The sequence below is a fragment of the Mycobacterium sp. PO1 genome, assembly GCF_017312405.1.
Classification (GTDB): Bacteria; Actinomycetota; Actinomycetes; order Mycobacteriales; family Mycobacteriaceae; genus Mycobacterium.
Window position 1 is genome coordinate 1 of record NZ_BLTG01000033.1, and the last position, 57,648, is coordinate 57,648.

Genomic DNA, 57,648 nt, shown 5'->3' on the forward strand with positions numbered 1-57,648 from the left:
GGCTGCAGCACCCCCTGTACTCGAGCCGGTTACCCCGGCCCCCCTTCCGGCTGTGCCGGACGCACCCGCATGAGTCGCGACTCCAATCGCGGCGAGCGCAGCGCACCGCGCGCCAGGTCCGCCAGGAAGCCCAACTCGTCGCCCAACCAGGAGCGCTCGGCGCGGTCACGACGGACCCGGCAGGCCACGCCGCCGCAAAACGGTCTGCGTAGCGCCTCGTTCGTGTTCCGGCACCGGACGGGCAACGCCGTCATCTTCCTGCTCCTGGTGATCGCGGCTGCCCAACTCTTCACCCTGCAGGTTCCGCGCGCCGACGGACTGCGCGCCGAAGCCGCCGGACAGCTGAAGGTCACCGACATCGATCCCGCGCTGCGCGGATCGATCGTCGACCGCGACAACGACAAACTGGCCTTCACCATCGAGGCCCGGGCCCTGACATTCCAGCCCGTCCGGGTGCGCAAACAGTTGCAGGAGGCCTTCGACGAGGCGCAGGCCGACGGTGCCGATGCGGTGGACCCGCAACAGCGTCTGCGCGACATCGCCGCCGAGGTCGCATCGAAGCTGAACAACAAACCCGACAGCGCCACCGTGCTCAAGAAGCTGCGCAGTGACGAGACGTTCGTGTACCTGGCTCGTGCGGTCGACCCGGCGATCGCCGACGCGATCACCTCCGACTACCCGGAGGTCGGCGCCGAACGCCAGGATCTGCGGCAGTACCCCGGTGGCGTGCTGGCGGCCAACGTCGTGGGCGGCATCGACTGGGACGGGCACGGTCTGCTCGGCCTCGAGGACTCGATGGACGCGGTGCTGGCCGGCACCGACGGCTCGGTCACCTACGACCGCGGATCAGACGGCGTGGTGATCCCGGGTAGCTACCGCAACCGGCACGACGCCGTGAACGGTTCCACCCTGCAGCTCACCCTCGATGACGACATCCAGTTCTACGTCCAGCAGCAGGTCCAGCTCGCCAAGGACGCGTCCGGCGCCAAGAACGCCTCGGCGGTGGTCCTCGACGCCAAGACCGGCGAAGTGCTGGCGATGAGTAACGACAACACTTTCAACCCCGCCCAGGACATCAGCCGCCAGGAGAATCGTCAGCTCGGCAATCTCCCGGTCACCTCGCCGTTCGAACCGGGGTCGGTGAACAAGATCGTCACCGCCGCCACGGCCATCGACATGGGGCTGACCACACCCGACGAGGTGCTGCAGGTGCCGGGCTCGATCAACATGGGCGGCGTCAACGTCAAGGACGCCTGGAGTCACGGGGTGATGCCCTACACCACCACGGGGGTGTTCGGGAAGTCCTCCAACGTCGGCACGCTGATGCTGGCTCAGCGGATCGGCCCGGAACGCTACGCCGAGATGCTGCGCAAGTTCGGGCTCGGGCAGCGCACCGATGTCGGGTTACCCGGCGAGAGCGCCGGCCTGGTCCCGCCGATCGATCAGTGGTCGGGCAGCACATTCTCCAACCTGCCGATCGGTCAGGGCCTGTCGATGACACTGCTGCAGATGACCGGCATGTACCAGGCCATCGCCAACGACGGGGTGCGCATCCCGCCGCGCATCGTCAAGGCCACCATCGAGCCGGACGGCACCCGCAGCGAGGAGCCGCGCCCGGAAGGTGTCCAGGTGGTGTCGGCACAGACGGCGCGGACGGTGCGCGACATGTTCCGATCGGTGGTGCAACGCGACCCGCGCGGCATCCAGCAGGGCACCGGCCCCCAGGCTGCCGTCGAGGGCTACCAGATCGCGGGCAAGACCGGCACTGCCCAGCAGATCAACCCGGGCTGCGGGTGCTACTACGACGACGTCTACTGGATCACGTTCGCGGGCATGGCCCCGGCCGACGAGCCCCGCTATGTCATCGGCGTGATGCTCGACGCGCCGCATCGGGCCGCCGACGGCAGCCCGGGCACATCGGCGGCGCCGCTGTTCCACAGCATCGCCTCCTGGTTGCTGCAGCGCGAGAACGTGCCGCTGTCGGCCGATCCGGGCGCCCCGTTGATTCTGCAGGCCGACTGAGTGCGGGTGCGATGACCCTGGATTCGCGCCCGGAATAACGGGGTCGCGCAACCCCGCCCGGTACTGTGTCAACGCCATGAATCTGCGCCCTACTCACCCCGTCGGTCTGCCCCTCGACGCGGTCGCCGAGTTGGTGTCTCCGGGCGCGGCCGCTGCAGTCCGCCGGGACGTCACCGTCACCGGAGTGACGTTGCGCGGTCAGGATGCCCGCCCGGGTGACCTCTTCGCGGCGCTGCCCGGGGCTCGCTCTCACGGGGCAGTGTTCGCCGCCGATGCGGTGGCCGCCGGGGCCGTCGCCGTGCTGACCGACGAGGCCGGGGCCGCCGAACTCGGCGATCTGGGCACCCCGGTGCTGGTTCACCCGTCGCCGCGCTCGGTGCTCGGCAGCGTCGCCGCCGCGGTGTACGGCGAGCCGTCGACGAAACTGCGCGTCATCGGCGTCACCGGCACATCGGGCAAGACCACCACCAGTTACCTCGTCGAAGCCGGGTTGCGGGCGGCCGACCGGGTGGCCGGACTCATCGGCACCGTCGGTATCCGCATCGACGGACGCGACGAGCCCGCGACGCTGACCACCCCCGAGGCCCCCGATCTGCAGGCACTGCTCGCGGTGATGGTGGAGCGTGGCGTGGACACCGTGGTGATGGAGGTGTCCAGCCACGCGCTCACACTGGGTCGGGTCGACGCGGTGTCCTTCGCAGTCGGCGGATTCACCAACCTGTCCAGGGACCATCTGGACTTTCACCCCACCATGGAGGACTACTTCGAGGCCAAGGCCCGGCTGTTCGACCCCGCGTCGAGCACACACGCGGCGGAATCGATCGTGTGCATCGACGACGACTGGGGCCGGACGATGGCGAAACGCGCGCACCGTGCTGTCACCGTCAGCACGACCGGACCCGCCGACTGGCGGGTGGAATCGGTCGCCACCGACGGGCAGGGCCGACAGGATTTCGTGGTCGTGGATCCCGCCGGGGTGCACCACACCCTGCAGATCGGCCTGCCCGGGGCGTTCAACGTGGCCAACTGCGCGCTGGCAATCGCGCTGCTCGATGCCGTCGGCGTCTCCCCGGAGCAGGCCGCTCCGGGGCTCAAGAATGCGACGGTGCCGGGCCGGTTGGAGCCGGTGGACCGCGGCCAGCAGTTCTTGGCCGTGGTCGACTACGCGCACAAGCCCGGCGCCCTGCGCGCGGTCCTGCAGACGCTGCGTGACCAGTGCCGTGGCCGCCTGGCCGTCGTGGTGGGTGCGGGCGGTGATCGCGACCCGGGTAAGCGGACACCGATGGGCGAAGTCGCCGCCGAGCTGGCCGACCTGGTCGTCGTCACCGACGACAACCCGCGCAACGAAGACCCCGCCGCGATCCGAGCCGCCGTGCTGGCGGGTGCCTCGGCCGCGCCGGAGCTCGTCGAGATCGGTGACCGCCGCGCGGCGATCGCCTACGCGGTGGCGTGGGCTGAGCCCGACGACGTGGTGCTGATCGCCGGCAAGGGCCACGAGTCGGGGCAGACCAGCGGTGGTCAGACCCGTCCGTTCGACGACCGTGACGAGCTCACCCGTGCGCTGGAGGCTCAGATGACGTGGGGAGCACGCCCATGATCGCGTTGACGTTGACCGAGGTCGCCGACATCGTCGGCGGCCGTCTGGCCGACATCACCCCGGAGGCCGCGGCGCGCACCCGTGTCACCGGCACCGTGGAGTTCGACTCCCGGGCGGTGACGCCCGGCGGGCTGTTCCTGGCGCTGCCCGGTGCCCGCAGCGACGGACACGATTTCGCGGCGGCTGCGGTGCACGCCGGGGCGGTCGCGGTCTTGGCGGCCCGGCCCGTCGGGGTGCCGGCCATCGTGGTCGATCCGGGCGCGCACCCCGGCGCTGCCGATGTGGGCGCCGGTGTGCTGGAACACGACGCCGACGGCTCCGGCGCCGCGGTGCTCGCGGCGCTGGCGCGGTTGGCCAAAGCCGTGGCAGCCCGGCTGGCGGCCGGGGGGCTGACCATCATCGGGCTCACCGGGTCGTCGGGCAAGACCTCGACGAAAGATCTCATCGCCGCAGTACTCGCCCCGCTGGGCGAGGTGATCGCACCTCCGGGATCGTTCAACAACGAACTGGGCCACCCGTGGACGGTGCTGCGCGCGACCGAATCCACCGATTTCCTGGTGCTGGAGATGTCGGCTCGGCACCCGGGCAACATCGCGGCGTTGGCCGACATCGCGACGCCGTCGATCGCGGCCGTGCTCAACGTCGGCACCGCTCACCTCGGCGAGTTCGGTTCGCGCGAAGCCATTGCTGCGACGAAATCCGAACTACCACAGTCTGTTCCGTCGTCCGGGGTGGTCATTCTCAACGCGGACGACGCCATCGTGGCCGCCATGGCAGCCAAGACGGCGGCGCGGATCGTGAGGGTGGGCAGAGCCGGTGGCGACGGGATCGACCTGTGGGCCGACGGGGTCACCCTCGATCCGCTCGCCCGCGCGCAGTTCACGCTTCACCACGCCGGTTCAACGGTGCCGGTCTCGCTGGCTGTGCACGGCGACCACCAGGTGTCCAACGCGCTGTGCGCGGCCGCCGTCGCGCTCGAATGCGGCGCCACCCTCGAGCAGGTGGCGACCGCGCTGGCCTCCGCAGGCCCCGCCTCGGCGAACCGGATGCAGGTGAGCACCCGCCCCGACGGCGTGACGATCATCAACGACGCCTACAACGCCAATCCCGACTCGATGAGCGCCGGCCTCAAGGCGCTGGCGTGGATGAGTCGGGACGGTGCGTCCCCACGACGCAGTTGGGCGGTGCTGGGAGAGATGGCCGAGTTGGGGGAGGAGGCGATATCCGAGCACGACCGCATCGGCCGGCTGGCGGTGCGCTTAGATGTCAGTCGACTCATCGTCGTCGGAACCGGGAGGCCTATGAGCGCGATGCTCCATGGAGCGGTCATGGAGGGCTCGTGGGGATCCGAGGCCACTGCGGTCGCCGACGCCGAAGCCGCGCTGGACCTGCTGCGCGCCGAACTGCGCCCGGGTGACGTCGTGCTGGTCAAGGCCTCCAACTCGGCCGGGCTGGGGACGCTGGCCGACACGTTGGCCGCCGAGGGTGCAGGGGATGCCGGATGAGACAGATCCTCATCGCCGTCGGGATCGCCCTGGCGGTCTCGATCCTGCTGACCCCGGTGCTGATCCGGCTGTTCACCCGGCAGGGGTTCGGCCACGAGATCCGCGAGGACGGCCCGCCCAGCCACCACAAGAAGCGCGGCACCCCGTCGATGGGCGGGGTCGCGATCGTGGCCGGTATCTGGGCCAGCTACTTCGGAACGCATCTGGTGGGCGTGCTGATCGACGGCAAGGGCCCGTCCGCATCGGGTCTGCTCGTGCTGGGCCTGGCCACCGCGCTCGGTGCCGTCGGATTCCTCGACGACCTGATCAAGATCCGCCGATCCCGCAACCTGGGGCTGAACAAGACGGCCAAGACCATCGGCATCCTCGTGGCCGCCGTGTTGTTCGGCCTGCTGGCGTTGCAGTTCCGCAACGGTGACGGGCTGACCCCGGGCAGTGCGGAGTTGTCCTACGTCCGCGAGATCGCCACGGTGACGTTGGCGCCGGCGGTGTTCGTGTTGTTCTGCGTGGTCATCGTGTCGGCATGGTCGAACGCGGTGAACTTCACCGACGGCTTGGACGGCCTGGCCGCGGGCGCGATGGCGATGGTGTGTGCGGCGTACGTGCTGATCACGTTCTGGCAGTTCCGCAACGCCTGTGCGACCAGCCCCGGCGTCGGCTGCTACAACGTGCGGGACCCGCTCGACCTGGCGATCATCGCGGCCGCCACTGCCGGGGCGTGCATCGGGTTCCTGTGGTGGAACGCCGCGCCGGCCAAGATCTTCATGGGCGATACCGGGTCGCTGGCGCTGGGCGGCATCATCGCCGGGCTGTCGGTGACGAGCCGCACCGAGATGCTGGCGGTGGTGCTCGGTGCGTTGTTCGTCGCCGAGGTGACCTCGGTGGTCGTGCAGATCCTGGCGTTTCGCACCACCGGCCGGCGGGTGTTCCGGATGGCGCCTTTTCACCACCATTTCGAGCTGGTGGGCTGGGCCGAGACGACGGTCATCATCAGGTTCTGGCTGCTCACCGCCATCGCCTGTGGTCTGGGTGTGGCTCTGTTCTACAGCGAGTGGCTGACCACCGTCGGTGCCTGAGGTGCCCGAACTCCCCGAACCCGGTAGTGCGGTCCTGGTCACCGGGGCCGGCGTCACCGGCCGCGCCATCCTGACCGCCCTGGCTCCGCTCGGGGTACGCGCCACGTTGACCGACGACCGGCCCGCGGCGCTGGCCGAATACGCACGACAGGGCGTAGCGGTGGTCGACCCCGCCGAGGCGACCGCCGCGATCTCCGACTTCGCGCTGGTGATCACCAGCCCCGGGTTCCCGCCCACGGCGCCGATGCTGGCCGCCGCCCGGACGGCGGGCGTGCCGGTGTGGGGTGACATCGAGCTGGCGTGGCGGCTGGACCGGTCGGGGCGTTACGGGGCGGCGCGGCAGTGGCTGGTGGTGACCGGCACCAACGGTAAGACGACGACGACGTCGATGCTGCACGCGATGTTGCAGGCAGGTGGCCGGCGCGCCGCGCTGTGCGGCAACATCGGCGAACCGGTGCTCGACGTGCTCGACCGCCCGGTCGACGTGCTGGCGGTCGAGCTGTCCAGCTTCCAGCTGTACTGGGCGCCGTCGTTACGCCCGGACGCCGGCGTGGTGCTCAACGTCGCCGAGGATCATCTGGACTGGCACGGGTCGATGGACGCCTACGCGCAGGCCAAGGCGCGCGCACTGACGGGGCGGGTGGCCGTGGGCGGGCTCGAGGACGCGGTGGCGGCGCGGTTGCTGGCTGCCGCGCCGGCGCCGGTGCGGGTCGGTTTCCGGCTCACCTCTCCCGCCGTGGGGGAGGTCGGCGTGCGTGAGGGCGCGCTGGTGGACAACGCTTTCGCCGACGAGCTGGTGCTCGCGCCCACCTCCACCATCCCCGTGGCGGGTCCGGTCGGGGTGCTCGACGCGCTCGGCGCGGCGTGCCTGGCGCGGGCCGTCGACGTGCCCGCCGGTGCGATTGCCGACGCGCTGGCCGGCTTCCAGGTGGGCCGCCATCGGGCCGAAGTGGTGGCCGTCGCCGACGGCGTCACCTATGTCGACGACTCGAAGGCCACCAACCCCCACGCGGCGCAGGCTTCGATCAGCGCCTACCCGCGGGTGGTCTGGATCGCCGGCGGCATGCTCAAGGGCGCCTCGGTCGACGAGATGGTCGCCGCCGTGCGCAGCCGGCTGGCGGGCGCGGTACTGATCGGCCGGGACAGGGCCATCGTGGGCGAGGCGTTATCGCGACACGCACCAGATGTCCCCGTCGTAGAGCTGGTGACAGGGGAGGATTCTGGGGTGCTTGAGAAACCTGAGTCTGGTGATACTCCTGTGACTCGAGTGATCGAGGTGGGCTCGAAACCCGTGTCCGACGCCGTCATGGCGGCGGCCGTCGACGCGGCTCGCGGCTTGGCCGCACCCGGAGACACGGTGTTGCTGGCCCCCGCCGGAGCCTCGTTCGACCAGTTCACGGGTTACGGGCATCGCGGTGACGCGTTCGCCGCTGCCGTGCGCGCAGCGACCAGGTAGCCGTCGTGAGCAGCAGCGTACTGGCCCGGCTGCGTACCCGGCGATCCGAGGCGACGCCTGCCGACGCGGCGCGGCCCGCGGCCGCATCCGGCGGCGCGAGCGACGTCCGGACCCACGGTTCGCGCAACCGCTTCGGCGCGTGGCTGGGACGGCCGATGACGTCGTTTCACCTGATCATCGCCGTGACCGCGCTGCTGACCACCATGGGGTTGACGATGGTGCTGTCGGCCTCGGGCGTGTACTCCTATGACACCGACGGCTCGCCCTGGGTGGTGTTCGGCAAGCAGCTGCTGTGGACCTTGATCGGGCTGGCGGCTTTCTATGCGGCGCTGCGTACCCCCGTGTCGGTGATGCGCCGGTTCGCCTTCACCGGATTCGCCATCACCATCGTGCTGTTGATCCTGGTGCTGATACCGGGAATCGGCAAGGTCGCCAACGGTTCTCGTGGCTGGTTCGTCTTCGCCGGATTTTCCATGCAGCCCTCGGAGCTGGCCAAGATCGCGCTGGCGATCTGGGGTGCGCACCTGCTCGCCGCCCGCCGCATGGAGCGGGCGTCGCTGCGGGAGATGCTGGTGCCGCTGGTGCCGGCCGCGGTGATCGCGCTGGCGCTCATCGTGGCCCAGCCCGACCTGGGGCAGACGCTGTCGATGGGCGTCATCCTGTTGGCGCTGCTGTGGTACGCGGGTCTGCCGCTGCGAGTCTTCCTGACGTCGCTGGGCGCCGTGCTGGTCTCCGGTCTGATCCTCGCCCTCGCCGAGGGGTACCGCTCGGCGCGGGTGCAGTCCTGGCTGAACCCCGCAGCCGACGCCCAGGGCTCGGGCTATCAAGCCCGCCAGGCCCGATTCGCGTTGGCCAACGGCGGGGTCTTCGGCGACGGCCTGGGTCAAGGCACCGCGAAGTGGAACTATCTGCCCAACGCCCACAACGACTTCATCTTCGCCATCGTCGGCGAGGAACTGGGATTCGTCGGCGCCGTCGGTCTGCTGTGTCTGTTCGGCCTGTTCGCCTATACCGGCATGCGGATCGCCCGCCGCTCCGCCGACCCGTTCCTGCGGCTGCTCACCGCCACCGCCACGCTGTGGATTCTGTCCCAGGTGTTCATCAACGTCGGCTACGTGGTCGGCCTGCTGCCGGTCACCGGCCTGCAGCTGCCCCTGATCTCCGCCGGCGGCACGTCGACGTCCACCACGTTGTTGATGATCGGCATCATGGCCAACGCCGCGCGCCACGAACCGGAAGCGGTCGCTGCGCTGCGCGCCGGCCGCGACGACCGCGTCAACCGGCTCCTCCGCTTGCCCCTGCCCGCGCCGTACGCCCCGACCCGGGCCGAAGCCGTCAAGGACAGATTGCGGTCTCGTCCCCGCCGCCAGGCCACCCCGCCGAAGAACACCCGCACCCGCCAGAAGCGGCCGGTACCCGCCGCCAAGACCCCGGTCGGATATGGTTCTGGCCAGCGGAAGCAGGGCCGGCGAGCCCGCACACTGGAAGGTCAGCGTTACGGGTGACGGGCAAGTCGGTCCCGGACGGGCAGAAGGGCTGGGCCCACGTGCGAAGCGACGGGGACGACCGGGGGATATCTGGTCCGGCGGGGCAGGAGCGAAGCGACCGGGGGATATCTGGTCCGGCGGGGCAGGAGCGGAGCGACCGGGGGATATCTGGTCCGGCGGGGCAGGAGCGAAGCGACCGGGGGATATCAGTCGTCCTTGCCGGTGGCGGCACGGCGGGCCACGTCGAGCCCGCGATGGCGGTGGCCGACGCGTTGACCATGCTGGCACCGGATGTGCGGATCACCGCGCTGGGCACCGAGCGGGGTCTGGAGACCCGGCTGGTCCCGGCCCGCGGCTACGACCTGCAGCTCATCACGCCGGTGCCGCTGCCGCGTAAGCCGACGGCCGACCTGCTGCGCCTGCCGGGCCGGGTTCGGCTGGCGGTGCGCGAGGTCAGAGACGTGCTCGACAGGGTCGACGCCGACATCGTCGTCGGGTTCGGCGGCTACGTCGCGCTGCCGGCCTATCTGGCCGCGCGCAGTGTCCGGGCGCGCCGCCGCGTACCTGTCGTCGTCCACGAGGCCAACGCCAGCGCGGGGCTGGCCAACCGGGTGGGCGCGATGTCGGCGCGCCGGGTGCTCTCCGCGGTGCCCGATCCGGGTCTGCGTCATGCCGAGGTCGTCGGTATGCCGGTGCGTGCGACGATCACGTCGCTGGACCGCGCGGCGTTGCGGGCCGAGGCGCGTGAGCACTTCGGCCTGGCCGACGACGCGAAGGTGCTGCTGGTCTTCGGCGGCTCGCAGGGCGCCCGCTCGCTCAACACGGCAGTGTCTGCAGCTGCCAAAGATCTTGCAGAACAGGGCATTTCGGTGATCCACGCTTACGGCGCGAAGAACACCCTGCAGTTGCGTGAGCCGGCCCCGCACGATCCGCCCTACGTCGCCGTGCCGTACCTGGACCGGATGGACCTGGCCTACGCAGCGGCCGACCTGGCGATCTGCCGCTCGGGTGCGATGACGGTGGCCGAGGTCGCCGCCGTCGGATTGCCGGCGGTGTATGTACCGCTGCCGATCGGCAACGGAGAGCAGCGGCTCAATGCACTGCCCGTGGTCGAAGCCGGGGGTGGGCTGCTCGTCGAAGACCGTTCGCTGACTCCGGAGTTCGTCGCCGACACCGTGGCGGGGCTGCTGACCGATTCCGCACGGCTCGCGGCGATGACGACCGGCGCGGTACTGGCCGGGCATCGCGATGCCGCCGAGCGGGTCGCGCACGTGGCGCTCGAGGTCGCGCGGGCCGCGCGCGAAGAGCGGATCCGACGGTGAGCTCGCTGGGCCGAGCCCCGGATCTGCCGCCCGAACTGCGGCGGGTGCACATGGTGGGCATAGGCGGCGCGGGCATGAGCGGCATCGCCCGCATCCTGATCGATCGCGGTGGGTTGGTGTCGGGCTCCGACGCCAAGGAGTCCCGCGGCGTCATCGCATTGCGGGCCCGTGGTGCGACGATCCGGATCGGGCACGACCCGTCCTCGTTGGACCTGCTGCCGGGCGGTCCGACCGCGGTGGTGACCACCCACGCGGCCATTCCCAAGACCAATCCCGAACTGGTCGAGGCACGCAAGCGCGGGATCCCGGTGATCCTGCGTCCCGAGGTGCTGGCCAAGCTGATGGCCGGCCAGACGACGCTGATGGTGACCGGCACCGCGGGTAAGACGACCACCACGTCCATGCTCATCGTGGCGCTGCAGCACGCCGGGTTCGATCCGTCCTTCGCCGTGGGCGGCGACCTGGGCGAGGCGGGCACCAACGCCCACCACGGCAGCGGCGCGTTTTTCGTGGCCGAGGCGGACGAGAGCGACGGATCGCTGGTCCAGTACAGCCCCGACATCGTGGTTGTCACCAACATCGAAGCCGACCATCTGGACTTCTTCGGCACCGAACAGGCCTATGTGGCGGTGTTCGATGCCTTCATGGAGCGGCTCAAGCCCGGCGGCGTCGTGGTGGTCTGCGTCGACGACCCGGGCGCCGCCGCGTTCGCCGAGCGCACCGCCGCGCTGGGCATCCAGGTGCTGCGCTACGGCAGCAACGCGGCCGCCGGTCGGGTTGCTGACGCCGCCGGTCTGGCTGGTGAACTGCTGGATTGGCGGCAGCAGGGCACCAGTGCAGTGGCCACCGTGCAGTTGGCGGGGGAGGACCGTCCGCGCACCATGCGGCTGTCGGTGCCCGGTCGACACATGGCGCTCAACGCGCTGGGAGCGCTGCTGGCCGCGATCCACGCGGGCGCCGAACCCGATGACGTGCTCGGGGCGTTGGCCGGGTTCGAGGGCGTGCGTCGCCGGTTCGAGTTGGTGGGTGTCGTCGCCGGTATCCAGGTCTTCGACGACTACGCCCACCACCCGACCAAGGTCACCGCCGCCCTCACCGCGATGCGTGGGCTGGCGTCGGAAACCGGCGGTCGCTCGATCGTGGTGTTTCAGCCCCACCTGTATTCGCGGACCCAGGCTTTCGCCGCCGAGTTCGCCACGGCGCTGGACCTGGCCGACGAGGTCTTCGTGCTCGATGTCTACGCCGCGCGCGAGCAGCCGTTGGCGGGCATCAGCGGTGCGACGATCGCCGAGCAGGTCACCGTCCCGGTGACCTACGTTCCGGATTTCTCGGCGGTACCGGCCCGGGTCGCGGCCGCGGCGGAGGCGGGCGATGTGATCGTCACGATGGGCGCCGGGGATGTGACATTGCTGGGCAAGGAGATTCTCGCCGAGCTGACGGTCAAGGCCAACCGCCGCGCGCCCGGGTCGGGGGCACGATGAGCGAATCGCGCGGCGACGAGCAGGCCACCGACGGGACCGAGCCGCCCGAGGCGCCCGAGCCCACGGCACCGGCGGGAGAGCCGGCAGAGCCGGAGGCGTCGCAACAGGCAGCCGAGGACGTGGAGGGGCCCCGTCGGAGGGCTCGGCGGGAGCGTGAGGCCCGCCGGGAGGCCCAGGCGCGGGCCACCGCCATCGAGGAGGCCCGCCGCGAGGCCAAGCGTCGGGCGCTGGGGCTCTCGACGCAGCAGTCCGGCGCGCCGGGTCGCGGTGCGGTCCGCGGCCTGAAGGTCGTGGCATGGTCGGTGGCGATCGCAGTGCTGGTGGTCGGACTGGGTCTGGTCTTGTACTTCACCCCGATCATGTCGGCCCGCAGCATCGAGGTCACCGGTCTCGGGGTGCTGCCGCAGGAGGACGTTGTCGCGGCCGCGGCCGTGGCGCCGGGGACACCGCTGTTGCAGGTCGACACCGACGCCGTGGCGGGACGGGTGGCGTCGATTCGGCGGGTCGCCTCGGCCCGAGTGCAACGGCAATACCCGTCGACGCTGCGGATCACCGTCGTCGAGAGGGTCCCGGTGGTGGTCAAGGACTATCCCGACGGGGTGCACCTGTTCGACGAGGACGGGGTGGATTTCGCGACCGGACCCCCGCCGCCCGGGGTGCCCTACCTCGACACCGAGAATCCCGGGCCGAACGATCCAGCGACCAAAGCCGCGCTGAAAGTGATGACCTCGCTGCGCCCGGAGGTGGCCGGTCAGGTGGGGAGGATCTCGGCCCCGTCGGTCGCGTCGATCACGTTGACGCTGGTGGACGGTCGAACCGTGGTGTGGGGGACCACCGATCGGACCGAGGAGAAGGCACTCAAGCTGGCTGCGCTGCTGACGCAGCCGGGGCAGACCTACGACGTGTCGAGTCCGGACCTACCGACGGTCAAATAGCCGGCTGGGCCCGTCGGCGGGCCTCGACGGCGCGCACCTGACGCACATCACCGCGAATTTTCTCGTGTCGTGTCGGCGCGCCTGCTCGGCGCCCGTGCGCACCGGCCCTACCGTTCTGTTTGCACCGCACTACTTGACATAACTCTAAGCCTATGGTTGAGGTTGAGGGTTTAGGGGCACGCTCAAGAGGTGCGGAAATGGACCGGGAACATCAGGCAGGAAGGGCGCACATGACCCCCCCGCATAACTACCTCGCTGTGATCAAGGTGGTCGGTATCGGCGGCGGCGGCGTCAACGCCGTCAACCGGATGATCGAGCAGGGCCTCAAAGGCGTTGAGTTCATCGCGATCAACACCGACGCACAGGCGTTGTTGATGAGCGACGCCGACGTCAAACTCGACGTCGGACGGGACTCGACCCGCGGTCTCGGTGCCGGCGCCGACCCCGAGGTCGGCCGCAAGGCCGCCGAAGACGCCAAGGACGACATCGAGGAGCTGCTGCGCGGCGCCGACATGGTGTTCGTCACCGCCGGCGAAGGCGGCGGCACGGGCACCGGTGGCGCACCGGTGGTGGCGACCATCGCCCGCAAGCTGGGCGCATTGACCGTCGGAGTGGTGACGCGCCCGTTCTCGTTCGAGGGCAAGCGGCGCAGCAACCAGGCCGAGGCCGGCATCACCTCGCTGCGCGAGAGCTGCGACACGCTCATCGTCATCCCCAACGACCGGTTGCTGCAGATGGGTGACGCAGCCGTGTCGTTGATGGACGCCTTCCGCAGCGCCGACGAGGTGCTGCTCAACGGTGTGCAGGGCATCACCGACCTGATCACCACGCCCGGCCTGATCAACGTCGACTTCGCCGACGTCAAGGGTGTGATGAGTGGTGCGGGCACCGCGCTGATGGGCATCGGCTCGGCACGCGGGGACGGGCGCGCGCTCAAAGCGGCCGAGATCGCGATCAACTCGCCGCTGCTGGAAGCCTCGATGGAGGGCGCCCAGGGTGTGCTGCTGTCGGTGGCCGGCGGCAGTGACCTGGGCCTGTTCGAAATCAACGAAGCGGCCTCGCTGGTGCAGGACGCCGCCCACCAGGAAGCCAACATCATCTTCGGCACCGTCATCGACGACTCGCTGGGCGACGAAGTGCGGGTCACCGTCATCGCCGCCGGGTTCGATGCAGCCGGCCCCGGACGCAAACCGGTGACCGGTGAGGCGCAGGCTCCAGGAGGCACGGGGAGCACCCCGATCACACCGGGCAAGGCCGGCCGGGTCAGCTCGTCGCTGTTCGAGCCCTCGGATCCGGCCAGCGTGCCGGTGCACACCAACGGCGCCACGGTGCGGATCGGCGGCGACGATGGGGGCATCTCCGACGACGACGTCGACGTGCCGCCGTTCATGCGCCACTGATCGCGTCCTACGGTCACGGCATGGTTGATCGTGCGTCCTCCGGCCGCGGGCTTGATCGTGGGTCCTCCGGCCGCGGGCCTGCCCGCGAGTTCGGCCTGCGGGTCAGGCGCGTCACCACCACCCGCGCCGGCGGAGTGTCCAGGCCACCGTTCGACAGCTTCAACCTCGGCGACCACGTCGGCGACGATCCGGCCGCCGTCGCGGCGAACCGACGCCGGCTCGCCGCGGCGACCGGGTTGGGTGACGACGGGATCGTCTGGATGAACCAGGTCCACGGCACCCATGTCGAGGTCGTGGCCGACGCCGGTCGCACCTGCGACGCCACGGACGGGTTGGTCACCGCCACACCAGGATTGGCGCTCGCGGTGGTCACTGCCGACTGCGTGCCGGTACTGCTGGCCGACGCCCGCGCCGGCGTGGTCGGCGCGGTGCACGCGGGTCGAGTCGGTGCGGCGCAGGGGGTCGTGGCCGAGGCGCTGCGTGTCATGGTCGATGCCGGGGCCCGCGCGGAAGACGTGTCGGTCCTGCTCGGCCCGGCGGTCAGCGGCCCCAACTACGAGGTTCCCGACGAGATGGCTGCCGACGTCGAGCGGTCGTTGCCGGGCAGCCGCACCACCACCCGGCAGGGAACCGTGGGGCTGGACCTGCGGGCCGGCATCGCTGCCCAGTTGCGCTCGCTGGGCGTCACCGCCATCGACATCGATCCCCGTTGCACCGTCGAGGATCGCACGCTGTTCAGCCACCGCAGGGATGCGCCGACGGGCCGGCTGGCTTCTCTGGTGTGGCTGGAGCCGCAGCGGTGAACGCGACCGAGCAACGGCAACGGGATCTGGGGGAGGCGCTGGCAGACCTGCGCGCACGCCTGGACCGCGCAGCGCAGGCCGCCGGCCGCGACCCCGCCGACATCGAGTTGCTGCCGGTTACCAAGTTCTTCCCGGCAAGCGATGTGGTTGCGCTGTACCGCCTGGGCTGCACCGCATTCGGGGAGTCCCGTGACCAGGAAGCCACGCAGAAGATCGCCGACGTGGCGAGCAGTGGAGCGGTCGGCGAGGTGCGCTGGCACATGATCGGGCGCATCCAGCGCAACAAGGCCCGGTCGATCGCGGAGTGGGCCTACGCCGCGCACTCCGTGGACACGGTCAAACTGGTCAACGCGCTGGACCGCGCGGCGTCCGACGCGTTGGAGCACGATCGCCGCGACGCGCCGCTGCGGGTGTACGTGCAGGTCAGCCTCGACGGGGACGAGTCCCGCGGCGGGATCGACGTGGCCGCGTCCGAACGGATCGACACCGTGTGTGCCGCCGTCGACGCGGCGGCGGGTCTGCAGTTCGTCGGCCTGATGGCGATTCCGCCGGTGGACGCCGACCCCTACCGGGCCTTCGCCCGTTTGGACGCCGAGCGGCGGCGGGTACAACAGGGCTACTCGCAGCGGCTCGAGCTGTCGGCCGGTATGTCCGGTGACCTCGAGGCGGCGGTCGAACATGGTTCGACATGTGTGCGTGTCGGTACCGCGCTATTGGGATCGCGACCGCTAACGTCACCCGCAGTAGTCACACGAGTCACACCTTCATCACAGACACCAGATTCCACGGAACAGGCTGAGGCCGCCGAGACCTCACAGTCACCCCGCACCACACCAGCTTCACCGCACGAAGGGTCCTCACAATGAGCACACTGCACAAGGTCAAGGCCTACTTCGGTATGGCACCGATGGATGACTACGAGGACGACTACTACGACGACGACGACCGTGCGCCGGTGCGCGGATACCGCCGTCCGCGCGAGGACCGGTTCGAAGACGAGGGCTATGCGCGCGGGTTCGAGGGCATGGGTGCCATGGGCGCCATGGGCTCCATGGGTGATGACCGCCGCCGCGAATACGACGAGCCCCCCGCCTACCGAGGCGGTTTCGACGATGCCCGGTTCGAGCCCAGGCTGCGTACTCCTCGCGAATTCGACCGCACCCCACCACGATTCGGTGGGATGCGGGGCTCGACGCGGGGTGCGTTGGCGATGGACCCGCGCGGCATGGCCGAACTGTTCGAAGCGGGCAGCCCGCTGGCCAAGATCACCACGCTGCGGCCGAAGGACTACAGCGAGGCGCGCACCATCGGTGAGCGCTTCCGTGACGGCACGCCTGTCATCATGGACCTGGTGTCGATGGACAACGCCGATGCCAAACGGCTGGTCGACTTCGCCGCCGGCTTGGCGTTCGCGTTGCGCGGATCGTTCGACAAGGTCGCGACCAAGGTGTTCCTGCTGTCGCCCGCCGACGTCGATGTGACCGCTGAGCAGCGCCGCCGCATCGCCGAGGCCGGCTTCTACGCCTATCAGTGAGTCCGCCGCCCCGCGGCGACCGGATGCCCGCGCGGCGCCGCGGGTAGGCTGACGGCGGCTGGGACCCCACGGGCCCGGCAGTGCTTTCCACCGTCAGACAATCGTCCTGGAGTGAGGTCGCTCAGTTGGGGCTCTTCTTCTCGATCCTGGGTTTCGCGCTGTTCCTCTTCTGGCTGCTGTTGATCGCTCGGGTCGTCGTCGAGTTCATCCGCTCGTTCAGCCGCGACTGGCAGCCCAGGGGTGCGACCGTGGTGGTCCTGGAGGTCATCATGACCTTGACCGATCCGCCGGTGCGGTTGCTTCGCCGGATCATTCCGCAGCTGACCATCGGCGCGGTGCGCTTCGACCTCTCGATCATGGTCCTGCTGCTGCTGGCCTTCATCGGCATGCAATTGGCGTTCGGCGCCGCGGCCTGAGCGCAGCCCTCTGAACAGCGGCTTTGTGTGTCGGCCGGGGCTGGGTCCGAGGGTCGCTCGTCTTCCGCCCCGGTGGCCCGCGCAAGCGGGCAAAGTTGAAATTCGGTCTTAATTATCGGCCTCTTCTGCAACCGCCGGGTCTGGTGTGACAGGATGGACGCCAGTTACCATCCAGCACTGCTTTACACTTTGAGATCGATTGACGGTCCAGACTTCAAGGGGGCAGACAATGCCGCTCACTCCTGCCGACGTGCACAACGTCGCTTTCAGTAAGCCACCGATCGGCAAGCGCGGCTACAACGAAGACGAGGTCGATGCCTTCCTCGATCTCGTCGAGAACGAGCTGGCCCGTCTCATCGAGGAGAACAGCGACCTGCGGCAGCGGGTCAGCGAGCTGGATCAGGAACTCGCCTCGGCCCGCTCTGGCGGTGGCGCCCAGCCCACGCAGACCCTGCCAGTCTACGAGCCAGAGCCCGAACCCGCACCGGCTCCGGAGCCCGCCTACGAGGCCCCGCCGCAACAGCAGCAGCCGGCCGCGGCCACCGAGGACCAGCACCTGCGTGCCGCCAAGGTGCTCAGCCTGGCCCAGGACACCGCCGACCGGCTGACCAACAGCGCCAAGGCAGAGTCCGAGAAGATGCTCGCCGATGCCCGTGCGCAGGCCGACCAGATGGTCACCGAGGCGCGACAGACCGCCGAGACCACGGTCGCCGAAGCGCGGCAGCGCGCCGACGCGATGCTCGCCGACGCGCAAACCCGGTCGGAGACCCAGCTGCGTCAGGCCCAGGAGAAGGCCGATGCGCTGCAGGCCGATGCCGAGCGCAAGCACTCCGAGATCATGGGGACGATCAACCAGCAGCGCACGGTGCTGGAAGGCCGACTCGAACAGCTGCGCACCTTCGAGCGGGAGTACCGGACGCGGTTGAAGACGTACCTGGAGTCTCAGCTCGAGGAGCTGGGCCAGCGTGGCTCGGCAGCACCGGTGGACTCCGGAGCCAACAGCGACGGCGGCTTCAACCAGTTCAACCGGGGCAACAACTAGTCACGTGCGCCACCGTCCCGTCTTGTCCTCCCGGACCGTTCCGTGCTGATCGTCGCGCTGGTACTCGCCGTGATCGGTCTCGCGGCGCTGGTCACCGCTGTGGTGACCAGCAACGAGTTGATCGCCTGGGTGTGCATCGCCGCCAGTGTCATCGGCGTGGTGCTGCTCATCGTCGACGCGCTGCGTGACCGCTCCCGGGCCGGCGCCGACGAGGAATCCGACGCCGAGTCGACCGACGACACCGACATGGTCGAGACCACGTCTGACGTCGAGGACTATCCCGACGAACCGCCGATCGCCGACTATCAGGACGACGCCGTACCGACGGAGAACGAGTCCGACACCGTGTCGGCCGAGCCCAGCTCGACCGAGGGCGACAACGAGGACACCGCCAGGAACTGACGCGGTGCCCGTCGGGTCACTGCGGCGCCGAGGACGTCGGGCTGGCCAGCGCAGCCCGGACTTCGTCGTCGCCGACCTGGTGGAAGTCGGCAAACACCTGACCCACCGCGTGGAAGTCGGCGGGTGTCGTCGAGCAGACCACGTCGTCGGCCTCGTCACGAAACTCCCGCCACACCGAGGCCGGGCCCACCGGTGCCGCGACCACGACCTGTGCCGCACCGGCCTGCCGCACCGAGCGCGCGGCGGCGACCATGCTGGCTCCCGTCGCGATGCCGTCGTCGACGAGAATCACCGTGCGGCCCGTCAGGTCCAGTGGAGGGCGGCCGCCCCGGTAGACCTGCTCGCGCCGGTGCAGTTCGGCGGTCTCCCGCTCGATGGCGTCCCGGACCTGGTCCGGCCCGATGCCCAGGCTGCGCACCAGGCCCTCGTTGAGCACCACCCCGCCGCCCGTGGCGACCGCGCCCATGGCCAGCTCGGGGTGCTGCGGGACGCCCAGCTTGCGCACCAGGCAGACGTCCAGCGGCGCGTGCAGGTGAGCCGCCACCTCCCAACCGATGGGAACCCCGCCGCGCGCCAGACCCAGTACCTGCAGGTCCCGCCGGCCCCGGTAGCGCTCCAGATCCCGCGCGAGAACCTGACCTGCCTCGCGGCGGTCTCGAAATGTTCGCGGGGTCTCAGTCATGGCACGCTCATCGCCGGATGGTTCACAGTGTTCGCCTCTGCACGGGTACCCGCGCGCTTTCCGGGCAATCCGGTGCGGCAACGGTGACGAATACTGCGCAGACGACACGACAGGTTCGGAGGATCATGGGCATCGAACACGAGAGCCACCTCGATCATCCCGTCGACACCGTGTGGGATTGGCATACCCGGCCCGGCGCGATGCCCCGGCTGGTTCCGCCGTGGCAGCCCATGACCGTGGTGCGGGAGGCCGAGTCGCTCGCCGACGGCGTCGCGGTGCTGGGGCTGCCCGGTGGGCTGCGCTGGGTGGCGCGCCATGATCCGTCGGCTTACGTGCCCCGCAGTCGTTTCGTCGACGAGCTGTCCGCGCAGGGGCCGGCGTCCTGGCCGGCTCGGCTGGTGGGAAGCTGGCGGCACACCCATACGTTCGCCGATGTGGGCGGACGGACCCGAATGCACGACCGGGTCGAGACCATCGTGCCCGAAGCGGCGCTGCGCTCGACGTTCGTCTACCGCCACCGTCAGCTCGCCGACGACCTGGCCGCGCACCGCGACGCCGCCGACGCAGGTCTGGCACCCTCTGTCATCGCGATCACCGGCTCGTCGGGTCTGGTCGGCAGCGCTCTCTCGGCGTTCCTCACCACCGGCGGGCACCGTGTCATCAGGTTGGTGCGCCGTCCGGCGCGCGGTGACGACGAGCGCACCTGGGATCCGCAGAATCCGGACCCCGCTCTACTCAGCGGCGTCGATGCCGTCATCCACCTGGCCGGCGCCTCGATCGCCGGGCGCTTCACCGAAGCCCACCGCGCCGCCATCCGGGACAGCCGCATCGAGCCGACCCGCAAGCTGGCGGTGGCGGCGACGGCCGCGCCGGACGGGCCCCGGGTGTTCATCAGTGCCTCGGCGGTCGGCGTGTACGGCTACGACCGCGGGGACACCCCGCTGACCGAGGACAGCTCACACGGCAGCGGGTTCCTTGCCGACGTCGTCACCGACTGGGAGGCTGCGACGGCGCCTGCGGTCGACGCCGGGCTGCGGGTGGTGACGGTGCGCACCGGCATCGTGCAAGCCGCCGCGGGCGGAACGCTGCGGTTGCTGCGGCCGTTGTTCGCCGCGGGCCTCGGCGGTCGGCTGGCGTCGGGGCGGCAGTGGCTGGCCTGGGTCGGACTGGACGACCTGCTCGACGTCTATCACCGCGCCCTCTACGACGAGCGGCTGACCGGGCCGGTCAACGCGGTGGGACCCGAACCGGTGCGCAACTCCGAGTACACCGCCGCCCTGGCCTCGGTGCTGCACCGGCCCGCGGTGTTACCGGTTCCCGCGCTGGGCCCCCGTGTGCTGCTGGGCGAGCAGGGCGCCCGCGAGCTGGCCGAGGCCAGCCAGCGCGTGCTGCCGGCGAAGCTCACCGCGCTCGGACACCGCTTCCGCCACCCGGACGTCGGTGACGCGCTGGCCCATCAGCTCGGCCGGGACTGACCGGCGACGTGGGTCAGGAAGCCGGCTACCAGCGCCCTGATCCGGGGAGCGACATCATCGGCCAACTCTGTTGTCCGGGTGAGTAACTCGTCGGCGTTCAGACCCAGCGCGGCGAGCTCACCGACGTCGTCGCCGGTGATCCAGTTCTCCAGCAACCTGACATCGACCTCCGGATGGAACTGCAACGCCAGAGCTCGGCCCAGGGTGAAGGCCTGCGATGCATCCGGGGTTCTGGCCAGCTCGACGGCCCCGGGTGGAAGGGTCCATCGATCGAAATGCCATTGGAACCACGCGCCACCCGGGACGATGTCCGGCCGGGCGCTGGCGGTGTCGAACCAGCCGATCTCCGGGCGCGTCGAGCGCCCGACGCTGCCGCCGAAGGCCTGGGCCAGCAGCTGACCACCGAAACACACACCCAACAGCGCGATCCCGGCCGCCGCGGCGTCACGCACCAGCTGCATTTCGGTGCCCACCCAGCTCGCCCGCAACGCCGGGTCGTACACCGGCCAGCGGGCGCCCAGCGGGACGATGACGTCGTAGCCGTGCGGGTCGGGAAAGACCACGTCGGCGGCAGGGTCGTGGGCGCGGTCGGCGGGGACCACGTCGAAGGTGTCGACGTCGTAGCCGAACTCGCCGAATGCGTCGGCGAGCAACGCCTCGGTCGCCAAGGGGTCGTTGCGCAGAAACAGAACCGTGCGTGTCACCGGCCCATTATCGCGTTCGAGCGGGTGCGCTCGTCGGACCGGCCGCCACTGCCCGGTGCCTGGTGAACGTCAGCCGATCCTGCCGGGTGCCGCCCGCTCAGCCGTCGGCAGCCTCGGAACTGTAGGCGCCCAGCAGATCCCGGGCCGAGACGACCCCGACCAGCGACCCGTCCTGTTCGACCAGGATATGGCGGATGTAGTGCTCCATCATCCGGTTCGCCACCTCGTCGACGGTGTCCTCGGCGCTCGCCCAGACCAGTTTGGTACTGGCGACATCGCCGGCCCGCACGGTGGTCGGATCACTGCCGGCGGCCACCACGCGCACGACATCACGCTCGCTGAGGACCGCGGCGGGGCGTTGCTCGTCTCCGACCACGACCATGCCGACGTCACGGGAGACCAGCGCACGGGCTACGTCGGCGATGGAGGCGTCGGCAGACACCCGTGCCACCGAATCACCGGTGAGAGTCGAGACCGGGGTGGAGCCAACCAGCGGTATACGTGTCATCCCTTCATGCTGCTCGGTGCGCTCGCCTGCGCCTAGTGACCTCCGACCCTTCTTCTGGGGATCTCGGACCCTGCGCCGAGATCTGGTATTCGATGTTGCTGAACACTGGTCATGACTACCGATGCGCGAGAACAGTACTTTGCTCAATGGCACTGATCCGTATACTCGGCCGAGGCGATGTAGTCCCGTGGTCACCGGTGATGTCATTCATTTGGACACTGCCGCGCTCATTGTTCGCGTATTCGACAATCGCAAAGAAGTTAGTCGCCGGACTACCTGTCGGCTGGCTGACGGGATCTCTTCAAGGCCGATAATGATATTTGCCGAAAGCGGCTTGCACTTGTACGATCAGCCGATCTGAGCTGCTAGATGATGCTACAAAACGTTGTCCTTCGAGTTAGCTTAGATAGGTCAACTATGTGTCTGTGACGGCGCATCTGGGTCAAGAGACCTTCATCCTTGACGCTGCCGTCGGAAGTCGGGTTGAATGCTTTTCACAGTCGTTAATATCGTTTCGTGATCGGAATCCAGGCCGGGGCCGGCCACCGAGATGCGGGCGCTGAGGTGAGACGGGAGTGCGTTGCTGATGGGTTACGGACGATTTGTCGGACGTGTTGGTGTGTTAGCTGTGGCGTTGGGGATCGGGTTGGCCGGTCCAGCGGTGGCTACTGCGGACCCCTCCGACGAGAGCAGCACCAGTGGAGCCGGTCCCGACAACGCCAGCACCGAGGCGGCGAGGACCGGGGCGGCCGCGGAGGCCTCGACAGATCCCGACGACTCGAACTCGGACGCCGACCCGGCAGGTGCGGGTGACACCGCCCTCGATGACGCCGAACAGGACGACGTCGATGCCGCGGACGCCGTCGCCGACGAACTGGACGAGATGGTCGACGACGAACAGAACGACGAGCTCGAGGCCGTCGCTGCGGAGGAAGACGGGGTCGTCGTTGCCGACGGGGCTGCCGACCCGGCCGGCTCCGATGACGACGCCGCCGACCCGGACGACACCTCCGATGTCGGTGCCGAAGGCCAGGTGAGCCCCGGTGTCGACCTGGATTCCCCTGTCGGTGATGTCGAGTCGAACGGCGCCGCCGCAGCCGATCCGGCCGACGGCTCTGCTGGGTCTGCGTACGGATCGCCACCGGCCGAGGAGGCGCCGGCCGAGTCCGAGCCGGATGCGCAGACCGCGTCTGAGCCGCAGTCCGAGCCTGCTCCGACCGACGCCGCGGTCGGCAGTGACGGCGGTCAGCCGGCGACAACCGCCCGGTCCGCCGCCACGGCGCTGCGGCAGCAGTCGACGCCCGACGCCGCCACCACTGTCGTCGACACGGACGACGCGTCGGTCGACCCGGCACCGCAGACCGCGACCACGGGTCTGGCCGGGTTGGTGTCGAAGTTCCTGGGGCTCCTCGGAATCGGGCCGTCGGCCGGCGACACCGGCGTCCCGCTGCCGACCTTCGAATTCGTCACCGCGGTGTTCGGGGCGATCCGGCGCGAGATGGACCGGTTGTTCTCCAACGACGGGCCCAACGCCGCGCCGGTGTTGACCGGGCAGGCGGGGCCGGGAGTGCTCACCGGGTCGCTGGGCGCCACGGATCCCGAGGGCGACCCGTTGCGCTACAGCGTGGTTCAGGCGCCCGGCCAGGGTGCGGTGACCGTCGACGCGGACGGCGACTTCGTCTACACCGCCGGCCCGGATCTCGCCGCCGCCGGTGGCACCGACACCTTCGTCATCCGGGTCCGCGACACCGGGTTCCGGCTGCTGTCCGCCGGCCCGCGCACCACCGAGGTCCCGGTGACCGTGACCGTCTCCGCCGCCGAGGCCGGTGGCGGTGAGACGTCTGCAGCCGCCGCGCCGACCGCCATGCTGCTGGCCGCGGCGCAGGCCACCTCCACCGGCAGCGGATCGGTGTATCAGGTCAGCGCGTCAGGGCCGGACATCGTCGGCTTCGACCCGGCCAAGGACAAACTCGACCTCGGTGACGTGTCAGTGCACAACTTCATCGTCGTCGACACCGCCGAAGGCGTCGGGTTCCGCAACCCGTGGTCAGGTGAGACGGCGATCGTCCAGGGTGTGTCGCTGGGTCAGCTCACCGTCGACAGCTTCACCCCGATCATCAACGATCACCTGCGCCAGGATCTTTCGGGCGCACTGGCGTGGGAACACGGCGTCACCGCGGCGCCCGGCACGGTGTATGCGCGGTCCCACGAAGTGGGCCAGATCGACCGCGTCGCATTCGACGCCGCCACCGACGTCGTCGACTTCCGCTACTACGGCACCCGCGAACAGCTCTACATGACAGACACCCCCGAAGGCGTCGTCATCTCGAACGCGGGGACCGGTCAGGCCCTGATCCTGCAGGGCGTCACCACCTCCCAGCTCACCGCCACGAACTTCGTCTTCCACAACGCCCAGGTCCGCGAGGACCGGTTGCACCTGCAGCTCGGCATCGGCACCGTGCCCAACTCGCAAGTGCTTCCCCAGGGGGTGCCGATCGCCGGCACCGACAACTGGCCGACGGCCGCCGGAAACGGTGCGCCCCCGAGCGGGCAGACCGGCACCACCACGACGATCGCGTGGCAGTACGGCACCCACACCACGCTCGACTTCGACCCTGCCGCCGACACCCTGGACTTCGGCTGGTTCAAAGCCCACGAATTCGCCGTTGACGAAGTCAGTGGCTCGACCCGCATCGCCATCGTCAACAACAACCAGTCCTACACGTTGACCGGTGTCGGCCTCGGTGAGCTCCAGATGAGCAACATCGTCGCCCTCGACGACACTGCCCGCGCCAAGTGGCAGACGCTGATCTCCAACGCGGCGCCGCCGGTTTCGAGTCCGACCGTCTCCGTCGGTGACGCCAGCGCCTCCGAAGGTGACTCGGATTCCACGACGCTGACCTTCACAGTGACCCTGTCCGAGCCGGCCGGTCAGCCGGTCACAGTCAGCTACTCCACAGCCAACGGCACCGCCACCGCGGCGGGCGCCGACTACACGCCCACGGTCGGCACGCTGACCTTCGCCGCCGGTGAGACCGTCAAGACGGTGAATGTCGCGGTCACCGGTGACACCATGATCGAGCTCGACGAGCAGTTCACTTTGAACCTGTCGGCGCCGGTCAACGCTGTCATCGGTGACGGCGTGGGCGTCGCGACCATCGTCAACGACGACGTCGACACCGCCCCGTCGACTCCGCCGGCGGTGTCCATCGCCGACCTCACCGTCGCCGAGGGCGATGGCGAGCACAGCCACTTCATGTTCACGGTGACCTTGGACAAGGCGTCCGACGAGACCGTGACCGTGCAGTACTCGACGTCCGACGGCACGGCCATTGCCGGTGTGGACTACACCGCCACCACGGGCACCGTCACGTTCGCGCCGGGCGTCACGACACAACTCGTTCATGTCGACGTCATCGGTGATGCCGCCGCAGAGCCGAACGAAACGTTCACAGTCACACTGTCGAGCCCGGTCGGCGCGACGCTGGCCGACGGCAGCGCGATCGGCACCATCACCGACGACGACACCGTCACCACCATGCCCGGCCTCAACTCAGGCAACCCGGGCGACGAACTGTGGGGAGAGGCGTTCTACGCTCCCTACGTCGACATGGGTCTGTGGCCCGTCCCCGACCTCGTTGCGATTGCGCAGAGTCGCGGTGCCTCGTTGGTGACGCTCGGCTTCCTGCAGGCCACCCCCGACGGCAAGCTGGCCTGGGCCGGTCTGTCTGCGTTGGCGCCCGATTCGGACTTCGAACAGGCTCAGGCCATCAACAGTTCCATCGCGGCGCTACAGGCGGCCGGCGGTGACGTGATGATCTCATTCGGTGGAGCCTCCGGCACCAGCCTGGCCCAGTGGTACGCCACCCGCGGACTCAGTGCCCGTTCCCTGGCCGACGCCTACGTCGCTGTCGCACAGACGTATTCACTGCATCGAATCGACTTCGACATCGAGGGGGCCGCGGTAGCCGACGCTGCCTCGATCGCGTTGCGCAGCCAGGCGTTGGCGTTGCTGCAGCAGGATCTGCCCGACCTCGAGGTGTGGTACACGCTGCCGGTGTTGCCCACGGGCCTGACCGCCGACGGCCTGAACGTGGTCCGTTCGGCGGTCGACGCGGGCGTCACACTCGACGGGGTCAACGTGATGGCGATGGACTACGGCGAGTCCGCCGCGCCGACCAGCGGCCCGAACGCCAAGACCATGGGCGCCTACGCGATCCAGGCCGCCGAGTCCACCTATGCCCAATTGTCCGCGCTCTACGGCGAGTTCGGTCAGTCCTTCGGCTGGAATCAGGTCGGGGTGACGCCGATGATCGGGGTCAACGACGTCACTACCGAGGTGTTCACGGTCGCCGACGCCCAGGCGCTCGAAGAGTTCGCCCGCGCCAAGGGTCTCGGGATGCTGTCGATGTGGTCGGTGGCCCGCGACACCCCGGGCAGCCTCGGGCAGGCCTCACCCACCGCATCGGGCCTCGACCTGCCCGCCGGCAGCTTCAGTGCCGTCTTCAACGACTACGGCACCGCCAACGACGTCGGCGACGCGCTACCCACGCTGTCCATCTCCGATGCCTCCGTCGTCGAGGGCGACGGCGGGCAGACCCACGTGATGTTCACGGTGACGTTGAGCGCGGCCTCGGATGAGGCGGTGTCGGTGGGGTATGTGACGTCGAACGGGACCGCCACGGCGGGCGTGGACTACACGGCGGGATCCGGGGTGGTGACGTTCGCGCCCGGGGTGACCTCGCAGATGGTGCATGTGACGGTCACCGGGGATACCGCGGTGGAGGGGAACGAGACGTTCACGGTGAGTTTGTCGAATCCGTCGGGGGCGACGATCGCTGATGGTTCGGCGGTGGGCACGATCACCAATGATGATGTGGCGCCGACTCCGACGCCGGGTGCGTCGTCGGTGACCTATGTGGTCTCCGATGACTGGGGTTCAGGTTTCGTGGCCGGGGTGAAGGTGACTGCGGGTTCGGCCTTTGACGGCTGGACGGTGGAGTTCGATACGCCGGCTCAGATCAGCAATATCTGGAACGCCGAGATCGTCAGTCATGTCGGTCAGCACTATGTCGTGCGTAATGCGTCGTGGAACGCCAAGGTGGCCGCGGGGCAGAGTGTGGAGTTCGGTTTCCAGGCGGCGCCCGGTGGTGGGTCGTCGGCGGTGACGGGGTTCAAGGTCAACGGGTCGTCGACCGGTGGGCCCGCGCCGGTGGTGCCGAAGGTGTCGGTGGCTGATGCGTCGGTCGTCGAAGGCAACAGTGGCACCACGCAGTTGACGTTCACGGTGACGTTGGATGCGGCCTCGGATGAGGCGGTGTCGGTGGGGTATGTGACCTCGAACGGGACCGCGACGGCCGGGGTGGACTACACCGCCGCAGACGGCACCATCACCTTCGCGCCCGGGGTGTTGTCCCAGCAGATCAGCGTCACCGTCACCGGGGACGGAACTGCCGAAACCGACGAGACGTTCACGCTGACCCTGTCCAGCCCGTCCGGGGTGACGGTCGCCGACGGCTCCGCGACCGGCACCATCGTCAACGACGACGTGATCAACCCGGCGAACCTGATGCTGAGCATCTCCGACGCGTCGGTGGTCGAAGGCGCGCCGGGCAGCGGCGTCGCCCCCGGCTGGTTCAGCACATCGGGTAACCAGATCGTCGACTCGGCAGGCAATCCCGTGCAGATCGCCGGTATCAACTGGTTCGGCATGGAGAGCGACATCTTCACGCCGCACGGGCTGTGGACCCGCAACTATCAGGACATGATGGATCAGATGGTGGCCCTGGAGTTCAACACCATCCGGCTGCCCTACTCCAGTGAGATGTTGCACACCACCAAGATGCCGTCCGGCATCGACTTCTACCGCAACCCCGAACTGGCCGGGTTGACCCCGATCGAGATCATGGACGAGGTCATCCGTTATGCCGGCGAGGTCGGGCTTCGGGTGATCCTCGACCACCACCGCAGCAGCGCCGGGGCCGGCGCCACCGCCAACGGGCTGTGGTACGAGGGCCAGTACACGGAGGCGCAGTGGATCGCGGATTGGCAGATGCTGGCCGCGCGCTACGCTGACGACCCCACCGTGATCGGGGCCGACCTGCACAACGAACCGCACAACGGGACGTGGGGCGGTGGGGGCGCGACCGACTGGGCGGCGGCCGCCGAGCGTGCCGGCAATGCGATTCTGGCGGTCAACGACAACTGGTTGATCTTCGTCGAGGGCGTGGCCAGCTATGAGGGACAGCACTATTGGTGGGGCGGCAACCTGATGGGGGTGGCCGACCGGCCCATCGTGCTCGACGTGGCCGACCGGGTGGTGTATTCGCCGCACGACTATCCGAACTCGGTCTACGCCCAACCGTGGTTCCAGGGCGCCGATTTCGGGGACGCGTTGCCCGACAAGTTCGAGCAGATGTGGGGTTACATCTACGAGCAGAACATCGCCCCGATCTATCTCGGCGAGTTCGGTACCAGGCTCAGCGATCCCAAGGACGTCGTCTGGTACGAGGCGATCACGTCGTACCTGTCGGGTGACTTCGACAACGACGGCACCATCGACATCGCCGCGGGCACCGAGGACATGTCGTGGACGTTCTGGTCGTGGAACCCCAATTCGACCGACACCGGCGGCATCCTGGCCGACGACTGGAACACGGTCAACGCGAACAAGCTGGTCTATCTCGAGGCGTTGCAGTTCGACTTCGACGAGGGCACCTCAGGTGTGTTGGCGAACTTCGTGGTGACCCTGGCCCAGCCGTCGAACCAGACGGTGACGGTGCAGTACGCGACGTCCAACGGCACCGCCACCGGCGGCGACGATTACGTCGCGGCCACCGGCACGCTGACGTTCGCACCGGGGGAGACCAGCAAGACCATCAGCGTGGTGGTGCTCGGCGACACCGTCGCCGAGGGCACCGAGAGCTTCCTGGTCACGCTGTCCAGCCCGACCGGTGCCACGGTCGGTGACGGCACCGGCACCGGCACGATCACCGACGCCACCGTCGTGTAGCCGACGCGTCCGAGCTCGTGGACGGTGTGACAACCTGGAGGCATGGGAAGGTACGCAGGTGTTTTCGGCCCGCACGCTCCGGAAGCCACCTATGTCGCGCACGACTACGCCGAACAACTCTTCGACACCGGCGAGGTCGAGCTCAACTACGCAGTCACCGGCCGGTCCGACAAGCCGGCGCTGCTGCTGATCCCAGGCCAGTCGGAATCCTGGTGGGGCTATGAGGCGGTGATGCCGCTCCTGGCGGAGCACTTCCAGGTGCACGCCGTGGACCTTCGCGGGCAGGGCCGTTCCACCAGGACCCCGCATCGGTACACCCTCGACAACATCGGAAACGACCTCGTTCGTTTTCTCGACGGGGTCATCGGTCGTCCGGCCTTCATCAGCGGTCTGTCCTCAGGTGGCCTGGCCAGCGCCTGGCTCTCCGCCTACGCCAAGCCCGGCCAGGTGATCGCGGCATGTTGGGAAGATCCGCCGTTCTTCAGTTCGGAGACCGCGCCCGTCGTGGGGCCGCCGATCACCGACAGCATCGGTCCGCTGTTCGGGTTGTGGGCGAAGTATCTCGGAGACCAGTGGAGCGTCGGCGACTGGGACGGGTTCGTCGCCGCGGTGCCGGAGGAACTGGCCGACTGGCAGGCCCACGTCGCGCTGGTCGTCGGTACCGAGGAGCCGGCCCAGAACCTGCGCGAGTACGACCCCGAGTGGGGCAAGGCTTTCATCACCGGAGCGTTCGCCGCCAGCTGCCCCCATCACGTGATGCTGAGCCAGGTGAAGGTTCCGGTGCTGTTCACCCATCACTTCCGGATGATCGACGAGAGCTCCGGGGGGCTGATCGGCGCGTGCTCGGACGTGCAGGCCGGGCGGGTGACCCAGTTGGTCAAAGGTGGCGGCGCGCCGCTCACCTACCGGTCGTTTCCGATGATGGGTCACTCCATGCACGGCCAGGACCCGGCAATGTTCGTCGAGATCTTCGTCGACTGGGCATCCACATTCACGCGGTGACGGACTGGCCACGGCGCGGCGGTGACGAGTTGCACCCACACTCGCCGCGTCTCTGACCCCGTTCAGGTCAGCGTGACCCGGATCGTGCCGTCGACCTCGGTGACCGCGTAGCAGGGCACCGACATGTCCGCCCCGGACACCTCACGGCCCGTGCAGAGATCGAACGTGTGATTGTGCAGCGGGCACACGATGACCCGGTCGTCAGCCAGGCCGTCGGCCAACGGTCCGCCCTTGTGCGGGCAGACCGCACCGACGGCCCGCAGCGACCCGTCGCGGAGCCGGAAGACGGCGATCTGCTCGCCGTCGACGGCGAACGTGCGCCCCTCGCCGACAGGCACCTCGTCCAGGCGGCCCACCTCGGTCATCGCCACACCTTCCGTTGAGACTGCGCCAGCAGCGGGATTTTCACCGAAAACACGACGCTGGACGCAGTCTCAACGCGGTCGTCGCCCTCATCGGACCGGCACCTTCGGCAACGGCAGCAACGGCAGCGACGACCGGAACTGGCCCTCCGAACGCGGTTCCTGCCCGTCTCGCCACGGGTCGCGGTAGGCGTCGATCGACTTCTGCATGCGCTCGTCGAGACCGGCGACGAAGTCGTCGTCGGGATCCTCCACGAGCACCTCCCGCAGGTGCTCGATGCCGACCCGAGGCACCCACTTGTACGTTCGCTCAAGCCAATTGGCGCCCTCACGGTAGTACTGCAGGAAGCGTCCGGTCAGCGTCATCACCTCCTCGGGTGAATCGACGGTGGCCAACAGGTCGCCCTTGCGAATGTGCGCGCCCGCCGCGCCGCCGACATAGATCTCCCACCGGCCGCCGTCGACGGCGACGACGCCGAGGTCCTTGCACAGTGCCTCGGCGCAGTTGCGGGGACAGCCGGTGACGGCCAGCTTCATCTTCGCCGGGCTGGCCAGCCCCTGGTAGCGCTCTTCGATCGCGATGCCCAGTGCGGTGGAATCACCCACGCCATAGCGGCAGAAGTCGCTGCCCACACACGTTTTCACGGTCCGGAAGCTCTTGCCGTAGGCATACCCCGACGGCATGTCCAGGTCCGCCCACACCGCGGGCAGATCCTCTTTGCGGACTCCGAGCAGGTCGATGCGCTGTCCGCCGGTCAGCTTGATCATCGGGATCTCGTACTTCTCGGCGACATCGGCGATCTTGCGGAGTTGCGCGACGCTGGTGACACCGCCCTTCATCTGCGGCACCACCGAGAAGGTGCCGTCGCGTTGGATGTTGGCGTGCACCCGGTCGTTGATGAAGCGGGCGTCCCGCTCGTCGACGTACTCGTCGGCCCACATCATGTCCAGTAGCGACGCCAGCGCCATCTTCGATCCGGCGTCCTCCTTGCCGTCGGGCGCCAACGCGGCGAACACCGACGACACCGAATGCAGCTTGAGCTCGCGGATGTGGTGCATCAGCGTCGGTTTGTCGTAGGGAATCCCAGGGACGTACCACGACGCCGACGGGTCTTCGGTCACCGCTCCGCCGGCCGCCCACTCGACGACCTGGCAGACCAGCTCCTTACAGGAGCCGCAACCCTTGCCGGCCTTGGTCTTGGCCATCACGCCGCTGACCGACTTCTCGCCGTCCTGCACGCAGGACACCAACGCGCCCTTGGACACCCCGTTGCAGTTGCACACCTGCGCGTCGTCGGCCAGTTCGGCGACCCCCAATTCGACGTCGGGGGTGCCGATGTCGAACATCAGCTCCACGCGCTCGTCGGGCAGCGGCAGTTGACTGTCGAAAGCCTGGGTGAGGAACGACACCTTGGAGACGTCGCCGACCAGCGTGGCACCCACCAGCTTGCCGTCGCGGATCACGATCGTCTTGTAGACACCGTGCTTGGGTTCGGAGTACTGCACGAATTCATCGTCGGGATGCTCGGGTGCCTTGATGCCCATCGAGGCGACGTCGACCCCGGCGACCTTGAGCTTGGTCGCCACCCGCGACCCGTGATACGCCGACGACGCATCCCTTCCGGTCAGGTGGTCGGCGAGTACCTTGGCCTGCTCCCACAGCGGGGCCACCAGACCGTAGACCTGGCCGCGGTGCTGGGCGCACTCACCGACGACGTAGACGTCGTCGTCGTCCACCGAGCGCATGTGGTCGTCGGTGACGATGGCGCGTTCGACGGTCAGCCCTGCCCGTTGCGCCAGCCCGACATTGGGCCGGATGCCGGCGGCGATGACCAACATGTCGCAGTCCAGGCCGGATCCGTCGGCGAACAGGACCCGCGACAGTCTGCCGTTCTCGACGACGACCTCGGTGGTCCGCTTCTCGGTGTGCACGCCGATGCCGAGGCCCTCGACCGACTTGCGCAGGATGTCGCCGCCGAGTTCGTCGAGTTGGGCGTTCATCAACGTCGGCCCGGCGTGCACGACGTCCACAGTCAACCCCCGGTTCTGCAGCCCGCGCGCGGCTTCCAGGCCCAGCAGTCCGCCGCCGATGACGACGGCCTTCGTGCGGGTAGCCGCCTCACCGATCATGGCCGCGGTGTCGTCGAGGGTGCGGAACCCGAACACGCCGTCAGCCAGCGTCTTGTTGTCGGCCCACAGCCCGGCCATCGGCGGAAAGAACGAGCGGCTGCCGGTGGCCAGGATCAACTTGTCGTACCGCATCGCGGTGCCATCGTCGGCGTACACGAGGTGGGCGAAGGTGTCGACGCGAACGACACGGACTCCGGCCCGCAGGTCGATGCCGTTGTCGGTGTACCAGTCCATCGCGTTGAGGTAGATCTCGCCCGGATCGTCGACGCCGGCCAGCACGTTCGACAGCAGGATCCGGTTGTAGTTGCCGTACGGCTCGTCACCGAACACCGTGACGGTGAACCTCTCGGCACCATCGCGGGCCAGAACCTCCTCGATGGCCCTGATTCCCGCCATGCCATTGCCGACGACGACGAGATTGGACTTGTCGGTCGGGTGTGCCTGTCCGTTGGCGGAAGCGGTCTCGACGACGGTCATCTAGACCTCCACCAACCCGAGGTCGACGATGACGGTGCCGGACGCGCCTCCGGGCGCGGCCACCTGCAGTTCGAGCACGGTGTCGGCGAGAAGATCCTCGACCACCCGCAGCGCCACATGGGTGGCGCCTCGGGCGGCGATCGGGAAGTAGCGCATCGGTGCGCCGTCGCGGCAGAGCACGACGGTGATCATCTGATCGCTGGAGTTCCCGCCGCGGAAATACACCGGTTGCGTCGTGGCCCCGGCGGGCACGGTGTAACGCAGTGAATCATCGAGTGGAGCCGGCTTGTCGTAGCCGCTGCCGTCGAAGTCGAACGCGCCTTGCAGAAATCGGGGCGTGCTGCCGTCGGTCATGCGCTGGTCTCACCTTCTCGTGGAGTCGCGGTCGTCGGCCGGGCTGCTCTCAGCCGGTGCACTGTACGGTCGAGTCGCTAAACGTTGTGCGACAACGGGTTCAGCGCTAGCGTGGAAAAGCCGACAGCGGGTGGAATTGCGGCCTCAGCCCGAAGCTAGGCCGCAGGTGTTACGGCATTGTTTCGTTGATGATTCAGCGATGAATACCGTCGCTGACATCGCCGATTCGGCGGCGTTGAGATCTTTGTTGCGGCCGTTTAACGGCTGTCGTCAGGGTCCGTAACACGGGATTCCTAGCGTCGACTGCACAGCCATGGCTCCGAGACGGCGCCTGGACAGTTCGGCCCCAGCCACCATTCCCGAGGAGAGACCCCGTGACGGTCACGAGTAACCCGGCGCCCGACATCGCGGCACCCCCGCAGACCCACCACAAGGGCAAGCACTGGATCGACGACTGGCGGCCCGAGGACCCGGAGTTCTGGAACGGCACCGGCCGCCCGATCGCTCGGCGCAACTTGATCTTCTCGATCTTCGCCGAGCACATCGGCTTCTCGGTGTGGTTGCTGTGGAGCATCGTCGTGGTCCAGATGACCGCCGCGGCCGACGGCAGCGCGGCGGCCTCAGGGTGGGCGTTGACCACCACCCAGGCGCTCTGGCTGGTGGCCGTACCCAGCGGTGTGGGGGCGTTCCTGCGCATCCCGTACACGTTCGCGGTGCCGGTTTTCGGTGGCCGCAACTGGACGGTGGTTTCGGCTCTGCTGCTGTTGATCCCGTGTCTGTTGATGTCGTGGGCGGTCAGCGACCCCGGCTTCTCGTTCGTCGGACTGTGCCTGATCGCGGCCACCGCGGGTTTCGGCGGTGGCAACTTCGCCTCGTCGATGGCCAACATCTCGTTCTTCTACCCGGAACGGGAGAAAGGCTGGGCGCTGGGACTCAATGCCGCCGGCGGCAACATCGGGGTTGCGGTGGCCCAGAAGATCATCCCGCTGGTCGTGGTGGCCGGCGGTGGCGTGGCGCTGTCGCGCGCGGGATTGTTCTACGTTCCGCTGGCGATCGCCGCCGCGGTGTGCGCGTTCCTGTTCATGAACAACCTCACCGAGGCCAAAGCTGATGTGAAGCCGGTCTTCCAGTCGTTGCGCCACCGTGACACCTGGATCATGTCGCTGCTCTACATCGGCACCTTCGGCTCGTTCATCGGCTATTCGGCGGCGTTCCCCACCCTGCTCAAAGCGGTCTTCGACCGGGGTGACATCGCGCTGGCATGGGCGTTCCTCGGCGCCGGCATCGGCTCGGTGGCCCGTCCGCTGGGAGGTAAGCTCTCCGACCACTACGGCGGAGCACGGATCACGGCACTGAGCTTCGTGATGCTCGCGGTCGGAGCCGCCGCGGCGCTGTGGTCGGTGAACGCGGTGAACCTGCCGATGTTCTTTGTCGCCTTCATGTTCCTTTTCGTCGCCACGGGCATCGGCAACGGCTCGACCTACCGGATGATCTCGAAGATCTTCCGTGTCAAGGGTGAAGACGCCGGCGGCGCCCCGGAGACGATGGTGCTCATGCGCCGCCAGGCGGCGGGCGCGCTCGGCATCATCTCGTCGGTCGGCGCGTTCGGCGGGTTCGTGGTGCCGCTGGCCTACGCCTGGTCGAAGGCCCAGTTCGGCAACATCCAGCCGGCGTTGCAGTTCTACGTGGTGTTCTTCATCCTGCTGCTGGCGGTGACCTGGTTCTTCTACATCCGCAAGAGCACCCGCATGGGTCAGGTCGGGGTGTGAGCCCAGCCGAATCGACACGTGCTAGGAGACCATGGCAGACCAAGTCGACTCATCGACACTGACCCGCACCGCGTGCTCGTACTGCGGGGTCGGGTGCGGTATCTCGGTCGAGACCCGCGCCGACCCCGCTTCGGGTGCTCCGGTGATCGCCCGGGTGAGCGGAGATCGCCTGCATCCCACGAATTTCGGGCGGCTGTGTACCAAAGGCGCCACCCATGCCGAGTTGATGGCCGCCACCGAGGGCAGGCTGACCACCGCGCTGGTACGGTCGGGCCGCGACGATGATGTGGTGAGCACGCCCGTCGACGACGCGCTCGCGCAGGCCGGCGCGCGGCTGCGCGCCATCGTCGACGAGCACGGCCCGGATGCGGTGGCCCTCTACGTGTCGGGCCAGATGTCCATCGAGGCACAGTATCTGGCGACCAAGCTGGCCAAGGGCTACCTGCGCACCATGCACATCGAATCCAACTCGCGGCTGTGCATGGCCAGCGCGGGCACCGGGTTCAAGCAGTCGCTGGGCTCCGACGGCCCACCCGGCTCCTACACCGACTTCGACTCCACGGACCTGTTCTTCGTGACCGGGTCCAACATGGCCGACTGTCATCCGATCCTGTACCTGCGCATGGTCGACCGGCTCAAGGCCGGCGCGCAGCTCATCGTCGTCGATCCGCGCCGCACCACCACGGCCGACAAGGCCGACCTGTTCCTGCAGATCCGGCCCGGCACGGACCTGGCGCTGCTCAACGGCCTGCTGCATCTGCTCGTGCAGAGCGGTGACATCGACACCGAGTTCATCGCCGAGCACACCGAAGGCTGGGAGGCCATGCCGGCGTTTCTCGCCGACTATCCGCCGCATCGGGTCGCCGAGATCACCGGCCTGGCCGAGGACGACATCCGCACTGCCGCACGGATGATCGCCGAGGCGGGGGAGTGGATGAGCTGCTGGACGATGGGGCTGAACCAGAGCACCCACGGCACCTGGAACACCAACGCGATCTGCAACCTGCACCTGGCCACCGGAGCGATCTGCCGTCCCGGCAGCGGACCCATGTCGTTGACCGGGCAACCCAACGCCATGGGTGGCCGGGAGATGGGTTACATGGGGCCGGGTCTGCCGGGGCAGCGGACGGTGCTGTCGGCCGACGACCGCGTCTTCGTCGAGCAGCAGTGGGACCTCGAGCCCGGCACGATCCGCACCGACGTCGGGCCGGGAACCGTGGAACTGTTCCGCCGGCTCGGTACCGGCGAGATCAAGGCGGTGTGGATCATCTGCACCAACCCCGTGGCCAGCGTCGCCAACCGGGCGTCGGTGATCGAGGGTCTGCGCGCCGCAGAGTTGGTGATCACCCAGGACGCGTACGCCGACACCGCGACCAACCGGTACGCCGACATCGCGCTGCCGGCGACGCTGTGGGCCGAATCCGATGCAGTGATGGTCAATTCCGACCGCAATCTGACCCTGCTGTCGCAATCGATCCCGCCGCCGGGGGATGCCCGCCCAGACTGGGAGTTGATCTGCGGGGTCGCCCACCAGCTCGGGTTCGGCGACGCGTTCAGCTACAAGACCAGCGAAGATGTCTTCGACGAGATCCGCCGGTTCCACAATCCGGCCACCGGCTACGACCTGCGCGGGGTCAGCTACCAGCGACTGCGGGAAACCCCGGTGCAGTGGCCTGCCCCGCCGGGGTGCGCCGACCGCAATCCACTGCGCTACCTCAACGACGGGGTTTCCCAGACCCTGCACACAGACGCCGACGGACGGAGTCCGCGGCTCGCCTTTGCAACGCCGTCGCGTCGGGCCGTGTTCCACGCCCGTCCGCACATGGACGCCGCCGAGCTACCCGACGACGAGTTCCCGATGGTCCTCAACACCGGCCGACTGCAGCACCAGTGGCACACCATGACCAAGACCGGCAAAGTCGCCAAGCTGAACAAGCTCAACAGTGCTCCGTCGATCGAGATCCATCCCGATGACGCCGCGGCGCTGGGCATCTGGGACGGACGTCAGGTCGAGGTGTCCTCCCGCCGCGGTCGGGCAGTGCTGCCGGCCGTCGTCACCGACAGGGTGCGCCCCGGCAACACGTGGGTGCCGTTCCACTGGAACGACGAGCAGGGCGACGCGCTGGCGGTCAACGCCGTCACCAACGACGCCGTCGACCCGGTGTCGCTGCAGCCCGAGTTCAAGGTGTGCGCGGTGCGGCTGACCCCCGTACCCGTCGAGTCGGCCCTGCCGGTCACCGCGGACGCTCCCGAGTTGACCGAGGACGAGAAGCTCTACCTGTCAGGCTTTCTGACCGGGCTGGACGGTGGCCTGCCCGGGGTTCCCGTGCTGCCCGGCGCCGCCCCGGTCAGCGCCCGGGTCCGGCTGTGGGCCGACGGCCTGCTGGCCGGCCGGTTCTCCCGGCTGCCGCGGACCGCTGACGACAGTGCGGCGGGGCTTGCGCCGACAGATGCTCCGCTGGTGCTGTGGGCGTCGCAGACCGGTAACGCCGAGGAGTTCGCCGGCACACTGGGTGGGCGGCTACCGGGCGCCCGGTTGCAGGCCATGGACGACACGCCCCTGTCCGAGCTCGCGGCTGCGAACCGGATCATCCTGGTCACCAGTACGTTCGGCGACGGCGGCCCCCCGGACAACGGCGCCGACTTCTGGGAGCGGCTCACGGCGCCGGAGGCGCCGTCGCTGGCCGGAGTGCAGTACTCGGTGCTCGGCATCGGCGACCGGTCCTACGACAACTTCTGCGGCCACGCCAAGTCACTGGACACGCGCCTGGCGGACCTGGGCGCCACCAGGATGCTCGACCGCACCGAGTGTGAGGCCTACGACCAACAGCAGATGACGCAATGGGCGGACTCGGTCGTCGATCTCGTGACCCCCTCGAACGATGCGCCGCCGCGTGTCGGGACCGAGGGAGCTTCCGAGGCGGTCGCGCCGGCCGCAGATCCCGAGTCGACGCTGTTCACCCGGGCGCACCCGATCGACGCGCCGCTGTGCCGTAACACCCGGCTCACGCCGACCGGAGCCGCCAAGGACGTGCGGCAGTTAGGCTTCGACATCAGCGCCCACGACGTCAGCTACGCGGCCGGGGACTCACTGGGCGTCTACGCGACCAACTCGGACTTCGTCATCGAAAGCTGGCTCACCGCAACCGGGTTGCACGGTGACGAGGCGGTCGTCGTCGACGGCGCCGAGATGCCGATGCGCGAGGCGATCCGCCGCCACTTCGACGTGTGCAAGGTCACCACCGGCCTCGTCGGGTTCGTCGCAGAGCACGCTCCCCTCAACGCGACACTGAAGAGGCTGCACAGTGACCGTGACGAGTTGCAGGCGTGGCTGGGCCGGCGCAACGGACTTGACCTGGTGGGCGAGTTCGCGGTGCGTGCGGACCCGCAGGAGTGGGCCCATGTGCTGGTCCGGCTGACCCCGCGGCAGTATTCGATCTCGTCGAGCCCGCTGGTCAGTCCTCACGAGGTGCAGCTGACGGTGTCGGTGGTGCGTTACGTCGGCGCCGACGGCGGGCCGCGCGCCGGGGTGGCGTCGAGTCATCTGGCCGAGCTGCCCGACTGCGCCCCGGTGCCCGTGTTTCTGCAGCGGTCCCCGCACTTCCGTCCCCCGCAGGACCCGCAGACCCCGATGATCATGGTCGGGCCGGGCACCGGCATCGCCCCGTTCCGTGCGTTCCTGCAGGAACGGCGCGCGCTGGGCCACCCCGGACGCAACTGGCTGTTCTTCGGCGACCAGCACCGCGCCCAGAACTTCTACTACCGCGACGATCTGACCGACATGGTCGACGACGGGCATCTGAACCGGCTGGATCTCGCGTTCTCGCGTGATCAGGCCGAGCGGGTGTACGTGCAGCACAAGATGCTCGACTACGGCGCCGATGTGTGGGACTGGCTGCAGGACGGCGCACATTTCTACGTCTGCGGTGACGCCACCCGGATGGCCAAGGACGTCGACCGCGCCCTGACAGCGATCATCCGGGACCATGGCGGCATGAGCGACGATGCGGCCCGGGACTACAAGCGCCAGCTGGTTGCGGACAAGCGCTACGTGCGCGACGTGTACTGACGGACTCGAGCCCGTAGCCGTGGGTCTGGAAGCGATGATCAGCCCCAGTGTTCGAGCTGTGCGTCGACCGGCGTCGCAATGACCCGACCTCTGCCGTCCAGCTGCGCCGATGCGCTGTGGTGATGCGGTGTCCGAGGGGGGACTTGAACCCCCACGCCCGTTAATAGGGCACTAGCACCTCAAGCTAGCGCGTCTGCCATTCCGCCACTCGGACCTGCTGTGGGCGCCTAAGGCTATCGGATTCCCCGCCCCGGCCCCAAACCCAGCCCCAAACCCGGGGGCGGGGCCCGTTCGGGGATCAATGGTAGGAAAGGGAACTGTGAGTGGTCCAATTCCGGGTCGGCCGACACCCAGCGACGAAGTCGTCGACCTTGTCAGCACCCTCATCAGGTTCGACACCTCCAACACCGGTGACCCCGCCACCACGAAGGGGGAGGCCGAGTGCGCCCGCTGGGTGGCCGAGCAGCTCGCCGAGGTCGGCCTGGAGAGCGAGTACATCGAGGCAGGGGCACCCGGGCGCGCCAATGTCTTCGCCCGGCTCCCCGGGGCGGACCGGTCCCGCGGGGCCTTGATGCTGCACGGACACCTCGACGTGGTGCCCGCCGAGGCCGCCGACTGGAGTGTGCACCCGTTCTCCGGTGCCATCGAGGACGGCTACGTGTGGGGGCGCGGCGCGGTCGACATGAAGGACATGGTCGGGATGATCCTGGCGGTCGCCCGGCACTTCAAACGCGCAGGCATCGTCCCCCCGCGCGACCTGGTGTTCGCGTTCGTCTCCGACGAGGAGGCCGGCGGCAACTACGGCTGCAAATGGCTGGTCGAGAACCGTCCCGACCTGTTCGCCGGCGTCACCGAAGCGGTCGGTGAGGTCGGCGGGTTCTCGCTGACGGTGCCGCGCCGCGACGGCGGTGAACGGCGGCTCTACCTCGTCGAGACGGCCGAGAAGGCGATGCTGTGGATGCGCCTGACCGCGCGGGCGCGGGCTGGCCACGGCTCGATGGTGCACGACGACAATGCCGTCACCGCGGTCTCCGAGGCCGTGGCGAAGCTGGGCCGGCACCGCTTCCCGCTCGTGCTGACCGAGTCGGTGGAACAGTTCCTGACCGCGGTGGCCGAGGAGACGGGCTACGCGTTCGACCCCGCTTCTCCGGACATCGACGGCACCGTCGCCAAACTCGGCGGTATCGCCCGCATCGTCGGAGCCACGCTGCGCGACACCGCCAACCCGACGATGCTCAAGGCCGGCTACAAAGCCAACGTCATCCCGGCGACCGCCGAGGCCGTGATCGACTGCCGGGTGCTGCCCGGCCGCCTCGCCGCGTTCGAACGCGAAGTCGACGAACTGATCGGCCCCGACGTGCAGCGCGAATGGATCACCAACCTGCCGTCGTACGAAACCCCGTTCGACGGGGAACTGCTCGAAGCGATGAACTCGGCGATCCTGGCCCACGACCCCGACGCCCGCACCGTGCCCTACATGCTGTCCGGCGGAACCGATGCAAAACACTTCGCCCGCTTGGGTATTCGCTGCTTCGGGTTCGCGCCGCTGCGGCTGCCGCCGGAACTGGACTTCGCCGCGTTGTTCCACGGGGTCGACGAGCGGGTACCCGTTGACGCGTTGCGGTTCGGCGCGCAGGTCCTCGAACACTTCCTGCTGCACAGCTAGACACCGAACGACGATTGAAAGGACTGACCGCACATGGCATTTCCGTACAATCCCTACGATTTCCTGCCCGAGTTGCCGACGTTCACCGTGACGTCGGAGTCCTTCGACGACGGTCAGCCGCTCGCCAACGATCAGGTCAGCGGAATCATGGGCGCCGGCGGGTCGGACATCTCACCCCAGTTGAGCTGGTCGGGCTTCCCGGAGGAGACTCGCAGCTTCGCGGTCACCGTGTATGACCCCGATGCGCCCACGGCGTCGGGTTTCTGGCACTGGGCGGTGTTCAACCTGCCCGCCACGGTCACCGATCTTCCCGCCGGGGTGGGCGACGGCAGCGGACTGCCCGGCGAGGCCGTCACGCTGGCCAACGACGCCGGTCTCAAGCGCTACATCGGCGCCGCCCCGCCGCCGGGGCACGGGCCGCACCGCTACATCGTCGCCGTGCACGCGGTGGACGTGGAGAAGCTCGATGTCCCCGCTGAAGGGACCCCGGCGTATCTGGGCTTCAACTTGTTCAGTCACGCCATCGCCCGGGCCCTGATCCACGGCACCCACGAGCAGAAGTGATGTCGGGGTGGTTGTCGTCGCTCGACGGCGACAACCACCCGACGTCACGGGTGCGCCGCCGAGCCCACCGCGTCGGCGAGGCTGGTGAACCCGCCCGCGTGCAGGCGGCGGGCGATGCCGTCGTTGATCGACTTGGCCCACAGTCCGCCGCCGTAGACGAAGCCGGTGTAGCCCTGCAGCAGGGAGGCACCCGAGGTGATGCGGTCCCAGGCGTCGTCGGCGGTCTCGATCCCGCCGACGCTGACCAGCACCAGGCGGTCACCGACGCGCCGGTAGAGGCGTCGCAGCACCTCGGCCGCGCGGCGCGCGACCGGCGGCCCGGAGATTCCGCCCGGCCCCAGTTCGGCCACGCCGGGGGTGGCCAGACCGTCGCGGGAAATCGTGGTGTTGGTGGCGACGATCCCCGCCAGCCCGAGTTCGACGGCCAGATCGGCGATCTGGTCGATGTCGTCGTCGGCGAGATCCGGGGCGATCTTCACCAGCACCGGTGTCGAGGTCTGGGCCAGCACTGCGGCCAGGATGGGACGCAGCGACTGCACCGACTGAAGATCCCGCAGACCTGGCGTGTTGGGCGAACTGACGTTGACCACCAGGTAGGACGCCAGCGGGCCGAGCAGGCGGGCGCTCTCGGCGTAGTCGTCGGCCGCCCGGTCCGGCGGTGTCGCCTTGGTCTTGCCGATGTTCACCCCGACGGGCACGTCGGGAACATGATCGGTGAGTTGCGCCGCCAGCGCGCGGGCACCGTGATTGTTGAAACCCATCCGGTTGAGCAGCGCCCGGTCGGCGGGCAGCCGGAACAGCCGCGGTTGCGGGTTGCCGGGTTGCGCCCGCGCGGTCACGGTGCCGACCTCGGCGTAACCGAAGCCGAGCGCCCCCCACGTGTGCAGTCCCAGACCGTCCTTGTCGAACCCGGCCGCCAGGCCCATCGGGCCCGGGAACCGCACCCCGAACACGGTGCTGGCCAGCGCCGGATCCCGAGGCCGCAGCCGTCGGGAGAGCAGCCGGCGCACCGGCGTCGGGGCGGTGGCCGCGCGCAGCCCACCGAACACCCACGTGTGCACGCGTTCGGGCTCGACGGTGAACAGCACCCGGCGCAGCGCGGAGTACATCACCGTCGACCGTCGATCACGCCGGCGCCTCGGGGGTCGGTGCCGGTTGGGCACGCTTCTTGCGGCGCAGTAACACCCGGCGGCTGCCGTCGGTGTAGAGGCGCACCCGGGTCAGTTCCCAACCGCGGTATTCGGCCTCGATCGACAACCGGATCGAGGCGCTGACCCGGGTCACGTCCGGGGGCAGCCGCAGCGGAATCCATTCGTATTCGCCGGGGTCCTCGGCGACGGCCTGATCCCAGGCGGCGGGCATGCGGCCGCGCGAACCTCGGCTCATCGGGCTGCCCCGGCTATCACCTGGACGCCGGAACCGGACCCCGACACCACATACAGGGTGCCGGATGCATCGTCGAACGCCAGTGAGTTGGGTTGCTGCACGGTTCGATAACGCACCTTCTCGACAGGTATTCCGGTCGACAGATCGTAACCAACCACGGTGTTGGTCGCCGTCTGGGCGACCCAGGCCAACACGGGTGTGTCGCCGCCGGAGGCCACCAGGCCGTACGGGGCGTCCGGCACCGGGAAGCGTTGCCGCAGCATCAGCGGATCGACGCCGTAGACCAGCAGTTCGCCGCCGCGGGTGTCGGTGACGAGCACCCGACCCGCAGCGTCCGCCACCATCGTGGTCGCGCCCTCACCGGCGCGCAGCGCGTGTTCGTCGTCGGTTCCCTCGGCGTTGAGGCTGGTCACCGAGGTCTGCCCGCGGTCGAGCACCACCGCGGTGTCGCCTTGGGTGACGATGCTGTCCACCCGCGCGAAGATCTTCACCTGCGCCGCGACGTCCCCTTGGGAATCGAGTGTGTAAACCGTCCCGTCGGCGCTGCCCAGCACCAGGCGGCCGTCGGCGCGACGCGCCAGCGCGGTGAAGTCGACGTCGTCCCGCCCGGGGACCCCGATCCGTTCGGCCGCGCCGGCGGCGACGTCCAGTGCGAAATAGCCGCCCCGCGTCGGCAGCAGCACCGTGCCGGCCGCGTCAGCGACCAGCGCACCGGCGCTGCCGTCCAGCTCGACCGGAACCGGGGCGCCGTCGGCGGGCAGGACGGTGACCACCGAGCGATCGGCACCGCTCGGCCCCAGCACCACCAGCGAGCGCGTTGCCGGGTCGAAGACGGCGGCCTGGGCCGGAGCTGCCAGCGGAAGCACCTGTCCCTCCGGTGTCGCGCTGGCCGGCGGTGAGGCGGCGGCGCTGGCGGGAGCGATCGTCGGTGGTGGCGCGTCGGCGGGATTGGTGGAACAGCCCGCCAGCGCGGTAGCCAGTGCGACCACCAGAAGCAGAATCGGCAGGACCGGTGTGTTTGTACGGCGAGGCAAAGGGTAGCTCTCGGTTGTGCGGACGAAACCTGATCGAACAGCCAGTGTATTCAAGCTGTGACGGGTCAATCTGCCGCGTCCGGAAGGTCTATTGACGTGAGCGACGGTATGGTACGGACCATGACCCTTCTTGCCGATAGCGATATGAATGGTCAGGGCTTTGCTGTCGAGGACATCACCACGGGTGTCCACGCCAGCGGATTCGGCCAGGTCGGCGATGGACGGAGCTTCTCGTTCCACATCGAACATCAGGCCCTGGTCGTCGAGGTGTACCGGCCGCGACTGCGCGGACCGGTCCCGCAGGCCGAGGATGTGGTCGCGACGGCGACCCGCAAGCTGACCGACGTCGACCTCTGTGACGAGCGCAGCATGACCGCGGTGGTGCGTGACGCCGTCGCCGATGCGCAACCGGTACCGCGTAACAGCCGCTGACCCACCCCCACGGTACGGTCGTCCTCGTGACCGACGTACCTGCGATGTCGTGGCTGCAGGTGGTGGTCCTGTCGATCCTGCAGGGACTGACCGAGTTCCTCCCGGTGTCGTCCTCCGGGCATCTGGCGATCGCCTCGAGGGTGTTCTTCGACGACGACGCCGGTGCGTCGTTCACCGCGGTCAGCCAGTTGGGGACCGAGGCGGCGGTGCTGGTGTACTTCGCCCGCGACATCGTGCGCATCGTCAAGGCGTGGTGGGCGGGTCTGTTCGACGCCGTCCGCCGCAACGCCGACTACTGGCTGGGCTGGTGGGTGATCATCGGCTCCATCCCGATCGGCGTGATCGGCCTGCTGTTCAAGGACCAGATCCGCACCGGTGCGCGCAACCTGTGGCTGGTGGCCACCGCGCTGATCGTGTTCTCGCTGGTCATCGCTGCCGCCGAGTACGTGGGCCGGCAGAGCCGCCGAGTCGAGCAGCTCACCTGGAAGGACGCCGTCATCGTCGGCTTCGCCCAATGCCTGGCCCTGGTCCCGGGAGTGTCGCGTTCAGGTGCCACGATCAGCGCGGGCCTGTTCCTCGGCATGGAGCGCGAGCTCGCCGCCCGGTTCGGGTTCCTGCTGGCGATCCCGGCGGTTTTCGCCTCCGGTCTGTTCTCGCTGCCCGACGCGTTCGCCCCGGTCGGCGAGGGAATGGCCGCCAGCGGGGCGCAGCTGCTGATCGCGACCCTGATCGCCTTCGTCGTCGGGTTCGCCGCGGTCGCCTGGTTCCTACGATTCCTGGTTCGGCACAGCATGTACTGGTTCGTGGGGTACCGCATCGTGTTGGGCGTCGTGGTGTTGGTTCTGTTGTCGACCGGGGTGGTGGCCGCATCATGACCGACGAGCGCTTGCGCGTGGGGGTACCGCCCGCCCGGAGGGCAGGGGGAGAGATGACGTGACCGTTCTGCTGCTGAGGCACGGCCGCTCCACCTCCAACACCGCACACACGCTGGCGGGCCGCTCTCCGGGTGTCGACCTCGACGACCGCGGCCGCGAGCAGGCCGCGGCGCTGGTGGAGCGCATCGGATCGTTGCCGATCCGGGCCATCGTGCGGTCCCCGCTGCTGCGGTGTGGGCGCACGGTCGAGCCGCTGGCCGCAGCGCTGGGTGTGGAACCGGCGGTCGACGACCGGCTCGCCGAGGTCGATTACGGCGCGTGGACCGGCCGCAAGCTGGGGGACCTGGTGAAGGAGCCGTTGTGGGCGGTGGTTCAGCAGCAGCCCAGCGCCGCGGTGTTCCCCGACGGCGAGGGGCTGGCCGCGGTGCAGGCGCGGGCGGTATCGGCGGTGAGGGAGCACGATCGACGGTTGGCCGACGAGCACGGCACTGACGTGCTCTGGGTGGCGTGTACTCACGGTGACGTCATCAAGGCCGTTCTCGCCGACGCGCTGGGCACCCATCTGGACAGCTTCCAGCGGATCAACGCCGATCCGGCGTCGGTGAGCGTCATCCGCTACACCACGCTGCGGCCCTTCGTGGTCCACGTCAACCACACCGGCGCCGCGTTGAACCCCGCGCTGGCCGTCGTCGCCGATCCGGACAAGTCCGGTGACGGTGCTGTGCCGAGCGGTGAAGCCGTGGTCGGCGGCTCGACCGAGTGAACAACGACGCCGCAATTACGGCTGACGTGGCGTAGCCGGTATTTTGGACACTGCCATGGCCCGCGAAATCCACGTCTTCCGCACACCCGACCGTTTCGTGGCCGGGACTGTCGGGCAGCCCGGAAACCGGACGTTCTACCTGCAGGCCGTCCACGACAAGCGTGTGATCTCGGTCATCCTCGAGAAGCAGCAAGTCGCGGTGCTCGCCGAGCGGATCGCGGCGCTGCTGCTGGAGATCAACCGCCGCTTCGGCACGCCGATCCCACCGGAGACCGGTGAGGTCGAGGACCTGAGCCCACTGATCACCCCGGTCGACGCGGAGTTCCGGGTCGGCACCATGGGGCTGGGCTGGGATTCCGAGGCGCAGACGGTGGTCGTGGAGTTGCTCGCGGTGTCGGAAACCGAGTTCGACGCCTCGGTCGTGCTCGACGACTCCGAGGAGGGTCCCGACGCGGTGCGGGTCTTCTTGACCCCCGAGTCGGCCCGCGAGTTCGCGAACCGCTCCAATCGGGTCATCTCGGCCGGTCGTCCGCCCTGCCCGCTGTGCGAGGAACCGCTCGATCCCGAGGGGCACATCTGCGTGCGTACCAACGGCTACCGGCGGGGCGAGCTGACCGAAGCCGACGATGACGACGCCCTCTGAGTCCGGCGCCGCCGACGCCGAGACGGTGCTGCGCCGCGGCGACCTCACCGTCATCGGGCGGATCCGCTCGGCGAGCAACGCGACGTTTCTGTGCGAGGCCACACTCGGCGACACGACAGTGCATTGCGTGTACAAGCCGGTGGCCGGCGAGGCGCCGCTGTGGGATTTCCCGGACGGCACCCTGGCGGGACGGGAGCTCGGCGCCTATCTGGTGTCGGCCGCGTTGGGCTGGAATGTGGTGCCGTACACCATCATTCGGGATGGTCCTGCTGGGCCCGGGATGTTGCAGCGGTGGGTCGACCAACCCGGTGACGATCCCGCGGTCGGCGCAGGCCCGCTGGACACCGGCCCGGACCTGATCGATCTGCTGCCGGCCGGCCGGGTGCCGGACGGTTTCCTCGCGGTGCTGCAGGCCTACGACTACGCCGGAGACGAGGTGACCCTGGTGCACGCCGACGACGAGCGCCTGCGCCGGGTCGCGGTCTTCGATGTGCTGATCAACAACGCCGACCGCAAGGGCGGTCATGTGCTGTCCGGGCGCGACGGGCGGGTCTACGGCGTGGACCACGGGGTGAGCCTGCACGTCGAGGACAAACTGCGAACGGTGCTGTGGGGGTGGGCCGGCAAACCCGTCGACGATCACCTGCTCGGCGATGTGGCGGCGCTGCGCGACGCACTCGACGATGGTCTCGACGACCAGCTGTGCGGTCACATCACGGCACCTGAAGTCGCCGCACTGAGATCCAGAGCCGTTGCCCTGCTGCGTAATCCGGTGATGCCTTCGCCCGACCGGCGCCGCCCGATACCGTGGCCGGCGTTTTGACGTGGTCTACTTGGCCGGTGACGCTGACCGATGCGGCCCTGGCTGCCGAGGTGGCCGCGCAGGCCGGTGAGCTGCTCCTGGCCATGCGCGAGCAGATCGGCTTCTACGACCCGTATGACCTCGGCGACGCCGGCGACAAACGGGCCAACACGCTGATCCTGGACCGTCTGCACCAGGCCCGCCCGCATGACGCCGTGCTGTCCGAGGAGGCCGTCGACGATGTGTCGCGCGTCGACGCCGACCGGGTGTGGATCGTCGATCCGGTGGACGGCACCTACGAATATTCACTGCCCGGCCGCGTCGATTGGGCGGTGCACATCGCTCTGTGGCAACGCTCCAAGCACGGCGAGGGCGGCACGGCCACTTCCGCTGCCGGAGGCGGCACGATCGCTTCCGCTGCCGGAGGCGGCACGATCGCTTCCGCTGCCGGAGGCGGCACCATCACAGATGCCGCGGTCGCACTGCCTGCGCGCGGAGAGGTGTACCGCACCGACACCGTGACCCCACCGCCACCGCGGCGCGACGGCCCGATCCGGATCACCGCCAGTTCCAACCGGCCGCCCGCGGTGCTGTGGGCCCTGCGGGACAAGATGGACATCCAGCTCGTCCGCATCGGATCGGCCGGCGCCAAGGCGATGGCGGTGGTCCGCGGCGACGTCGACGCCTACATCCACGCCGGCGGGCAGTGGGAATGGGATTCGGCTGCGCCGGCCGGCGTGCTGTGGGCGGCGGGCATGCATGCCTCGCGCCTCGGCGGCGCCCCGCTGGTCTACAACAGGCGCGACCCGTACCTGCCTGATCTGCTGATGTGCCGTCCGGAGTTGGCTCCGCTGCTGCTGGAGGAGATCCGGGCGGCTCACCGGCGATGAGAGGTTGGGAATGAAAGCGCCGTCCGCGTTGTCGCATTCGGCGATGTCTAGAGTCGACGGCATGCAATCGTGGTCTGCCCCGAGCGTCCCGACGCTGGCCGGGCGCGGACCGGCGCTGCGGCTCTACGACAGCGCCGACCGTCAGGTGCGACCGGTGACACCCGGGCGCACCGCGACGATGTACGTGTGCGGGATCACGCCCTATGACGCCACCCATCTGGGGCACGCAGCGACCTACTTGACCTTCGACCTGGTGAACCGGCTGTGGCTGGACGCAGGCCACGACGTCCACTACGTGCAGAACATCACCGACGTCGACGATCCGCTGTTCGAGCGCGCCCACCGCGACGGGGTGGACTGGCAGGCGCTGGCCCACCGGGAGACCGACCTGTTCCGCGAGGACATGGCCGCCATGCGGGTGCTGCCGCCCCGGGACTACATCGCCGCCACCGAGTCGATCGCCGAGGTCATCGAGGTCGTCGAGAAGTTGTTGGCGTCCGGTGCCGCCTATGTCGTCGACGACCCGCAATATCCCGACGTATATTTCCGCGCCGAGGCCACCGGGCAGTTCGGTTATGAGTCGGGTTACGACCGCGACACCATGCTCACGTTGTCAGGTGAGCGCGGGGGAGACCCCGAGCGCGCCGGCAAACGGGATCCGCTCGATGCGCTGCTGTGGCGTATGGAGCGTCCGGGCGAGCCGAGCTGGGATTCACCGTTCGGTGCCGGCCGACCCGGGTGGCACGTCGAGTGCGCCGCGATCGCGCTGACCCGCCTCGGCACCGTGGTCGACATCCAGGGTGGCGGGAGTGACCTGATCTTCCCGCACCACGAGTTCTCGGCCGCGCACGCCGAGTGCGTGACCGGAGAACGCAGGTTCGCCCGGCACTACGTCCACGCGGGCATGATCGGCTGGGACGGGCACAAGATGTCGAAGAGCCGCGGCAACCTGGTGCTGGTGTCCGGGCTGCGCGCCGACGGCGTCGATCCCGCCGCCATCCGGCTGGGCCTGCTCTCCGGGCACTACCGCGAGGACCGGTTCTGGAGCCACGAGGTGCTCGAACAGGCGCACGACCGCCTGCGCCGCTACCGCAGCGCCACCGCGTTGGCGGGCGCACCCGACGCCACCGACGTCGTCGCCCGGGTACGTCGTTACCTGGCCGACGACCTGGATACGCCCAAGGCGCTCGCCGCGCTGGACGGCTGGGCGACCGATGCCCTGTCCTACGGCGGGCATGACGGTGCCGCCGGGGCGACGGTCGCCGCCGCGGTGGACGCTCTGCTCGGCGTGCGCCTCTAGATCATCTTTTGGGCTGTCCGAGGGCTGTCGATCCCCCGGCGAGGGTGCCCGTCTGTGCAGCGCCGCGCCGCGAATCTTCGGCAAAATCGCGACCTCGAGCGGCCGCGCGATGGAGTAGTTTCGCGGCCATGGGCTCAGTAGCCGGAAAGACAGTCTTCATCACCGGCGGCGCGCGCGGCGTCGGCGCCGAGGTGGCCCGCCGCCTGCACGCACGCGGCGCGCGGCTGGTGCTCACCGACCTCGACGAGGCGCCGCTGGCTGACCTGGCCGACGCTCTCGGCGCGGACCGGGTGCTCACCCGGGTTGCCGACGTGCGTGATCTGCAGGCCATGCAGGAGGTGGTGGACGCCGCGGTGGACCGGTTCGGTGGGCTCGACGTCGTGATGGCCAACGCCGGAATCGCGACATACGGATCGGTGCTGCAGGTCGATCCCGAGGCGTTTCAGACGTTGATGGACGTCAATGTCAAGGGCGTGTTCAACACCGTGCGGGCCGCGTTGCCCGCGGTCCTCGAGCGCCGCGGCTATGTACTGATCGTCTCGTCGCTGGCGGCGTACGCGGCCGCGCCGGGCCTGGCGCCGTACAACGCGTCGAAGGCCGCCGTGGAGCATTTCGCGAACGCGCTGCGGCTCGAGGTCGCCCATCGTGGCGTGGATGTCGGCTCGGCGCACATGTCGTGGATCGACACCCCGCTGGTACGTGACACCAAAGACGACCTGTCCACGTTCGGCGAGATGCTGTCGAAGTTGCCGTACCCGCTGAACCAGACCACGTCGGTCGAGCAGTGCGGTCAGGTGTTCGTCGCGGGCATCGAGGGCCGTAAGCGTCAGATCAACTGCCCGGGGTGGGTGGGGGTGCTGCGCTGGCTCAAGCCGGTGCTGTCCACGATGGTGGGGGAGAGCCGGATTCGTGGCTTCGTCCCGGACCTGCTGCCCCGGATGGACGCCGAGGTGGCGCGGCTGGGCCGCTCGATGGGCTCACGCACCAAGTCCGTCGAAGAGCGCTGAGCCGCCCGCGTGACCGAGTCCCTGCGCGCAGACCTGGTGCTCTCCGGCGGCGGAGTGAAGGGCATCGCCCTGGCCGGTGCCGCCGCGGCGCTGGTGCAGGCCGGTTACCTGCCTCAGCGCATCTCGGGCACCTCCGCCGGAGCGCTGGTCGGCGCGGTGCTGGCGGCCGCCACCCAGGCCGGCCGACTGTCGGCCGCCCAGCTCGAAGATCTCGCCACCAGCATCGACTACGGCGAGTTCCTCGACGCGGGTTTCGTCGAACGCATTCCGGTGCTCGGCCCCGCGTTCGGGGCGCTGACCGGCGACGGGATCTACCGGGGCGAAGCGTTGCGTCGGTGGGTGGCCGACCGCCTGGCCGACTACGGGGTCAGCACCTTCGCCGACCTGGCGATCGACGATACGAGCCTGCCCCCTGAGCAGCGCTATCGGTTGGTGGTCACGGTCGCCGACGTCACGCTCGGGCAGCTGGTCCGACTGCCCTGGGACTACCAGCGGCTCTACGGCCTGAATCCCGACACCCAGTCGGTGGCCGACGCCGTCCGCGCGTCGACGGCGATCCCGTTCTTCTTCCATCCGGCGTCACTCACCAGCGCAGACGGTCGTACCTCCACCCTCGTCGACGGTGGACTGCTGTCCAACTTCCCGATCGATTCGCTGGACCGCACGGACGGCGCGCCACCGCGCTGGCCCACGTTCGGCGTGACGTTGCTGCCCGACCTACCCGCCGACAATGCTCAGGTGATCCCGGCGTTGCGGCCGCTGCACCTGCTCGGCGGCCCCACGCTGCTCGAACGGGTGGTCACCACGATCCTGGTCGGTCGTGACCAGGCCTATCTGAACCAGCCCTGGGTGAGCGCGCGGACCATCCGCATCGACACCAGTTCGGTGGGCGTCCTCGACTTCGACCTCGACGAATACGCCCAGCGGATGCTCTATCAGCGCGGCCGGCATGCCGGCGAAGAGTTCCTCACGACCTGGGACTGGCCGGATTACCTCGCCCGCTTCCGCTGACGCCCTCTGCCCCTTTTTTCGGGCGCTACCGCCCTCGGAGTCTTCTGTCGGGCGCTACCGCCCTCGGAGTCTTCTGTCGGGCGCTACCGCCCTCGGAGTCTTCTGTCGGGCGCTACCGCAATCGGAGTCTTTTGTCGGGCGCTACCGCCCTCGGAGTCTTCTGTCGGGCTACCGCCCTCGGCGACGCAGGTAGCGCTCGAACTCCGCCGCCAGCGCATCGCCGTCGATCTTGCCCATCGCCTCGTTCATGTCCACTTCGGCGTCTCCGCGCTCCTCCAGCGACTGCACGTACTCGGCGATCTCATCGTCTTCCGAGGTCATCTCGGTGACCGCCTGCTCCCACTCCTCGGCCTGCGCCGGCAGATCCGCGAGCGGCACCTCGATGTCGAGCACATCTTCGACCCGGCGCAGCAGCGCCACCGTCGCCTTGGGGTTGGGCGGCTGGGAGACGTAGTGCGGAACGGCCGCCCAGAACGTCACCGCGGGAATGCCGGCCTGAACGCACGCGTCCTGAAACACCCCGGCGATGCCGGTCGGGCCCTCGTAGCGCGTCTCCTCCAGTCCGAACGTCTTCGCCGAATCCGATGAATAGGCCGCCCCGGAGACCGGTACCGGTCGAGTGTGCGGCGTGTCGGCCAACAAGGCGCCGAGGATCACGACGGTTTGCACGTTGAGCTTGTCGGTGATGGCCAGCAGCTCGGCACAGAACGTGCGCCAGCGCATGTTGGGCTCCACACCGTGCATCAGCACGATGTCGCGGTCGCTGCCCGGCGGTCGGCAGTGCGAGATGCGCATCGACGGCCACACCAACTCGCGCGTCACTCCGTCGACCTGACGGATCACCGGCCGGTTGACCTGGTAGTCGTAGTAGGACTCGTCGTCGATCTGCACGATCTGCTCGGCCTGCCATATCGAGTCCAGGTGCTGGAGCGCGTCGCTGGCGGCGTCTCCGGCATCGTTCCAGCCCTCGAACGCTGCGACGACGATCGCGTCGCGCAGGTCGGGCAGATCGGATCCCATAGGACCGCGGAAATCCGAGGGTGTCACCCAGCCAGCGTAAGCCCTGCGTGGTCAGGATGACGGTCATCGACCCGTGCCGCGGGGTGGCAGGGGAACACGGGGGTCGCAAACGGCGTTGTGCTGGCCGACTAGCCTGGCAGTGACCGCCGGACACGACCGTACCCACGAGGTGACCTGCTCGACGCTGTCACGAGGTGGGTCGTGGTCGGTGACTGCGACGAGATGGGCGTCCAGACGTCGGTCCGGTGACGACGTAGACTTTGCTCCGTCGAGAGGCGTTGCAACGGTTCCGGTCTTTGCCGGTATCCGCCACGCTCGGCAGAGTCAAGGACGCCTTCCGCTATGGAAGGAGCGCACGTGAACGCTGTCGATCAGAGCACCTTCGTGCCGAACATCCGCCCGGACTGCACCGACGCACTGGCCGCAGCGCTGCGCCAGCGGATCATGGTGATCGACGGCGCGATGGGCACCGCCATCCAGCGTGACCGCCCGGACGAAGCCGGCTACCGCGGAGATCGGTTCACCGAATGGCCGACCGCGCTGCAGGGCAACAACGATCTGCTCAACTTGACTCAGCCGCAGATCATCGAGGGGATCCACCGTGAATACCTCGAGGTGGGCGCCGACATCATCGAAACAAACACGTTCAACGCGAACAAGGTGTCGATGGCGGACTACGGCATGGAGGACCTCAGCTACGAGCTGAACTATGCCGGTGCCGCGCTGGCCCGAAAGGCCGCCGACGAATTCAGCACCCCCGAGAAGCCGCGGTACGTCGCCGGCACGCTCGGGCCCACGACGCGGACCGCGTCCATTTCGCCCGACGTCAACGATCCGGGCGCCCGTAACGTCAGCTACGACCAGTTGGTCGCCGCGTACCTCGAAGCCGCCAACGGCCTGGTCGACGGCGGATCCGACATCATCCTCGTCGAAACGATCTTCGACTCCCTCAACGCCAAAGCGGCCGTGTTCGCCCTTGAGACGATGTTCGAGGAACGTGGACGCCGCTGGCCGGTGATCATCTCGGGCACCATCACCGATGCGTCGGGGCGCACCCTCTCCGGCCAGGTGACCGAGGCGTTCTGGAACGCGATCCGGCATGTCAAGCCGCTGGCGGTCGGCTTGAACTGCGCGCTCGGCGCGCCGGAGATGAGGCCCTACATCGCCGAGATGGCGCGGATCGCCGACACCTTCGTGTCCTGCTACCCGAACGCCGGACTGCCCAACGCCTTCGGCGAATACGACGAGTCACCGGAGCGTCAGGCCAGCTACATCGCCGATTTCGCCGAGGCCGGTTTGGTCAATCTTGTCGGCGGCTGCTGTGGCACGGCGCCGCAGCACATCGCCGAAATCGCCAAGGTCGTCGACGGCAAGCCGCCGCGCGAGTTGCCCGAAATCGAGGTCGCCACCCGCCTTTCGGGGCTGGAGCCGCTCAACATCACCGACGACTCGCTGTTCGTCAACATCGGTGAGCGCACCAACATCACCGGTTCCGCCCGGTTCCGCAACCTGATCAAGGCCGAGGACTACGACACGGCTCTGTCGGTCGCTCTGCAGCAGGTCGAGGTGGGTGCGCAAGTCATCGACATCAACATGGACGAGGGCATGATCGACGGCGTCGCCGCGATGGACCGGTTCACCAAACTGGTCGCAGCCGAACCGGACATCAGCCGCGTCCCGGTGATGATCGACTCCTCCAAGTGGGAGGTCATCGAGGCGGGCCTGAAGAACGTTCAGGGCAAGCCGATCGTCAACTCGATCTCTCTGAAGGAGGGCGAGGAGAAATTCGTCCGCGAGGCCCGGCTGTGCCGCAAGTACGGTGCCGCCGTGGTCGTGATGGCGTTCGACGAGCAGGGGCAGGCCGACAACCTGGAACGCCGTAAGGAGATCTGCGGGCGCGCCTATCGGATCCTGACCGAAGACGTCGGTTTCCCGGCCGAGGACATCATCTTCGACCCGAACTGCTTCGCTCTTGCCACGGGCATCGAGGAGCACGCCACCTACGGCATCGACTTCATCGAAGCCTGCGCCTGGATCAAGGAGAATCTGCCCGGGGTGCACATCTCCGGCGGCATCTCGAACGTGTCGTTCTCATTCCGCGGCAACAACCCGGTCCGTGAAGCCATTCACGCGGTGTTCCTGTTCCACGCCATCAAGGCCGGTCTGGACATGGGCATCGTCAACGCGGGTGCGCTGGTTCCCTACGACTCGATCGACCCGGAGTTGCGCGAGCGCATCGAGGACGTCGTGCTCAACCGGCGCGAGGATGCGGCCGAACGGCTTCTGGAGATCGCCGAACGATTCAACAAAACCGAGAAAACCGATGATGCCGGCGCCGCCGAGTGGCGCTCACTTCCGGTCCGTGAACGGATCACGCACGCTCTGGTCAAAGGCATCGACGCCCACGTCGACGCCGACACCGAGGAACTGCGCGCGGAGATCGCCGAGGCCGGCGGCCGACCGATCGAGGTGATCGAAGGACCGCTGATGGACGGCATGAACGTCGTCGGTGACCTCTTCGGCTCCGGCAAGATGTTCCTGCCCCAGGTGGTGAAGTCGGCCCGGGTGATGAAGAAGGCGGTGGCCTACCTGCTGCCGTTCATCGAGGAGGAAAAGGAGCAGTCCGGCAGCTCCGGGGCCAAGGACACCAACGGCACCATCATCATGGCGACGGTCAAGGGTGACGTCCACGACATCGGTAAGAACATTGTCGGTGTCGTGTTGCAGTGCAACAACTTCGAAGTGATCGATCTCGGAGTGATGGTGCCCGCCAACAAGATTCTCGACGCGGCCAAGGAGCACGACGCCGACATCATCGGATTGTCGGGACTCATCACTCCGTCGTTGGACGAGATGGTCAACTTCGCCGTCGAGATGGAACGCGAGGGGCTGGAGATCCCGCTGCTGATCGGTGGTGCGACCACGTCGCGTGCCCACACCGCGGTGAAGGTGGCGCCACGTCGCAGCGGTCCGGTGGTGTGGGTCAAGGACGCATCCCGCTCGGTGCCCGTTGCCGCGGCGTTGCTCGATGACAGGCAGCGTCCGGCGCTGCTCGAGTCCACCGAGAAGGACTACGCCTCACTCCGCGAGCGGCACGCCCAGAAGAACGAGCGGCCGATGCTGACCCTGGAGAAGGCGCGTGCCAACCGCACGCCCATCGACTGGGACGGCTACACCCCGCCCGTGCCGGCCCATGGGCTCGGCATCAGGGAGTTCGCCGACTACGACTTGGCCGAGCTGCGCGAGTACATCGATTGGCAGCCGTTCTTCAACGCCTGGGAGATGAAGGGGCGCTTTCCCGACATCCTCAACAACCCTGCCTCGGGAGAGGCGGCGCGAAAGCTCTACGACGATGCGCAGGAAATGCTCGACACTCTGATCAAGGAGAAGTGGCTGCAGGCCAACGGGGTGATCGGTTTCTTCCCGGCCAATGCCGTCGGCGACGACATCGAGGTCTACACCGACGACAGCCGCACCGAGGTGCTGACCACGTTGCGCAACCTGCGTCAGCAGGGTGAGCACCGGGAGGGCATCCCGAACCGGTCATTGGGTGACTTCGTCGCGCCGAAGGACACCGGTCTGGCCGACTATGTCGGGGGCTTCGCCGTCACCGCCGGCCTCAACAGTCAAGACAAGATCGCCGAATTCAAGGCGGCACACGACGATTACAACGCGATCCTGTTGGAGTCCCTCGCCGACCGGTTGGCCGAGGCTTTCGCCGAACGGATGCATGAACGGGTCCGTAAGGAGTTCTGGGGATATCAACCGGCCGAGCAGCTCGACAACGAGGCGCTCATCGCCGAGAAGTATGTCGGAATCCGTCCTGCGCCAGGTTATCCCGCCTGCCCGGAGCATACCGAAAAGGCGACGCTGTTCGACCTCATGGATGTCACGAAGCGCACCGGAATCGAATTGACCGAGTCGATGGCGATGTGGCCCGGTGCCGCCGTCAGCGGATGGTACTTCTCGCACCCACAGTCGCAGTACTTCGTGGTGGGCCGGTTGGCGCAGGACCAGGTGGCCGACTACGCCAAACGCAAAGGCTGGACGCTGCAGGAGGCTGAACGCTGGCTTGCCCCCAATCTGGGATACAACCCGGAGGACTGACGCAGCCGCCGGTTTTTGTCGGACCCTGGTGCTTTGATGGGGTCATGTCCTCTGCTGCAGCGTCTTTGGTTGACGATGAGGTGTCGCCGAAGGAGCGGTTGGCGGAGTTGTTCGAGCAGATCGCGGAGTTGACCGGTCAGCGCAACGCCATCGATGCGCAGATCGTGGACATTGTCGCCGAGATCGATCATGGTGGGTTGGCGGGGATGACCGGGGCGCGGTCGATGTCGGCGTTGGTGGCGTGGAAGACCGGGGTGTCGCCGCGTAATGCGAAGACGATCGCGGCGGTCGCGGCGCGTGGTGAGCAGTTTCCGCGGTGTGTGGCCGGGTTGCGGGAGGGCCGGTTGTCGTTGGATCAGGTCGGGGTGCTCGCCGAGCGTGCCGCTGATGGTTCTGATGATCATTATGTGGAGTTGGCGTCGGTGGCGACGGTGACCCAGTTGCGCAAGGCGGTCAGTCTGGAGCCGCGCCCCGATGCGGCCCCGAAGCCGCAGCCAGAACGCGGGATCTCGCGCACCGATCATGGTGAGTCGGTGACGTATCGGATCACGGTGTCGAAGATCGAGGCCGCCAAGGTCGATGCCGCCCTGGCCGGCAAGCGCGACGGGTTGATCGCGGACTGGAAACGTGACCACGACCAGGACCCGGACGCCGACGCCGACGGTGGCCATGGTGAGTCCCCTGCCGACGCCGATGGCCCCGAGGACAGCTCCGTTGCCGACGCCGATGGCGTCGGTGGTGACTTCTCGGACGACGTCTCCGACGTCCTCGCTGATCTCACCGACGGCCCGGGTGGCGACGCCGAGGGCGGTGTGCGTGCGCCGATGCCCACTACCGTGGATGCGTTTATGGAGTTGATCGAGTGCGGCTGGGACGGCGAGGTGGCGCGGCGCCCGCACGCCCAGCACACCACCGTGGTCGTGCACGTCGACGCCGACACCAAACTCGGCGCACTGCATCTGGGTCCGCTGCTCTCCGACGCCGAACGCCAGTACCTTTCCTGTGATGCGACCTGTGAGGTGTGGTTCGAACGCGCCGGACGCCCGATCGGCGCCGGCCGCTCGACCCGCACGGTCAACCGGCGGCTGCGCCGGGCGCTGGAGCATCGGGATCGCTGCTGTGTGGT

Annotated in this window: 44 protein-coding genes and 1 tRNA gene; 34 read left to right on the top strand and 11 right to left on the bottom strand. The window is 68.6% G+C overall.

All coding sequences use genetic code 11. The features are described from left to right. Positions 1 to 69 precede the first annotated feature (69 nt). The 16 genes from J3476_RS13855 to J3476_RS13930 all read left to right on the top strand — a co-directional run bounded on the left by J3476_RS13855 (position 70) and on the right by J3476_RS13930 (position 18,478). Positions 70 to 2,022, top strand: coding sequence for a penicillin-binding protein 2 (locus tag J3476_RS13855; RefSeq protein WP_207067022.1), 1,953 nt, complete (start codon positions 70 to 72; stop codon positions 2,020 to 2,022). Positions 2,023 to 2,098: 76 nt separating this feature from the next. Further along, positions 2,099 to 3,619 carry a UDP-N-acetylmuramoyl-L-alanyl-D-glutamate--2,6-diaminopimelate ligase gene (locus tag J3476_RS13860; RefSeq protein ID WP_207067023.1) on the top strand — a complete coding sequence of 507 codons (1,521 nt, stop codon included), beginning with the start codon at positions 2,099 to 2,101 and terminating at the stop codon, positions 3,617 to 3,619. Then, complete coding sequence (murF, locus tag J3476_RS13865; RefSeq protein WP_207067054.1) at positions 3,616 to 5,124, top strand: UDP-N-acetylmuramoyl-tripeptide--D-alanyl-D-alanine ligase; 1,509 nt, start codon at positions 3,616 to 3,618, stop codon at positions 5,122 to 5,124. Before J3476_RS13860 ends, murF begins: the two co-directional genes overlap by 4 nt. Then, entirely contained in the window at positions 5,121 to 6,200 is a 1,080-nt protein-coding gene (gene mraY / locus J3476_RS13870; protein ID WP_152517614.1) for a phospho-N-acetylmuramoyl-pentapeptide-transferase, read from the top strand. The genes murF and mraY overlap by 4 nt, the downstream gene beginning before the upstream one ends. A 1-nt stretch (position 6,201) precedes the next feature. Continuing rightward, entirely contained in the window at positions 6,202 to 7,656 is a 1,455-nt protein-coding gene (gene murD / locus J3476_RS13875; RefSeq protein ID WP_373889063.1) for a UDP-N-acetylmuramoyl-L-alanine--D-glutamate ligase, read from the top strand. A gap of 5 nt (positions 7,657 to 7,661) precedes the next feature. After that, positions 7,662 to 9,161 carry a putative lipid II flippase FtsW gene (ftsW, locus tag J3476_RS13880; RefSeq protein ID WP_286183011.1) on the top strand — a complete coding sequence of 500 codons (1,500 nt, stop codon included), beginning with the start codon at positions 7,662 to 7,664 and terminating at the stop codon, positions 9,159 to 9,161. A gap of 146 nt (positions 9,162 to 9,307) precedes the next feature. Beyond that, on the top strand, positions 9,308 to 10,465 hold the full coding sequence (gene murG, locus J3476_RS13885) for an undecaprenyldiphospho-muramoylpentapeptide beta-N-acetylglucosaminyltransferase (RefSeq protein WP_286183021.1): 1,158 nt from the start codon (positions 9,308 to 9,310) through the stop codon (positions 10,463 to 10,465). Between the two features lie 50 nt (positions 10,466 to 10,515). Continuing rightward, the gene (gene murC, locus J3476_RS13890) at positions 10,516 to 11,946 is read left to right on the top strand and encodes a UDP-N-acetylmuramate--L-alanine ligase (protein ID WP_207067057.1); all 1,431 of its coding nucleotides are present in this window, start codon (positions 10,516 to 10,518) and stop codon (positions 11,944 to 11,946) included. After that, positions 11,943 to 12,881, top strand: a complete 939-nt coding sequence (locus J3476_RS13895) for a cell division protein FtsQ/DivIB (protein WP_207067025.1) — start codon at positions 11,943 to 11,945, stop codon at positions 12,879 to 12,881. The genes murC and J3476_RS13895 overlap by 4 nt, the downstream gene beginning before the upstream one ends. 230 nt (positions 12,882 to 13,111) lie before the next feature. Next, entirely contained in the window at positions 13,112 to 14,281 is a 1,170-nt protein-coding gene (ftsZ, locus tag J3476_RS13900; protein WP_207067026.1) for a cell division protein FtsZ, read from the top strand. A gap of 20 nt (positions 14,282 to 14,301) precedes the next feature. Further along, the gene (pgeF, locus tag J3476_RS13905; RefSeq protein WP_207067027.1) at positions 14,302 to 15,084 is read left to right on the top strand and encodes a peptidoglycan editing factor PgeF; all 783 of its coding nucleotides are present in this window, start codon (positions 14,302 to 14,304) and stop codon (positions 15,082 to 15,084) included. Continuing rightward, on the top strand, positions 15,063 to 15,950 hold the full coding sequence (locus tag J3476_RS13910; protein ID WP_307726957.1) for a YggS family pyridoxal phosphate-dependent enzyme: 888 nt from the start codon (positions 15,063 to 15,065) through the stop codon (positions 15,948 to 15,950). Before pgeF ends, J3476_RS13910 begins: the two co-directional genes overlap by 22 nt. After that, positions 15,947 to 16,618 (top strand): cell division protein SepF, encoded by a 672-nt coding sequence (locus J3476_RS13915; RefSeq protein WP_207067028.1) that lies wholly within the window; start codon positions 15,947 to 15,949, stop codon positions 16,616 to 16,618. The genes J3476_RS13910 and J3476_RS13915 overlap by 4 nt, the downstream gene beginning before the upstream one ends. Positions 16,619 to 16,743: 125 nt before the next feature. Further along, positions 16,744 to 17,034, top strand: coding sequence for a YggT family protein (locus tag J3476_RS13920; RefSeq protein WP_207067029.1), 291 nt, complete (start codon positions 16,744 to 16,746; stop codon positions 17,032 to 17,034). 229 nt (positions 17,035 to 17,263) lie between these two features. Next, a complete protein-coding gene (locus J3476_RS13925) occupies positions 17,264 to 18,076 on the top strand; it encodes a DivIVA domain-containing protein (protein WP_207067030.1) in 813 nt (270 codons plus the stop codon). A gap of 42 nt (positions 18,077 to 18,118) precedes the next feature. Beyond that, complete coding sequence (locus tag J3476_RS13930) at positions 18,119 to 18,478, top strand: phage holin family protein (RefSeq protein WP_207067031.1); 360 nt, start codon at positions 18,119 to 18,121, stop codon at positions 18,476 to 18,478. Positions 18,479 to 18,494: 16 nt separating this feature from the next. On the opposite strand, the gene J3476_RS13935 is transcribed toward J3476_RS13930, so the two are convergent. Then, a complete protein-coding gene (locus J3476_RS13935) occupies positions 18,495 to 19,160 on the bottom strand; it encodes a phosphoribosyltransferase (protein ID WP_207067032.1) in 666 nt (221 codons plus the stop codon). Positions 19,161 to 19,285: 125 nt separating this feature from the next. On the opposite strand from J3476_RS13935, the gene J3476_RS13940 reads away from it, so the two are divergent. Then, positions 19,286 to 20,635: a TIGR01777 family oxidoreductase gene (locus J3476_RS13940; RefSeq protein WP_207067033.1), complete on the top strand. Its 1,350-nt coding sequence runs from the start codon at positions 19,286 to 19,288 to the stop codon at positions 20,633 to 20,635. Here the strand turns inward: J3476_RS13940 and J3476_RS13945 are convergent. Both J3476_RS13945 and J3476_RS13950 read right to left on the bottom strand, forming a co-directional pair. Beyond that, a complete protein-coding gene (locus J3476_RS13945; protein ID WP_207067034.1) occupies positions 20,617 to 21,339 on the bottom strand; it encodes a type 1 glutamine amidotransferase in 723 nt (240 codons plus the stop codon). The two genes, J3476_RS13940 and J3476_RS13945, sit on opposite strands and share 19 nt — an antisense overlap. A 97-nt stretch (positions 21,340 to 21,436) precedes the next feature. Then, entirely contained in the window at positions 21,437 to 21,847 is a 411-nt protein-coding gene (locus J3476_RS13950) for a cyclic nucleotide-binding/CBS domain-containing protein (RefSeq protein WP_207067035.1), read from the bottom strand. Positions 21,848 to 22,508: 661 nt separating this feature from the next. On the opposite strand from J3476_RS13950, the gene J3476_RS13955 reads away from it, so the two are divergent. Both J3476_RS13955 and J3476_RS13960 read left to right on the top strand, forming a co-directional pair. Then, the gene (locus J3476_RS13955) at positions 22,509 to 28,859 is read left to right on the top strand and encodes a Calx-beta domain-containing protein (protein ID WP_286183014.1); all 6,351 of its coding nucleotides are present in this window, start codon (positions 22,509 to 22,511) and stop codon (positions 28,857 to 28,859) included. A gap of 42 nt (positions 28,860 to 28,901) precedes the next feature. Further along, positions 28,902 to 29,861: an alpha/beta hydrolase gene (locus J3476_RS13960; protein ID WP_207067037.1), complete on the top strand. Its 960-nt coding sequence runs from the start codon at positions 28,902 to 28,904 to the stop codon at positions 29,859 to 29,861. A 62-nt stretch (positions 29,862 to 29,923) separates the two neighbouring features. Here J3476_RS13960 and J3476_RS13965 read toward each other — a convergent pair whose 3' ends face one another. The 3 genes from J3476_RS13965 to J3476_RS13975 all read right to left on the bottom strand — a co-directional run bounded on the left by J3476_RS13965 (position 29,924) and on the right by J3476_RS13975 (position 33,184). Then, positions 29,924 to 30,226, bottom strand: coding sequence for a Rieske 2Fe-2S domain-containing protein (locus tag J3476_RS13965; RefSeq protein WP_207067038.1), 303 nt, complete (start codon positions 30,224 to 30,226; stop codon positions 29,924 to 29,926). Between the two features lie 87 nt (positions 30,227 to 30,313). Continuing rightward, the gene (gene nirB / locus J3476_RS13970; RefSeq protein ID WP_207067039.1) at positions 30,314 to 32,830 is read right to left on the bottom strand and encodes a nitrite reductase large subunit NirB; all 2,517 of its coding nucleotides are present in this window, start codon (positions 32,828 to 32,830) and stop codon (positions 30,314 to 30,316) included. Next, positions 32,831 to 33,184, bottom strand: coding sequence for a molybdopterin oxidoreductase (locus tag J3476_RS13975; RefSeq protein ID WP_207067040.1), 354 nt, complete (start codon positions 33,182 to 33,184; stop codon positions 32,831 to 32,833). A 374-nt stretch (positions 33,185 to 33,558) separates the two neighbouring features. On the opposite strand from J3476_RS13975, the gene J3476_RS13980 reads away from it, so the two are divergent. Together J3476_RS13980 and J3476_RS13985 are read left to right on the top strand one after the other, a co-directional pair. After that, positions 33,559 to 34,953 (top strand): MFS transporter, encoded by a 1,395-nt coding sequence (locus J3476_RS13980; RefSeq protein WP_207067041.1) that lies wholly within the window; start codon positions 33,559 to 33,561, stop codon positions 34,951 to 34,953. Positions 34,954 to 34,984: 31 nt separating this feature from the next. Then, positions 34,985 to 39,022, top strand: coding sequence for a bifunctional nitrate reductase/sulfite reductase flavoprotein subunit alpha (locus J3476_RS13985; RefSeq protein WP_207067042.1), 4,038 nt, complete (start codon positions 34,985 to 34,987; stop codon positions 39,020 to 39,022). Between the two features lie 128 nt (positions 39,023 to 39,150). Here J3476_RS13985 and J3476_RS13990 read toward each other — a convergent pair. Then, positions 39,151 to 39,236, bottom strand: a tRNA-Leu gene (locus J3476_RS13990). Positions 39,237 to 39,323: 87 nt separating this feature from the next. Between J3476_RS13990 and J3476_RS13995 the strand changes: the two genes are divergently transcribed. Next, complete coding sequence (locus tag J3476_RS13995) at positions 39,324 to 40,688, top strand: M20/M25/M40 family metallo-hydrolase (RefSeq protein WP_207067043.1); 1,365 nt, start codon at positions 39,324 to 39,326, stop codon at positions 40,686 to 40,688. A 33-nt stretch (positions 40,689 to 40,721) separates the two neighbouring features. After that, positions 40,722 to 41,252, top strand: coding sequence for a YbhB/YbcL family Raf kinase inhibitor-like protein (locus tag J3476_RS14000; RefSeq protein WP_163676300.1), 531 nt, complete (start codon positions 40,722 to 40,724; stop codon positions 41,250 to 41,252). 44 nt (positions 41,253 to 41,296) lie between these two features. On the opposite strand, the gene J3476_RS14005 is transcribed toward J3476_RS14000, so the two are convergent. The 3 genes from J3476_RS14005 to J3476_RS14015 are packed head-to-tail and all read right to left on the bottom strand — an operon-like array spanning position 41,297 to position 43,636. Continuing rightward, positions 41,297 to 42,361, bottom strand: coding sequence for a quinone-dependent dihydroorotate dehydrogenase (locus J3476_RS14005; protein ID WP_207067044.1), 1,065 nt, complete (start codon positions 42,359 to 42,361; stop codon positions 41,297 to 41,299). 16 nt (positions 42,362 to 42,377) lie between these two features. Beyond that, on the bottom strand, positions 42,378 to 42,638 hold the full coding sequence (locus J3476_RS14010) for a DUF5703 family protein (protein ID WP_152517588.1): 261 nt from the start codon (positions 42,636 to 42,638) through the stop codon (positions 42,378 to 42,380). Further along, positions 42,635 to 43,636, bottom strand: a complete 1,002-nt coding sequence (locus tag J3476_RS14015) for a YncE family protein (RefSeq protein ID WP_373889064.1) — start codon at positions 43,634 to 43,636, stop codon at positions 42,635 to 42,637. Before J3476_RS14015 ends, J3476_RS14010 begins: the two co-directional genes overlap by 4 nt. Before the next feature lie 156 nt (positions 43,637 to 43,792). Between J3476_RS14015 and J3476_RS14020 the strand changes: the two genes are divergently transcribed. The 9 genes from J3476_RS14020 (at position 43,793) to J3476_RS14060 (ending at position 51,395) form a co-directional block, all read left to right on the top strand. After that, positions 43,793 to 44,104, top strand: coding sequence for a hypothetical protein (locus J3476_RS14020; protein WP_207067045.1), 312 nt, complete (start codon positions 43,793 to 43,795; stop codon positions 44,102 to 44,104). A 44-nt stretch (positions 44,105 to 44,148) separates the two neighbouring features. After that, a complete protein-coding gene (locus tag J3476_RS14025; protein ID WP_207067060.1) occupies positions 44,149 to 44,979 on the top strand; it encodes an undecaprenyl-diphosphate phosphatase in 831 nt (276 codons plus the stop codon). 58 nt (positions 44,980 to 45,037) lie between these two features. Beyond that, positions 45,038 to 45,742, top strand: a complete 705-nt coding sequence (locus J3476_RS14030; protein ID WP_207067046.1) for a histidine phosphatase family protein — start codon at positions 45,038 to 45,040, stop codon at positions 45,740 to 45,742. A gap of 55 nt (positions 45,743 to 45,797) precedes the next feature. Next, the gene (locus J3476_RS14035; RefSeq protein ID WP_207067047.1) at positions 45,798 to 46,385 is read left to right on the top strand and encodes a DUF3090 domain-containing protein; all 588 of its coding nucleotides are present in this window, start codon (positions 45,798 to 45,800) and stop codon (positions 46,383 to 46,385) included. Further along, a complete protein-coding gene (locus tag J3476_RS14040; protein WP_207067048.1) occupies positions 46,369 to 47,208 on the top strand; it encodes an SCO1664 family protein in 840 nt (279 codons plus the stop codon). Before J3476_RS14035 ends, J3476_RS14040 begins: the two co-directional genes overlap by 17 nt. Positions 47,209 to 47,225: 17 nt before the next feature. Continuing rightward, positions 47,226 to 48,077 carry a 3'(2'),5'-bisphosphate nucleotidase CysQ gene (locus tag J3476_RS14045; RefSeq protein WP_286183016.1) on the top strand — a complete coding sequence of 284 codons (852 nt, stop codon included), beginning with the start codon at positions 47,226 to 47,228 and terminating at the stop codon, positions 48,075 to 48,077. Positions 48,078 to 48,138: 61 nt separating this feature from the next. Next, the gene (mshC, locus tag J3476_RS14050; RefSeq protein ID WP_207067049.1) at positions 48,139 to 49,377 is read left to right on the top strand and encodes a cysteine--1-D-myo-inosityl 2-amino-2-deoxy-alpha-D-glucopyranoside ligase; all 1,239 of its coding nucleotides are present in this window, start codon (positions 48,139 to 48,141) and stop codon (positions 49,375 to 49,377) included. A 128-nt stretch (positions 49,378 to 49,505) separates the two neighbouring features. Beyond that, positions 49,506 to 50,384, top strand: a complete 879-nt coding sequence (locus tag J3476_RS14055; protein ID WP_207067050.1) for an SDR family oxidoreductase — start codon at positions 49,506 to 49,508, stop codon at positions 50,382 to 50,384. A gap of 9 nt (positions 50,385 to 50,393) precedes the next feature. Beyond that, positions 50,394 to 51,395 (top strand): patatin-like phospholipase family protein, encoded by a 1,002-nt coding sequence (locus tag J3476_RS14060; RefSeq protein WP_207067051.1) that lies wholly within the window; start codon positions 50,394 to 50,396, stop codon positions 51,393 to 51,395. A gap of 168 nt (positions 51,396 to 51,563) precedes the next feature. Here J3476_RS14060 and J3476_RS14065 read toward each other — a convergent pair whose 3' ends face one another. Continuing rightward, positions 51,564 to 52,415, bottom strand: a complete 852-nt coding sequence (locus tag J3476_RS14065) for a PAC2 family protein (protein ID WP_173012223.1) — start codon at positions 52,413 to 52,415, stop codon at positions 51,564 to 51,566. Between the two features lie 342 nt (positions 52,416 to 52,757). Here J3476_RS14065 and metH point away from each other — a divergent pair, with 342 nt between their 5' ends. Together metH and J3476_RS14075 are read left to right on the top strand one after the other, a co-directional pair. Next, entirely contained in the window at positions 52,758 to 56,522 is a 3,765-nt protein-coding gene (metH, locus tag J3476_RS14070) for a methionine synthase (protein ID WP_207067052.1), read from the top strand. 44 nt (positions 56,523 to 56,566) lie between these two features. Beyond that, positions 56,567 to 57,648: DUF222 domain-containing protein (locus J3476_RS14075; protein WP_207067053.1), on the top strand; the 1,082-nt coding region annotated here is incomplete at its 3' end.

Bases quoted from the DNA above. Each gene is read 5' to 3' on its own strand.
- J3476_RS14035 (WP_207067047.1), top strand. From the start codon at position 45,798: ATGGCCCGCGAAATCCACGTCTTCCGCACACCCGACCGTTTCGTGGCC.
- J3476_RS13965 (WP_207067038.1), bottom strand. From the start codon at position 30,226: ATGACCGAGGTGGGCCGCCTGGACGAGGTGCCTGTCGGCGAGGGGCGC.
- J3476_RS13950 (WP_207067035.1), bottom strand. From the start codon at position 21,847: ATGACACGTATACCGCTGGTTGGCTCCACCCCGGTCTCGACTCTCACC.
- murC (WP_207067057.1), top strand. From the start codon at position 10,516: ATGGTGGGCATAGGCGGCGCGGGCATGAGCGGCATCGCCCGCATCCTG.
- J3476_RS13895 (WP_207067025.1), top strand. From the start codon at position 11,943: ATGAGCGAATCGCGCGGCGACGAGCAGGCCACCGACGGGACCGAGCCG.
- mshC (WP_207067049.1), top strand. From the start codon at position 48,139: ATGCAATCGTGGTCTGCCCCGAGCGTCCCGACGCTGGCCGGGCGCGGA.
- J3476_RS14010 (WP_152517588.1), bottom strand. From the start codon at position 42,638: ATGAGCCGAGGTTCGCGCGGCCGCATGCCCGCCGCCTGGGATCAGGCC.
- ftsZ (WP_207067026.1), top strand. From the start codon at position 13,112: ATGACCCCCCCGCATAACTACCTCGCTGTGATCAAGGTGGTCGGTATC.
- J3476_RS13960 (WP_207067037.1), top strand. From the start codon at position 28,902: ATGGGAAGGTACGCAGGTGTTTTCGGCCCGCACGCTCCGGAAGCCACC.
- J3476_RS13925 (WP_207067030.1), top strand. From the start codon at position 17,264: ATGCCGCTCACTCCTGCCGACGTGCACAACGTCGCTTTCAGTAAGCCA.
- J3476_RS13860 (WP_207067023.1), top strand. From the start codon at position 2,099: ATGAATCTGCGCCCTACTCACCCCGTCGGTCTGCCCCTCGACGCGGTC.
- J3476_RS13975 (WP_207067040.1), bottom strand. From the start codon at position 33,184: ATGACCGACGGCAGCACGCCCCGATTTCTGCAAGGCGCGTTCGACTTC.
- J3476_RS14055 (WP_207067050.1), top strand. From the start codon at position 49,506: ATGGGCTCAGTAGCCGGAAAGACAGTCTTCATCACCGGCGGCGCGCGC.
- metH (WP_207067052.1), top strand. From the start codon at position 52,758: ATGGAAGGAGCGCACGTGAACGCTGTCGATCAGAGCACCTTCGTGCCG.
- J3476_RS13935 (WP_207067032.1), bottom strand. From the start codon at position 19,160: ATGACTGAGACCCCGCGAACATTTCGAGACCGCCGCGAGGCAGGTCAG.
- nirB (WP_207067039.1), bottom strand. From the start codon at position 32,830: ATGACCGTCGTCGAGACCGCTTCCGCCAACGGACAGGCACACCCGACC.
- murF (WP_207067054.1), top strand. From the start codon at position 3,616: ATGATCGCGTTGACGTTGACCGAGGTCGCCGACATCGTCGGCGGCCGT.
- J3476_RS14040 (WP_207067048.1), top strand. From the start codon at position 46,369: ATGACGACGCCCTCTGAGTCCGGCGCCGCCGACGCCGAGACGGTGCTG.
- J3476_RS13855 (WP_207067022.1), top strand. From the start codon at position 70: ATGAGTCGCGACTCCAATCGCGGCGAGCGCAGCGCACCGCGCGCCAGG.
- J3476_RS13915 (WP_207067028.1), top strand. From the start codon at position 15,947: ATGAGCACACTGCACAAGGTCAAGGCCTACTTCGGTATGGCACCGATG.
- J3476_RS14065 (WP_173012223.1), bottom strand. From the start codon at position 52,415: ATGGGATCCGATCTGCCCGACCTGCGCGACGCGATCGTCGTCGCAGCG.
- J3476_RS13995 (WP_207067043.1), top strand. From the start codon at position 39,324: ATGGTAGGAAAGGGAACTGTGAGTGGTCCAATTCCGGGTCGGCCGACA.
- J3476_RS14000 (WP_163676300.1), top strand. From the start codon at position 40,722: ATGGCATTTCCGTACAATCCCTACGATTTCCTGCCCGAGTTGCCGACG.
- mraY (WP_152517614.1), top strand. From the start codon at position 5,121: ATGAGACAGATCCTCATCGCCGTCGGGATCGCCCTGGCGGTCTCGATC.
- J3476_RS13985 (WP_207067042.1), top strand. From the start codon at position 34,985: ATGGCAGACCAAGTCGACTCATCGACACTGACCCGCACCGCGTGCTCG.
- J3476_RS14020 (WP_207067045.1), top strand. From the start codon at position 43,793: ATGACCCTTCTTGCCGATAGCGATATGAATGGTCAGGGCTTTGCTGTC.
- J3476_RS14025 (WP_207067060.1), top strand. From the start codon at position 44,149: ATGTCGTGGCTGCAGGTGGTGGTCCTGTCGATCCTGCAGGGACTGACC.
- J3476_RS13940 (WP_207067033.1), top strand. From the start codon at position 19,286: ATGGGCATCGAACACGAGAGCCACCTCGATCATCCCGTCGACACCGTG.
- pgeF (WP_207067027.1), top strand. From the start codon at position 14,302: ATGGTTGATCGTGCGTCCTCCGGCCGCGGGCTTGATCGTGGGTCCTCC.
- J3476_RS14005 (WP_207067044.1), bottom strand. From the start codon at position 42,361: ATGTACTCCGCGCTGCGCCGGGTGCTGTTCACCGTCGAGCCCGAACGC.